This is a genomic window from Cyclobacterium jeungdonense (assembly GCF_010994275.1).
Taxonomy (GTDB): domain Bacteria; phylum Bacteroidota; class Bacteroidia; order Cytophagales; family Cyclobacteriaceae; genus Cyclobacterium; species Cyclobacterium jeungdonense.
On the sequence record NZ_WMCD01000015.1, the window covers coordinates 1 to 57,671 of the forward strand.

Below are 57,671 nucleotides of genomic sequence, written 5' to 3' on the forward strand. Positions count from 1 at the left end.
CCTCATTTATTTAAAAGCCCTTTGGTTAACGCCATAAGGGCTTTTTTTATGCCCTTATACCCCAAGGCAATAAAATACCCACCACAGATACCGCAGATAAAACAAAGAATTAAAAAAACCATATAAGTGATATAAGCTCATAGAAGGGAATGCAAACAGACTTATATTACCTTCAATAACTTATGTGGTTCCTCGTTTATTATCTGCCTAATGCAAATACGTTAGTTTTAAAGCCACAAAAACTAACTCTGTGAAAATAGGAGCCAATCTGCGGTGAAACAATAAACAGCCACCACAGATAACGCAGATCCACCCAGGTAGAGGCTCACTAATCTTTCCTTTTCCCTGCCATGGTTTGGCTAAAAGAGGGTCTATTGTGAAAAATGCTCCCACTGGGCGCAGGGGAGTACTTTTTCAGGGCCCGATTTACAATCCGTCCGAGTCTGTTAAGAGGAGATAACTTATACTCTAAATTGTATTTCACTTAATAAAAAAAAAGCCCCCGGGTTTTACCAAGGGGCTCGAGGATGGTTAAAAAAATCAAGCTTATCGTGCAGGTGTCACTTCTATTTTCCTGAATTCAATCGCGCCATGATCTCCCTGAAGCATCAGTGGTCCCGGCTGACCTTCATTGCTGTCCAGAGCTCCTCCGGTAATACCGGGGATGATCTGATCGCATATAATTTCCTTCCCGTTCGCAACGATGGTAACCCTGCGTCCTATCAGGGTTATATCAAAGGTTTGCCAGACTCCCGGAGATTTTACCACCATTTCGTTTGGCGTTAAAAAACCATAGACACCTCCAAAATAAACGGAAGAAGGTGGTGTGCCTTTATTATCCTCAATTTGAACTTCGTAACGTCCTCTCAGGTAAACGCCGCTGTTACTTCCCTCAGGGTACCGGAACTCTACATGCATCTTGAAGTCTTCAAATTTCTGATCTGATATGAGATTGGCTCCAGCTTCTTCGCTTGTCAGGATTCCATTGACGACTTCCCATTGGTTTTGTGCTTTATCAGCATGCCATCCATCCAGATTTTCCCCATTAAATAATTCAATGGTCTTTCCCCATTTTGGTGTGGCATTTCTCAGCAGTAATGGTGCTTTTACGGCTGTAAATTCATGGGTCTTTCCCATGCTGCTTATGATAGTTCCGGAAAGGCTTTCTCCTTCCAGAGTTCCCTCAAATACCATATCCCTATCAGAATCGTCCCACTGGGGAGGAATCGAAAAATGTACTTTTCCCTGATCGTAATGAACCTGTGAAATGGGCCGGGCACTTCCATTGTGGGCCACAAAATAGCCTACAAGTGTTCGGATACCGGAAAGTTTGACTTCCAGCCAGGAAGGAACTTCCTTTCCCTCCATCGTGACCGTGATGTCCCACCTTCCGATTAGATCGTCGCGCTCCTGAGCCTTCAGATGATGGACTGCTAGTAATAGGAAAAAAGTAAAAAGCAACCCAAATTGGATTTGAAATTTTTTCATGTCTTTATAATTGTCTTTTAGTGGTGAAATGGAATCTCGCATGCCTGATAATCATCCTACTGTGTGATGATCTCGTCATGCTCGATTTCATATGTAGATAATTGATGGTGAATAATTTTGTAAAATTACTGGTTTTTTGCTTGCCATTAAAGGACAAGTTGAAATAATGCCTGCCATCTACGTTCAGGGAGTAAGCAAGAGAAGCTGAACTCCACAAATCAATCCCAGCGATGCCCCCCAAACCAATTCGGCAGATCGATGTCTGCCTAATTGCCACCGAGACCAGGCAATTAGCGGAAGGGTTACGAAGAGCAGTACTCCTAAACCAAAACTGATGGGAGAAATGGCAAGGGCAACATAGCCAGCAATCGCCAGGTGCAGTGATACTTTGATTCGGAAATTGAGTAAAAAGGAAAGGAGCAACAGCTGTATCAGGATTAATCCTCCGGTAAGCACCTCATTCGGAAGTTCGTTTACCCATAAAAACAGGATAACCAATCCACCCAAAAACAAAATCCAAGGGTACAGTGAGTAACGCTGCCGTCTTATAGACACGTCAAAATTACTGTATCGTCCCTTTTGCGTGTGGTATCTGTTCCAGATAATTAGGGGTAAAATTCCAAGCAACAGGATTCCTACTACTGTCCAGGTTGCTTTTGCTGGTTCAAGGATAGAAAAAAGGGTATAAATTACGAAGGCCACCAACAGGTTGATGGGATGTGCTATTCGGGAAATATATAGTGCCAGGCGGTATCTCAAAAGATCAGGTCATTAATAGTGCTAATTTGCTGGATAAATTTCACTAAAAACATCCAACTTCGGATTATTTTCATTTCGATACCAATCCATCGAAACTAAATGCTACATAAACCTTCCCCTAATGCCGGTCAAATTTCTCCGGTAAACTTTCCCTCTACCGGTAAAAGGGTTAAATTAGCGGATTCTAAAAAAAACGCCAGGTAATCCGTTAAGGAACAAAACAAATGGATGTAGCAGTGATCAAATACAATGCAGGTAATGTGCAGTCTGTATTGTATGCCATGGAACGGCTGGGGGCCAATGCAATCCTCACAGACGATTGGGAAACCATCAAGAAATCAGATAAGGTGATTTTTCCTGGACAGGGAGAGGCCAGCACCGCCATGAAGTACCTCAAAGAAAGAAAGCTGGACCAACTCATCATTGCACTGGATCAACCCTTTTTTGGAATTTGCCTTGGGCTACAGTTACTTTGTGAGCATTCGGAGGAGTACGATACTACCTGTCTGGGGGTGTTTCCGATCCGCGTCAAAAAATTTCCTCCTCTCGAAAAAGTCCCACACATCGGATGGAATAACCTTCAGCATCTGAAATCCCCTTTGTTAGAAGGGTTGAATGATTCTGCCTACGTGTATTATGTACATAGTTATTATGCAGAAGTGGATCCCAGGTATACCATCGCTACCACTCACTACATAAATGATTTTTCGGCCTTGCTGCACAGGGATAACTATTATGCGATGCAGGCTCACCCTGAAAAAAGCAGCGAGGTAGGGGAAACTATTTTAACCAATTTTCTGAATTTATAATGGAAATTATTCCAGCAATTGATATTATCGACGGGAAGTGTGTTCGCCTTACACAAGGGGATTACGCCCGAAAAAAAGAGTATGCTTCTGATCCGGTCGAGGTAGCCAGGAAGTTTGAGGACGCAGGAATCCGCCGGTTGCACCTGGTGGATCTGGACGGGGCGAAGGCAAAAAGAATTGTAAACAAGGAGGTACTGGAGGGAATTTGCAAATCCACTTCGCTGCAAGTGGATTTTGGGGGTGGCATTCAGTCCAATGAAGATTTGGAACTGGCCTTTCGGCTAGGGGCCAAACAGGTAACAGGAGGAAGCATTGCTGTTAAAAATCCGGCTTTATTTACTGAATGGTTACAAACACATGGAGGTGAGCGGTTGATTTTGGGAGCAGATGCGAAAAATAGAAAAATTGCCATATCCGGATGGCAGGAGACTACCGCCATGGATTTAATTGGCTTCATCCGGGAATACGCCGAAAAAGGTGTAAAATACGTTATTTGTACAGATGTGGCGAAAGATGGCTTGCTACAGGGCCCATCTCTTGAATTATACCAAGAAATCATGAAGGAAATTCCGGAAATAGACCTCATTGCCAGTGGGGGAGTGGCCTCGGTAAAAGACTTAGAGGATTTGGAGGAGGCCGGAGTCTACGGCGTCATTGTGGGTAAGGCTTTTTACGAGGGTAAAATTAGTTTATCCGAACTCAGGACTTTCATCCGAAATTAATATGTTGACCAAAAGAATCATACCCTGCCTGGATGTCAAGGATGGCCGAACCGTTAAAGGGGTCAATTTTATTCAGCTCAGGGATGCGGGAGACCCCGTGGAATTGGGACGTATCTATGCAGAAGAAGGCGCTGATGAACTGGTGTATTTGGATATTACGGCCACGGTAGAAAAGAGAAAAACCTTGGTAGAACTTGTAACCAGGGTGGCGAAAACGGTCAACATACCTTTTACCGTAGGGGGAGGGATTTCCAACGTGGATGACGTCAAAGCCCTTCTTAACGCAGGAGCTGATAAAATCAGTATCAATTCTGCCGCTGTGAAAAACCCCAGAGCTGTGGACGAAATGGCAAGAGAGTTTGGCAGTCAGTGTATCGTAGTGGCGATAGATACTAAGAATATCGATGGGATTGATTTCGTTCACACGCATGGCGGAAGAAAGCCCACTGTCCTGCAAACCCGGGAATGGGCCAGGGAAGTGACCGACAGGGGAGCGGGAGAGATTTTGTTAACCTCTATGGATCATGACGGTGTGAAAAATGGGTTTGCCAATGAGATTACAGCAGACTTATCTGCTTTACTCGCTATCCCTATCATTGCATCAGGGGGAGCGGGGAAAATGGAGCATTTTAAAGAAGTATTTACGGCAGGTAAAGCGGATGCAGCCCTTGCGGCCAGTATTTTTCATTTCAAGGAAATCCCCATTCCTGAATTGAAAAAGTACCTCGAAAGGGAGGGGCTGAGTATAAGGAGGTAATCAAGTATAGCCAGATTATTCCTAAATAAAGGGAACTGGAATAAAAAAATAATACAATGGACACGTTAGCGGTAGATTTTGATAAAGTGAATGGGTTGGTACCTGCCATCGTGCAGGATGAAAATTCGAAAGAGGTTCTCATGCTGGGATACATGAATAAGGAGGCGCTGGACCAATCCGTGAAAAGCGGGAAGGTGACTTTTTTCAGCCGAAGCAAGCAAAGGCTTTGGACGAAAGGTGAGACTTCCGGAAATTTTTTACTTATCCGAAAAATCGAATTGGACTGCGATAGGGATACCCTGTTGATACAGGCGAATCCTCAAGGTCCGGTTTGCCATAAAGGGGACGATACCTGTTTTGCACATCAAAACCAGAGCAAATCCTTTTTTATTGACGAATTGCGAAAAGTAATAAAGGATCGGAAAAATAATCCATCAACTAAATCCTACACCACCTCTTTGTTTGCTTCGGGTATCAATAAAATGGCTCAAAAAGTGGGTGAAGAAGCGGTAGAGCTTGTTATCGAAGCTAAAGATGACGATAAGAAGTTATTTTTGGGAGAAGCTGCGGATCTGATGTTTCATTACCTGGTACTGCTCGAAGCTAAAGGGTACGAACTGGACGAAGTAATGGAAGTACTGATCAGCAGGCATCAAAAATAAATAGCATGGCTGCTCCCGCAACCCTGTTTGTATACGGCACACTTCGTAAAGGATTTGATCATCCCATGTCAAAAATCCTGGCTGATTCAGCCAAGTACATTGGAAAAGGCACCTTTCAGGGATTATTATTTGACAGAGGTCCTTACCCGGCAGCGGTAGTCTCCTATGACAAACATTGCCGGGTTCATGGAGACGTTTATGAGCTGCAAGAGGCAAAAAAGGTATTGCAAATAATGGATGAATACGAAGCGGCCGGAGAGCTACTGGAAACGGGCGTTACTTTTGAAAGGAAGCAGGTAGAAATACGGATGGAGGACGGGTCGCGACGGATGGCCTGGGTTTATTTGCATAGCGGATATACGGATCATTTCATTCCTATTGAAGGTGGAGATTACTTACGGTTCAAAAAACCATGAACTTCCTTTTAGAAAGGGATGGTGGAATTATCATTATTTTATTGACTTTCAGATGTTTGTGGTTTATTTTAACTCAAAAATCAGGACTCAATGAAAATAGTTAAGATTATTCTAATCGTTATGTTGGCAGTGATTGCCATTCCATTGGTGTTAGCCTTGTTTGTTCCGAAGGAATATTCCGTGGAGCGAGAGGTGGTTATTAATAAGCCTAGGCAGGAAGTCTATGACTACATTAAGTATCTGAATCACCAAGATAATTTTTCCACCTGGTCTCAAATGGATCCGGATATGAAAAAAACGTATTCCGGAACGGACGGTCAGGTCGGCTTTGTATCTGCATGGGAAAGCGATAACCCAGATGTAGGAGTCGGAGAACAGGAAATAATTGATATGGAAGAAGGTCACAGGATAGACTATGCCCTACGTTTTAAAGAACCCTTTGAGGCATCAGATAAAGCTTATTTTCAATTGGAATCGGTCAAACCAGATCAGACTAAGGTAATATGGGGATTCGAAGGTTACATGGCTTATCCTATGAATAGCATGTTGTTGGTAATGGATATGGAGGGCTTGATCGGAAACGATTTTTCAGAGGGTCTGGACCGGCTAAAAGCCATTTTGGAGTAAGGCTCAATATCCATGTTCCTTGTTTCCGTTATATTTTTTGATCATAAATTTATTTTTTATTTGAAAAATTTGCCTTTTTGGATTGTATGTTGGCATGTGGTGTACCAACTCCGTTATTGTGTTTATCAAACCTTTTATTTCATTTTTCCTTTAAATTATCTCAAACAATATGGGTTGGTATAGGTTTCTCTATCATAAACTACTAAATCAACTCACCATGAAAAAATTAATGAGTATTTTCCTGATGGCCACTTTAATTGTGGTCACTTCATTTGCAAACGATGGCGAAAAAGATCCTATCCCTGTAGCGGCAGATAAGGATATCGTAGACTTAGCAGTCGGAACAGATTTCTTGTCTACCCTGGTTGCTGCTGTTAAAGCTGGAGGTCTGGTAGATGTCCTGAAAGGTGATGGCCCTTTTACAGTTTTTGCTCCTACTAATGAAGCATTTTCTAAATTGCCGGAGGGTACGTTGGAAAGTCTGTTGAAGCCTGAAAACAAGGCGCAGCTTGTAAAGATTCTTACTTATCACGTAGTTCCTGGATCAATCAAATCTTCAGATTTGAAAAATGGAATGGAAGTAGAAACTGTTCAGGGGCAAAAAGTGAAAGTCATGCTAGCGGATGGGAAAGCGATGATCGACAAGGCGACCGTCACGACGGCAGACATTGAAGCAACTAACGGAATGGTTCACGTAATTGATACGGTCATTCTTCCAGAAATGTAAATTTAATTTAAAAACTTAAGAATTAAGGCTGTTTTTTTGTTGAGACAGCCTTTTTTTATTTTTTTCACTTGGTTTCATCTTAAGAAGACCACTATCCAGATAGATCACGGAACGGTATTTATTCAAATGCAGACAAAAATCAATATCCTTTTCTAATTGGTGATTTTGCAGTCTTTTGGTATGGGATGCTTTTTGTAGAAAACCGGTCAGATTCTTCTCAGCTTTTTGAAAAAGTGCTTCCATGGCCAAGGTGGCATCGCAATTATGTTTCCAACCCAATTCTAAAGAAAGGGCCCCTGCAAAAAGGGAGTCTTCGAGATTGAATTTACCTTTCCATCCGGCGCAGAGTACCAAAACGTCATTAGTAGTACCTTTCAAATAATCTACCGTAGCTTGCAGGTTCAGAAATGCACCGATAAGGATCTCCCGGGAATCATTTTCTGCAAGAGAAATGGCTCTGGTGCCATTAGTAGTAGTCATGGCCAGATTTTTTCCAGCGAAGATATTATCAAGAAAAGCAAGAGGGCTGTTTCCAAGATCAAATCCCTCCGCTTGTTTTCCATCTCTTTCTCCGGCAATTAGCCAGTTTTGGTCTTTGTAGCTTCGACATTCTTCCAAGTCTTTCAGGGGTTTGATACAGTGGACTCCATTTGATAGTGCAGTGACCATAGTAGAGCTTGCCCTGAAAATATCCACCACAACCACTGTTTTACCCTCTAAATCGTGCAGGTGTACCAGGTCAGGACTGATACAGGTTTCTATTTTCCTCATTTCGTAAGTAAAGGGAATTTTTTAATGGTGGCTTTAAGACATTTTTTTCGGACTTCGATTCCGATTTGTGTTCCCGGTTTGGAATAGGCTGTATCTATATACCCCATTCCAATTCCAATTCCCATACTTGGAGAAAGGCTTCCCGAAGTTACGATCCCTACAGGATCACCCTCTGAATTTACAATGGTATATCCGGATCTTGGGATTCCTTTTTCCAAAAGGATAAATCCAACCAGCTTTCTTTTGACTCCCTCCAGCTTTTGCTTCTTAAGTGCCTCGTGGTTAATAAAATCTTTGGTGAATTTGGTAATCCACCCCAATCCGGCTTCTATGGGCGAGGTCTCTTCCGTAATGTCATTTCCATAAAGGCAGTAACCCATCTCCAGGCGAAGGGTATCCCTGGCCCCAAGGCCGATGGGTTGGATTCCCAGGTGCTTTCCGGATTCAAAAATCGCCTTCCAGACCTTATGGGCATCCTTATTTTTTACGTATAATTCAAATCCTCCTGCCCCGGTATAGCCTGTAGCAGATAGGATTACGTCTGCAGCTCCCGCAAATTGACCGGTTTGAAAATGATAAAAAGGCAAGTCTGCAAGTGGAATGGATGTCAGCGGCTGGAGGACCTCGGTAGCTCTGGGCCCCTGTACTGCAAATAAGGAATAGTCATCCGAGCCGTCTTCCAAGATAGCCCCCATGGTATTGTGCTTTTGGATCCATTCCCAATCTTTGGTGATGTTGGACGCATTGACGACCAACATGTAACTGGCTTCATCCAGTTTATATACCAGCAGGTCATCTACTATACCTCCGGTTTCGTTAGGAAGGCAGGAGTACTGCGCCTGCCCGATAGAAAGTGTAGAGGCATCGTTGGAGGAAACCTTTTGGATTAATTCCAGGGCATTTGATCCCTTAATGAAAAATTCACCCATATGCGAAACATCAAATACGCCGACGTTTTGCCTTACAGCCTGGTGTTCGGCAATATCAGAATGGTACCTTACCGGCATGTAAAATCCGGCGAATGGAATCATTTTCGCACCCAATGATTCATGAATGTCATGTAACGTTATTTTTTTTATTAAATCTGGCATTCGTTGGTGGTTTGGAAAGCTTAAAGGTAAGCAATGTGCGGAATTTTTCAGAAGCAGGACACAAAAAAAGACCGCTTCGCTATAGAAGTGGCCTTTAATATTTTTATTGTAATAATTTCCTGAGGCTAGTCCGGTACCGGTTACTGTACCATCTGGCATTGAACCTATAAATCAGATTTTTCCTTGCTGGGATTTACCCACCGTAACCTGGGTTTTGAACCAATTCAGGATTGGCATCCATTTCCCTTTGAGGAATGGGAAACACCAGATTTGGGTCGTCGTAGTCGTATTGCAACGAATTGTCATTATTGTCCTGAATTTCGCCTCGAGTCCTTTTGATATCGTGGATAAAATGGCCTTCGTGGGCGAGTTCCAGCTTTCGTTCCAGTAGAATTTCTTCAAGGCTCAGACTGGTTTTGGGTTCTAAGCTTACCCGAAGTCGAATGCGGTTAATATCCTCCAGGGGTGTTGCTCCAACGGAAGTTCCTAACCGAAAATTGGCTTCTGCCCGGGTAAGGTACATTTCGGCTAGACGGATTACTTTTACGTTGCGGAATTGGTCCCTCCATTTATCGGTACGTCTTTCACCGGCTCTGACTACAAACTGTTCCAGCCTTTCATCTCCAGCTTCGTATTGACTGACGTGTGTATCCAAAATAGTGACATCGCCACCCCTTCCTCCAAAATCCGGTGTGGAATAAAACAGGTGCATGTTATTTTCCGGATCTTGAGCATTTACCTGAATGGCAAATAAATCTTCCTGTGTATCTGCTTCATTATTGAATGCTTCCATGTAGTTATTCACCAAACTTTTTCCATTTGCCGTTGCATTGGTAATTGCCCTATCTGCTGCATCCCTGGCATCGTCAAAGCGTTCCATTTGTAAGTATACTCTTGAGAGCAGCGCGGAAGCCACATAGTTTCTGGCAAAAAATTCATTGCTCTCTGGGAGTAAATCCTCAGCAGTTTCCAGATCAGCCAGTACTTGTTGGTAGACTTCTTCTACCGTGTTTCTGGGATCGAGGGTCACTTCTTCCACTTCTGTGGTTGGTGTCAACATGATGGGCACCGCTAAATTGGTGTCCGTATTGCCTGCCGAATAGGGTAATCCGTATAGTTTTACTAACTCAAAATAGACGGCACCTCTGATAAATAAGGCTTCCCCTCGTATCCTGTCCCGGTCCGCTTCATCCACTAAGTTGATTGCGTCTAGAATGTTGTTGATCGAATTGATAGCACTGTACGCTCTCAGCCAGGTATCGGTTATAAATGTATTGTTTGTAATAATGCTCTTATTAAAAATTTCCCTGGGCTGATTAAAGGTACCTTCCCAACGAATTTCATTGTTAGCACCAAGCATTTCTGCATAAAGGATGGTCCGTCCTCCCCATAGATCCTCATTTCTCAGGTCTGCATAGGCTCCTATCAGAACTCGGCTGATTGCGGTACTACTACCCAAGGCTATTTCCGGCTCCACATTTTGAGCGGGTTTCAGATCTAACTGATCTACACATGAACTGAGCAAAGCGATTGCGCTTAAGATAAACGAAAGCTGTATTATATAGTTAAATTTCATTGTTCTTCGTTTTTATAATCCAACATTAAGGCCCAAAGAAAAAGTTTTGGCTTGCGGTGCAGAATAGAAATCGACACCCTGGAAAACATTCGAGTCCGAAGTAGTACTTCCCAAATAATCCGCGTTTACTTCCGGATCCCATCCCATATAATTGGTAAAGGTCAATAGGTTCTGTGCCATAAAATAGACTCTGGCACTATTAATCTTCATTTTCTCTATTAAGCTGGAAGGTAGGTTGTATCCAAGTGAAAGTGTCTTCAAGCGAACATAACTACCGTCAGAAACAAAGCGGCTGGAAGCATTACATCCATTGCATTCACCAAGTCGGGCTTGTGGTATATTGGTGATGTCACCGGGATTCTGCCATCGGTTAAATTGGATAGCGGTGCTATTGTCAAACCAATCGCCATTGGCGGCATAAAACCCACCACCCCCTTCGTAGATATCGTTTCCGAATACTCCCTGGAAGAGAAATGAAAGTTGTATATTTTTATACGTAATATCATTGGTGATGCCCGCAATAAAATCAGGGTTGGGGTCTCCTACCACCATTCTGGTTGCTTCATTGAAATCATTAGTGGTTTCCGTAAGAGCTTCATTGCTGTAATATAGGGCATCTCCATTCGTTGGGTCTACGCCAGCGTATCTGGGTCCGTAAAATACGCCAATTGGTTCCCCAATGAATATCCCATTTAAGAATCGGGATGAGGAGGGAGGAATGGAATTCTGTCCCTCAGAAAGTTCCCGCACCCGATTGATATTTCGGGCAAAATTAACGGATGTATTCCAGCTAAAGTTTTGGTCGGCATAGTTTGCAGAATTCAACACTACTTCAAACCCGTAGTTCTGCATTTTTCCCGTATTTTGTCTAAAGCTTGCAAACCCGGAAGTGCCCGGAAGAGGGAGTAATAACAGCAAATCACTGGTTCGTTTGTCGTAATAATCCAGTTCTCCTGTTATTCTATCGTCGAATAAACCAAATTCAATTCCAACATTAAATTGAGCAGTGGTTTCCCAGGTAAGGTCAGGGTTTTTGATTTGGGTTGGTTGAAGCCCAGGTCGTAAACCATAAGAAGCAGGGCCATATAAGCCCAAATGATCAAAGTTTCCAATCTCCGCGTTTCCTGTTATTCCATATGAGGTTCTTAACTTTAGGAGACTAAGTCCTTCCTTCCCTTTCAAAAACGCCTCCTCTGTTAGGATCCAGCCGAGGGATCCGGCAGGAAAGAATCCGTATCTATTGTTTTCTCCAAATCGCGAGGAGGCATCGTAACGGGCACTGAGCGTCATCAGGTAGCGATTGTCCAGCTTGTAATTGATCCTTGAAAAATAGGACAGGAAAGTGAAGTTGGTGAAGGTAGAGGTGCCTTCCACAATTTCTGCAGCCGATTCGAGTGTTTTCAATGCATCCAAAGGAAATTCCTGTCCATCCACCCGGGTGTAGTTGTCTTCTGTTTTTTGAAAGGACATTCCACCTACGACCTCTAACTGATGCCTTTCGTCAAACGTGTTGGAATAAGTGAAGTAGTTATTGGTGTTGTAATTGACAATTCTCGCCCATCGGGAGGTTCCAAAACCATTTGTACCCTGGCCGGTGATCGTTCGAGACCCGAAAAACCGATCGTCATTTTGATTGATGATGTCCACCGCAAAATCGGACCTGAATTTCAAATTTTCAGTGAAGGAATATTCCCCGAAAATATTATTTATATTCCGATAACTTGTAGAAAGCCAGTTAGCATTTTCAGAGTCAATCAGGCTATTGTAGTAGGTCGTGGTAGGGCGATCGTAAAGCACTCCGTTTTCATCCCGAATGGGAGTAATGGGGGCGAGTGCTACCAGTTGGATGGGATTATTGAACTGGTTATCCTCCGGTAAACGCGTGGTTTCTGTTCTCGCCAGACTGAAATTAGCGCCTATGGTAAAACGATCCGATATTCTATGATCAAGGTTTAGCCTGCCGGAAATACGCTCAAATTTATTGCGGATCATGATACCGTCCTGCTTGTCATAGGAGGTGGAAAAATAAAACCGGGTAGACTCGTTGCCGCCATTTGCGGAAAAGTTTACATTGGTTATCCCGGCTTCAGGGTTGAAAGCCTGCTCCTGCCAATCTGTATTCACAGTACCCTCCCGCCAATCGGTATGTCCCGCATAGCGATCCAGCCGATTTTCTACAAACTCAAGATCAGAGTCTTCGTAATCATCCGGATTATTAATCGGGTCTAATCCATTTGCCAGATCGTTGTTGTATCCGGATTCCCGCATTAATTCAACGTACTGGGCGGCATTCAAGAATTCATTTTTCCGGGTAGGGCTACTTACCCCCCGCTGAATTCCCACATTGAACTTGGTCTTGCCAGCAGTACCACTTTTTGTGGTTATCAATACTACACCATTGGAAGCTCTGGCTCCATAGATCGCTGCCGCAGAGGCATCTTTTAATACTTCAAATGATTCGATGTCGTTAAAATTAATGTCTGCGAGAGGATTACTCTTCCCGATCGTTCCAGAGGAAGTAACGGGAATACCGTCAATTACATATAACGGGTCATTTCCTCCAGAAATAGAGGAAGTTCCCCTAACTCTGATTTTGACTCCTTCTCCCACCTTACCACTGGAAGATTCCACAAATACGCCCGACATTCTTCCCTGGATGGCTTCCTGAAAGGTAGGTACCGGAACATTGGCGATTTCTGAGCCTTTAAGGGATGCCACATTGCCGGTCAAATCTCCACGGGTGACACTTCCATATCCCACTACCACTACTTCTCCTAATGTTTTTGCGTCTGGTATAAGGGTGATGTCAATCGTGCTTTGGTTACCTACCGACACTTCCTGGCTTAAAAATCCAATGTACGAGAAAACCAGGGTTTCCTCATTGGATACAGCGATGGAATAACTACCATCAATATCCGTTACCGTTCCGCGGCTCGTCCCCTGAACCCGGACGTTTACTCCTGGCAAGGTCATATTATCCTCTCCGGAAATGACCGTTCCCGAAACTGTTTTACTCTGGGACCATCCTACCATTGGCAAAGCCAATAACAGTGTCACCAAAATGAGTACACTTTTTTTCATACAATTTTTAGATTAGGTTTTTTAACGATTAAAGGTTAGCCTGGGTGAACTATAGCCAAAAACAGTATAATTCGTTGCTGTTATTAATTGCCAGACAGTATATTGGCATGTAATTAATGTGCAAAGTTAAATTAAAATTGTCAAATAATTAAATCTCATGTTATTTGCTTACTGATCTGCAAAAAATTAATCTATTTTTCACGACATTAGTTTCATTTTTTGCCATAAACAAAAAAAACCGGGCTTCTCTGAAACCCGGATTTCCATCCATTGATTTAACCCAATTCTTTTAAAATCGATACCTGCCACTAACCATTACAAATCGGGACTCTCTTTTGGCATAAAAAGTCTGTCTGAAGGTGTTGGTTAGGCTATTTCCTGCAAACCTTCTTGTATCAAAAACGTCACGAAGGCTTATCGAAAGGGCTCCTTTATTCTCCCAAAAGCTTTTTTGAAGGTTTAAGTCCATGTAATATTGAGACAGATCCTTTCCTTGCGCCTCTATTTCTGCGGATTCATAATTGCCTATTAGTTGAAAACTAAAGCCTTTGGGTAATTCAAAGCTATTCATTAGCTTTGAATTCCAGGCAAAGCCTTGGTTGACAAATTCCTCACCAATATTTGAACCATCTACCCGTATTCGGAAAGCTGTCACACTTCCATTAACATTCCACCAGGGCCTGATATCTGTAATACCAATAAACTCTACGCCGTAAGATTCTGCGGTATTAAGGTTGGCGGGTTGGGAATAGGAAATGCCGTTTTCGACTATGGTCACAAAATCCAACTGCCCATCCACGTGTCGGTAGAATAAATTGGTGGTCAGGCTTGAATTTTCAAAATTGGCCATGTGACCCAATTCCAGCGAATGGATCATTTCCGGCTGCAAATTTGGATTTCCCCGACGCACACTTAGAGAGTCAGTGATATCAGGAAAGGGATTTAGTCTCCAGGAAGTAGGCCTGTCTATTCGCCTGCTGTAGGAAAATTTAAGGGAATTCTCTTCATTCAATTTGTACAGGGTTTGCAAACTGGGGAACAAATTAAAATAGTTTTGCTGATTAGCTTCCCCGGTATTGGCCAAATAGGTATCAACATAGGTATATTCCCCTCGTAAGCCTGCTGTGTAGTCAAAACGCTTGGACGAACCGGAGTAGATTAAGTACCCGGCGTGGATTTGATCTTTGTATACAAAACGATTGCTAATATTCGGGTCGGGAACAAAATCCTGAATGTTTTCTTCAAAACGGGTATAGATGTAATCGTTATCAAATTTCCGAATGGTAGACTTTAACCCCGCCTCTACTTTTGCTCCGGAAGCAAGTGGAGTGGTGTAGTCTGTCTGAATAACGGTAATGTATCGTTTTTCGTCAGTAAATGCTCTTTCTCTGCCATTTAGGTTTTCTTCAAGCGGTTCCGAACTATTCCTGAAAATATCGATATTCTGAATTTTGTATTGATTTCGGTAGGAATTACTGGCTATTACCTTAAAACTCTTGTCGGGACTATCAAAGGTTCGTTCGTAAATCAAGGCATTGTCTATCCCATCGTCTGCCTCTGTTTCCCTGTTTCTTCGAACATACTCTAGTACCAGATCATTACTGTCAACGTCTCTCAAATCAGAATATAGGGTGTTAACCTGACTGTCGTCACTGGACTGAAAAAAGCCCTCATAGCTGATGATGTTATTTCCAAAGTAATAATCAGCTCCAAAATTGAGATTATGCCCTAGGTTTTCACTGGTAGAATTGGTGTTTTGGTTTAGTATTTCACCGTCCTCAAAGATTTCTCTTTCTGTTCGCCGCTCTCCAATGGACCGCCACCTTCTAAAATTGTAACCACCAAATACATTGTATCGTAGCGTCCGGTGATTTATGTTGACGCCTGCATTCATCCTTCCTCTTGTACCATAAGTAAGCTCTCCATTTCCATGGGTACCTAAGCTTTGACCCTTTTTCAATAGGATATCGATTACCCCGGCTTCCGCTTCTGCGTCATATCTGGCATTAGGGTTATTGATAATTTTAATCTGTTCAATTGCGCTGGCAGGAATTTGATCCAGATTTTGAGTTAGCGACGAATTTCTACCGTTGATCAGGACATTTGTCCCTGAACTACCTCGTAGGGTAATGGCTCCGTCCTCCGATACACTGACCGATGGGGTATTTCTGAGAATGTCCAACAGTGTACCCCCTAAGTTGGATAGGTTCTGACTCGGGTTAATCGTTAGTCCTTCCGCATCTGAGCGGATAGGGAACTTTGACGATTGGACTACTACTTCCTCCAGGTCCTGATTTTCGGGAGTCATTTTAATAGGATCCAGTACCCGATTTTGTTGGAGGTTAATCTCCATCTCGTTTTCATCAAATCCAAGTAAAAAAAACCGAAGGATATAATCTCCTTCAGGAGCACGCAGCGTAAATTTCCCATCCTCGTTGGAATCGGAAAATGTGACCGGTCGCTCTTCACCCGGTTTGTAGAGGGCAACTTGTACAAAGGAAAGTGGGTCTTCTGAACTCCCATCCACCAGACTTCCTCTCAATGAGAATTCGCCAGATTGCCCATACCCTTTCCCGGCAAAGGCCAGGAAAAGAATACAGACACTTAAATAATATAGTTGGTTTAGTTTCATGGTAATTACTGTTACAATACAAGTATAGGAAGACAATCTGATTCAATTTTGAAGTTGGATGGTTACCTGATGTTCTTCTTCGATAAATTGATATTCGAGAGTAAAACCATGAATCCTGCAAATTTGTTGTACAATAGATAAACCCAGCCCAATGGACTCACTATTTGGATTGCCTTTTTTAAACCTGTCCAAGTACTCAGAAACATCCCTTTTGGGTTTCTCTCCTTTATTCCTGAATTTCAGTACGCTAGGTGTAGCTTCGATCGTAATGTAACCCGGTTTCTCATTATGCTTGATGGCATTACTGAGCAGGTTATCTACCAGCATCTCGGCCATGTTTGGATGCATTTCTATTTTGATGTCCGGTTCTATAAGTTGATGGAGGGAAATCTGTTTAATGGCTACCAATTCTTCATAATCGGCAATTGATTTATTCAGAAGGGCAGATAAATTGACCTGTTGATTTCCTTCGAACTCCTGATTTTCCAATTTGGCCAAAGTAGCCAGTGAGTGAACAACCTTGCTCATTTTCTGAGTTGATTGGTGGGATGCGGCTATCCATTTGGCTTGCTGATCGGTGATGGGGCTGTTTAATAGAAGCTCCAGCTTTCCGGAAATCACGGCAATAGGTGTTTGGATCTCATGTGAAAGGTTCTCAGAAAATTCCTTTACAATTTTATAATCACCCAGCATGCGGGCCGACATTCTATTAAGAAACTCATGTAATTTTTCAAATTCTTCTATCCGGCTTGGTTCAAAAACCAACGGTTGATTTTCTTTAAAAGTAAATTCTTTAATTTTGGTTAGGCTGGAGTGGAATGGTTGGAGGATTTTTTTAGAAACCAGTCTGCTGGTAACGGCAATAAAGATCAGCAGCAAAAGAAATATGGCGACCATGGTTTGTACAACGGTTTCTGTAATGTCGTCGGACTCAATCATGATGTTGTAGGTAGACATATAGTAATGCTTGCCATTAATCAGGTAAGATCTGCCAGCTTTAACCTGTCGTTCCACCTGCTCCAACGGTTCGTGCCAGGCCAGGGTATCACCCAACTGAAAGGGAACCAGAGCCTGATTCAACGGCAATTCCCTAATTTCTAGCCGGTCCTTGCTTAGAATGGAAGGATCGTCCATAGACTCCATTTTACGGGCATAGCGATCCAATTGTCTTTCGAGTTCTCTACCTTGCTCAAAGTCAATCTCGGACTCCAACTTGTAAAAAATAAGGATCCCGCCGATCAAAAAAACAATAACCGATATCCCTAAATACCATATAGTAAATTGATTGATTAACTTCATTCTTTGGTTGTATTGAATTTGTAGCCAATACCATAGACGGTTTCTATATAATCGATACCGCCCGCCTGACAAATTTTTTTCCTGAGGTTTTTTATATGCTGGTAAACAAAATCAAAATTGGCCAGATCATCCGTATAATCCCCCCATAGATGCTGTACGATGGCCTGTCTTCCCAAGACACGGTTTTTGTTAGTAAGAAAAAACACCAACAGGTCAAATTCTTTTTTGGTTAGCTCTAGAAGGTTTTGATTTACCGTTACCTCCAGATTTTCAGGATTTACCTGAATTTCATTAAAGACCAACTTATCCGTTCCGCCAAGCTGGTTTCTCCGGTAAAGTACTTTTAATCGAGCGTGCAGTTCCGCCAAATGGAATGGCTTGGTCATGTAGTCATCAGCTCCTAAATCAAGTCCGTCTAATTTGTCCTGGAGCGAGTTTTTAGCCGAAATGATTAAAATATTGCTACCTTCTTGATTCTCTTTGATAAAATCAATCAGGTCCAGGCCATTTCCATCCGGTAGCATGATATCCAGTATAATGCAATCGTAATGATAGACTAGTAGTTTGTCCTGTGCATCAAAACAATTGTCGCAAAACTCGCATACAATTCCCTCTGATTCCAGAAATTCCCGAATATTATTCGAGAGTTCTAATTGATCTTCAATGAGCAGAATTTTCATTAGTCAAATTTCGTCTTCATTTTTGAAGCAATTCTGAAGTGAACAAAACCAAAGTCGGGATCGTGTGTTGGATAAAAGCAATAAAAAAATCCCAAAACAGGAGGATAATCTTTCCTGTTTTGGGATTACTGACTAACTATTTTCCCAGACTAAATAGAAAAACTTTCCCCGCAGCCACATGTTCTCGAGGCATTGGGATTTACAAATTGGAATCCTTTTCCATTCAATCCGTCACTAAACTCAAGGGTGGTTCCCGCCAGGTAAAGTAAACTCTTCCTGTCGACAATTATTTTTACGCCATTATCTTCAAAAACATGGTCTGTTTCTGATGTGGACCCATCGAAACCCAAATCGTACATGAGTCCCGAACAACCGCCTCCTTTGACAGAAACCCGGATATTTTCTTCCTCTTTTCTATTCTCTTCCTGCTTCAATTCTAGGATTCGATCCCTGGCTTTTTCTGAAACGATGATCATCTCTTTTCAAATTTAAATTGGCATGCTCATTTAATAGTAGTAAACCATGTGAGCTCAAAATTAATTCCATCATGGGCAATAACAAAGGTAACAAAAATCAGGATACAATGTAAATCGGGCTGTTTGGCATTTTTGACCGTTCCTGGAAAACACCCATCGGCTGAAACAGCGCACTCGCGTACGGGTTCTTTTGACAGGAAGAAAACGACTCGAATGAGTAAACCTTGCTCCAGAAACTATGAAGCGCTATTATCATTGGTTCTGCTTCAAATTAATCGTATTTTTACGTAATAAAAAATTAAGGTGAGGTAGTTTAATCACCATCGCAGTATTAGGATCGTATGGATAAAGAGCAAAGAACTGAAATAGAAACTATTGGTGAATTTGGGTTAATTGATTTGATCAGTAAAAACACCTCTCTGAAACACCCCGGATCTTTAAAAGGCATTGGTGACGATGCGGCGGTTTTGGGTCCAACGGATTTGGTACGCGTGGTGACTACGGACATGCTCTTGGAGGGAGTTCATTTTGACCTGTCCTATACCCCAATCAAGCACCTTGGCTTCAAGGCAGTGGCTGTAAATGTTAGTGATGTAGCGGCCATGAACGCCATCCCCACCCAAGTCACCATTAGTATCGCCCTTTCCAATCGGTTTTCAGTGGAGGCAGTTGAAACCTTCTACGAAGGAGTCAATCTGGCAGCCGAACATTACAACGTAGATGTAATAGGAGGGGATACCACTGCTTCCAGATCAGGGTTAGTCATCAGCGTTACAGCCATAGGAGAAGCTAAAAAAGAGCAGATTAGTTATCGCTCAGGCGCAAAGGCCAATGATATCATTTGCGTCACCGGAGATTTGGGAGGGGCGTTTATGGGGCTTCAGGTATTGGAGAGAGAAAAGCAGGTTTTTCTATCTGATCCAAACATGCAGCCCAAACTCAATGCCTACCCGTACATTACAGGGAGGCAATTGAGACCGGATGCCCGGATGGATATCATTCACGAACTGCGGGAATTAGACCTGGTACCTAGCAGTATGATGGATATCTCCGATGGGTTGGCTTCCGAGCTTTTTCACATTTGCAAGGCGTCGGATGTAGGGGTTGCAATTTATGAAGATAAGCTGCCCATGGATAAACAGACCTACGATACCGCAATTGAATTTAATCTGGACCCCATTACATGTGTGCTGAATGGAGGTGAAGATTACGAACTCCTGTTTACCATCGATCAAAAAGACTTTCCCAAATTGGAGAAGCATCCGGATATTCACTTTATTGGGCATGTTACGGCTCCCGATGAAGGGAAAGTGTTAATTACAAAAAGCCAAACGGCTGTGGCATTAAAAGCCCAGGGTTGGAAGCATTTTTGACCGGTAAGGTAAAACAACGCAAATGAAGATTATTCGTTGGGGTAAGGAATGTACAGAAAATTGGTAAAAGTCTCATCGACTACAAAAAGGCAGCAAAACTCATCGGGGTCTTTATAAGTAGCTTTAAACTGTTCCAAAGCTTCTTCTTGTATCAATTTTCTTTGGATAAACTCATCCAGATAGGTGATGTAATAATTCCAATCTATGGGCTTTTCTTTGTTACTGAGAAAAAGCTGCCCAATGGGTTGTTCATCCTTGCTGATAGGAAAAATAGGGTATTCTGAAAACCCCCTTTTTCTCACCTGGTAGGAAGCTTCTTTTAGATTGTCACAAATTTTTATAAAATCACTGCTGATGGTTCCGAGATACTTCCCATTAAGTTCCGGATCGTTATCGTTACTGATCATCATTGCTTTTTATTTCAAGTAATACTACATTTTCTACATGATAGGTTTGCGGAAACATGTCCACAGGCTGAATCCGGCTTACATGGTATTTGGCGGATAACAAGGCAACGTCCCTTGCCTGAGTGCCGGGATTGCAGCTCACATACACGATTTTTGGGGCTTCTAATCGGAGCAGCATTTCGACTACCTCTTCGTGCATTCCGGCCCTGGGAGGGTCGGTGATTATCACATCCGGTTTCTGATGTTGGCTTACAAAGGATTCATTCAGAACCTCTTTCATATCGCCGGCATAGAATAGCGTATTGTCAATGCCATTGAGCAAAGCATTTTCTTTTGCATCCGCTATGGCAGGTTCCACGTATTCAATTCCGATTACCTGCTGCGCATTTCCAGCAACGAAATTGGCAATGGTGCCTGTTCCCGTATATAAATCGTAGACCGTTTCTTCTCCCGTTAATCCAGCAAATTCCCTGGCCACCTGGTACAAACGATAGGCCTGCTGGGAGTTGGTTTGGTAAAATGATTTTGGCCCAATTTTAAACCGAAGCCCTTCCATGGTTTCTTCGATATGGTCTTTCCCTGCATAGACTTGTACATCCAGATCCTGAAAGGTTTCGTTCTTTTTAAGGTTAACGATGTACAATAAAGAAGTAATCCCTGGAAAACCTTCTTTTAAAAAGTGCATGGTTTTTTCTATCCCATCCGGATCATCCTCGCCAAATTGAACGATAACCATTACCTGGTCTTCCTGGGCAGTGCGTATAATGAGATTTCTCAAAAGACCAGTCTGCCGGATAATGTCATAAAAAGACAGGTTTTCAGACAAGGCGAATTCCCTAAGGCCATTTCGGATATCATTTGATAGCGATCCTTGCAGGTAGCAATGCTGTATATCCACGATTTTGTCAAATCGTTTGGGAATATGAAAACCCAGGGCATTTCTCTCAAAATCCTCTCCCGAATCAATTTCCTCACGAGTCAGCCAACGGTTGTTGGAAAAAGTGAAATCCAGCTTATTCCGGTAATACCGGGTGTTTTGGGCACCAATAATGGGCATTACCGCCGGTAAGGGTACTTTGGCTATGCGCTGGAACTGGTCCACCACCTGCTGTCTCTTGTAGGCCATTTGAAGTTCGTAGGAAATATGCTGCCATTTACAGCCTCCGCAAGTGCCAAAATGCGAACAAAAAGGGGTGACCCTGTCGGAAGAATGTTCGTGTATCGCTATGGCTTCAGCTTCCATAAAACTGCTTCTTCCGCGGGTTACGCGGGCATCCACCACATCCCCGGGAGCTACATTACTTACAAAGACGACCTTACCTTCATGGTGTCCGACACATTTTCCCTCTACAGCTATTCTTTCGATTTTTAACTGTTCGAGGACCCTATTTTTCATTTTTCTTGACATAGGTCACAAAATTAATCATTTATGGTCAAAGGGTTGAATATTGTTCATCTTGGTTTCAGAGTTTTATATGTCTTGGTCAATGCTGTTCTAAATAATTTTTGATTTATCTGTATTGAGATGCCAATTATGCGCCACTAAAGTTTGAGAAAACAGATCACTGAAGGACCGAATCACTTCGTTTGTTCTGATAGCTGATACTTGATTTGGAAGGGGCTTTAGTAATGCCAAGATGAGGTTCCAAGTGGCAGACCGAAGCCCATTGGAAATATCCCTTTCCGATGGGCTCTTGGCAAAATGGCAGCACAACATCGAAACCAGGTGTGCCCAGCTGTCACATCCCTTGCAGCCCTTATCGGTTAGCTTTTCCTATAACAATTTCTTGAAAATTGAACGGTCAATTTTTTTAGTAATCTGTGAACAGAATGTAATATTACACATGAGAGGTTCGCGTTTTTTGGAGCAAACCCAAATTAACTATTTTGGGCAAAAAATTTTACTTCTCATTTTTTTTAGGACGCTATTGGAAAAATTTGGTTGATTTATCAAATTATTTTTTTAACTAAGTGATTTAGTTTTTAAGCCTGTTAGGAAATAATTAGGCGCAATTTTCAAACTATTTTTAACAAAATTCAATCCATTAAGATTTTTTGTTATATTAGTCAACATAATTAAAGTAAACCTACTTAAAATTAAAATATAAAGACTTTTATAAAAAACCATACCCAAAATAAAAATTTCATGAAAAATTTAAAGCTACTATCTCTTTTTTTTATTCTATCAGTTTTTGCTTGCAAAGAGAAATCAAGAATTGAAATAGAACTACAAAATATTGAAGAAAGAAAAGAAAATTATAAAATTGAAAAAATAATACCTTTAGAAACGATTAATAACAATTGGTTAGGACTTAACTTAAAAATCAAAAAAAATTCGAGAGGTTATTTCGTGATGGATGAATCAAACAGGGATGCAATCCACTATTTTAATTTACAAGGAAAATATATTAGACAAATTGCTATAATTGGTGAGGGTCCCAACAATGTACGAAGTCTATATGACTTCGTACTTGAAAAAGAAGGAATATCAATATTATCAGGAAAAGGTGACCATTCAGAAATCGCACTATTCACTTATGACAATGAATTAATAAATAAAATAGAATTGGATGTACTTTCAGATTCATTCGAAATTCTTGAAAACAATAATTACATACTTTATTCAGGATATAATTTACCTTTGGCAAAATTTAGATTAAATGAAGTATCCCATGAAGGAAAGACAATTAAACAATTCCTTCCGAATACCTATGAAAACGAAATGCTTCCAATGTCAGAGAATAACTTCTATAGATATAATGGACAGGTCTATTTTAAAGAATCATTTAACCCAAGAGCATATATAATAACAAAGGACTCACTGGAATTAAAATACACATTTGATTTTGGAAGTTACAGAATTCCAGAAAGATTTTGGGAAGTAGACATAATGCAAGGATTTGAAATGATTTCAGCTACAGGTTTTGCTAATATCTACAACTATATGGAAAACGAAAATTACTCTATTTTTGAAATATACATACAAAAAGCAGGAAGTGTAAAAAATGTACAAGTTTTAATTAACAAAAAGAGTAATAGAATATATAGAAACACTATTCCAAGAGACGCTAATGACTTATTTAATAACCCAGAAGAAATTACTGAAAACAATGAGATAATTTTTATAACACACCCAACATATTTAATAGAGGCAATAAATAACAATATTATTAAAGAAAGTGAATCTAAAGAAATAATTAATAATTTAAAAGCAAATGATAATCCAGTTCTTTTAATTTGCAGCATAAAGTAAAAAATTATGAAAAATATTATATGGGCAATAATGATAACAACGATATTAAGCACTTCTTGTTCAAGAAACGCGGATAAAATCACTTACCCGAAAGATTTGAAATCTTTTTCTTTAAATGATTCAATAAAATTTGATCAAAAGTGGTATGATTATAAATATAAAATCGTTGTTTACTCAAATGGTTCCTCTGCAACGCTTATTAAATGGGCTGAGCCAATAGAAAAGTTTCCGGAAATAGCCTTCCTATTTTACATTGATAAAAAAGACTCTACTAAAATAAAGGAAAGGTTAAAAGAAAGGGAATTTTATTGGCCAGTATTTTACGATCCTGAAAGCAAATTTCTAAAATCAAATAAAATAGAAGGCCTTGGAGCACCTCCCTATTTTTGTTTTATTTTCGCAGTTAAAGACGATAAAATAATTGATATAGCAAAAAGTAGAAACAACCCCACATTTCCTGAAGATTTTGAGAAATATTTAAATGATTTGTTATCAGAGAATTAAACAGATTAATTTTAAAACCGATAATTAAAACGTTGAAAAAATCTTCCTGATAAAACTATTACATGATTAACCTACCATTAGATAAAATGATAATTTTACCTTTAATATGAAATGGCGTCCTAATTTCAAGAACGCCATTAAATTAAATCAACAATCACAAAGATAACATTGATAATAATATTGAGTGCAATTTTCACTGGTGTAGTAATCAGGGTCACAATTGTAAACTGTCATCTCACCTTCACAATATTTCATTCTCTGATAACAAGCAGCATCCGCATCAAAAACTGGAACCATACCAATAGTCATAGCAACAGCACTTGCAGCAATTACTTTTTTCAATTTTCTTTTAGTTTCCATATGAATTATTATTTAAATTAAAGATGAATAAATTTCAATATATATATTTAAATCCGCAAGAAGATTCGAGACAAATAAAATTATCGATTATTATTGATACAATAACGTTAACATTTAGCCATTAAGTGTTTGAAAAATTGAATTTAGCGTTAATTTCACATTCTAATCATAAAAATAAAAATCATTCTTGAATAAATATTATGAATAAGGCGTTTTTATATGATTAAAATAAAGCTATATTTCTAATGAATGAATTTATGGAAAAAAGATATAAGAATCGTTCAAAATTAGATTTTCAGAAGCGTTTTCCTGAACATCGGGCACCTGTTATAAATATTTGTCAGACATTAAATGGAAGAATGGAAATGTTTGAAAAAAGTTTAATCATAGCCACGATTGCAAAGGAATTAATGAATTTGGCAGGTAATGCACTAAATTTTGGCGGCCTGAGTCCCCAAAAGCTGGCACCTTTTTTCATCTGTTTATAATTTGATTGTTAATGGTCAGATTGAATCTCGCATGGTTGATAATCATCCCTCTGTGTGCCGCCTCCGACATGCTCGATTTCATAACTTTAAATTCCCACTCTTCCTATAAAGCATTTTATATTTTTTATTAAGTTTCTACGGACAAGAATGGTGTCATTAGTGGCGAATTAAGCCTCAGACTCGAGCTCTGGCAAAAGACCTGTTTGCTTTTTAAGCAAAAAGTGATGAAGGCGATGGAAAGTAGCCAGAACTTCCCAATGATTGGAAAAGTAGAAGTGGACGAATCATACGTATGTGTTCAAGACGACAAGGCATTAGGAAGAAACGAGGCGAAAAATAAAATCATGGTGGTGGGTTGTTGCATAGAAAGAGATTTAGGTGGTGTTTCCCGTTGGTACGGAAGAGCTATAGAAACTGGCTCAAAGGTCAATCTGGGAGGATTTATGAAATATCACCAAGATAAAGACGCAGAGGTAAAGACTTACTGTTAGGCTGGGTATAATGGTATGGAAGTCCATTTCCCGAAATTGGTTAGTTAAAAATGGAGAAATTTAAGCAACTGCACCGGGTGATAATGATGTTCAAGGCTTGGCTGATGAGAACCCAACTTTCAGTTAGGAACCTTCAACCCTATATCAACGAATATTCCTCGAGGTATAATCGACATAAAATAAGAGAAGGGATTTTTGAAAATCTAATGCAAAGGATGGTGGCAAAGCAACCTTATCCGTACCAAGCCTTTATTTAATATGTGTCTTATCCAATAAACATTTATAAAAATGAAAAAACAATCGTTCAGTCCACAAATACAAAACTTAATTTAGAAATGAATACAATCGACAGACATCTTATTTTAAGGAATGAAGTTACTTTGTGAATGATTAATTAATCCATTTAATTGACTTTTTAAAGTACTAATTCTTCTAATGGATACTGAATACTTTTCCATATTATCCAAAAGCATCATTCGTTTTTTAAAATCAACTTCATTAATCTTAAAGCCATTTACCAAAACATTTCTATTAATCTTAATAAAAAGGTCTGGAAGCTTATTTGAAACAGAATTTAGAGTTTCTGTAGAAATTATCTTACTTTCTTTCAAATTAAAAGTAACTAATCCATTTTCCACATTTACTGAATATATTTCAAAAAGATCGATCTTTTTTATTTTATTCATTGATCTGGTAAAATAAAGACAGTGACTCATAAATATTATATTTTTTTTTAACTAAAACAAATTAAATAATTCAATAGAAAAAATACTATACCAAATAAACTATGGGAGAAACATTAATTCTATTTGCTAAATCAATAGCTAATTTCAATTCTCCTTTAAAAATAGTTAATTCCCAATGAATTCCATATGAATGTGGATTTGTAATTTTAAACATTAATTTCTTAGCCTTTTTATCAACACATGCTGAAATATTTAAAAATTCATTATGTTTTATTAAAAATGTATTTTCATTAATACATATCAAACCATTTGGCAAAGGCAAATAAACGGCTTCAGGCTTAACATCTACTAAATCAATATTTATACATTCGTTCTCCATTAACGCAGGACAATATAATAAATATTCTATATTAAAATCGATTTCTAAACCACAGCAATCATCATTTGGAATAAAATCAGCAATAATTCGTTGCATATCATCACCAATTTGAAAAAGAATCAGATCTCCTTCACTTCCAAATATCCTAATTAAATCAATCCAGCAATCAGACTTCTCAATCTTAACTAAATCTTCCAAAGAATCTTCATAAGTATCAAATAACTCTCCACTATAGGTATCAATTAAAAAGCTATCTAAAGAGGAGGCTAATTTCAATAAATAAACTATATGCGCTACATCTTCAAATACTTCATCAGCCTTAATAAGGCTATATTGTACCTCATGGGGAGTAGGATACCAGCCAGTGGAATCTGAAATTTCAGCCAATAATTGGGCTTTCCATGCTCTACTCAATCTTTCCAATACATCGGGCCTTTGAGAAATTTCCTTTGGAAAAACATTCAAAAGGGACTCTAGCCCTATTAACCTAGACCTACTTTTCCAAGTTTGATTTCTAATTCTCATGTCATCTTCATGAGGTTGACTATTAAAACCAGACCATATGTACCCTCCTTTACTTCTTTCCATATTCCAAGAACCATCTAAAAGCTTTTTGGAAGGTGAGATCAAATTATATTTTCCCTCTAAAGATTTTAAGAAGGCTTGAATCCCGCTAATTGTATATCCTTGAGATTCAATTTCAATCAAATATTTTTCGGCATAAAAATGCCAGGAAGGATCAAATACACATTCTGCCGCTAATTAGGGCCTCATATGAGCTTTTCCAAACCTTTCACTAGACCCTACATGATACCATTTCCATTCAATGTCTTTATAATTACATATTAAGCCATTTAATTTTCCTTCATTCTTTTGATTTTGGTATCCTTGTTTCAAGAATTGCTTATTCTTTCGTAAAAGGATTTCTTCATGAGCATTTAGATTTTTTTTTGAATAAAGTTTGTCTGCCATACCTTCTAAAATATGCCCCCAACCTACCATTAACTTCATTTCATTTAAGTTAAAATAAGGAGGTAAGCTTGATAGATTGTCTGGTTTATCATATAAATAATAGTAATAATCATCTTTAACTATAGCTACATCGAACCATTCTTTAAGCATACTCAATCCTTCACCTGAAAAATTTTCATGAGAAAAAAAGATTCTACTTGGTTTGAGACCATAAGATTCTAATATTTCTCGATTTAATTTAATGGATTTAATTAAATCATATTTTGGATAAGCTATCCATATTTGAGGAGAAAATGTGCAAGAAATAAGTTCAATTTGTTCTTTATTTATTAGGATTTTAATTATTTCTAAAACACCCGGATAGTTATTCGCAATAAACTCAATGGAGTATCCCGAAATCTGAAGATTAAAACACCAGCTCGGGTGACGTAATAGAATGTTAAGTAATGGAACTATTCCTTCTCTAATTTGTCGATGATATGAATTCAAATTTCCAGCAGTATACGCGACATTTACAGTATGGATTCCCAATGCAAACTTATTCATGAATAGAAAATTAGTTTTACAATAATTAGAATTTGGCATAATTAATAGCATAGGCTAAACAGTGACGTATGAATGAGCTACTAAAAATCAAAAACTCATACATCTCCCTTTTATCCTAATATTATTAATTCCAATTATATCTTATTTAAAAAGGCCTTATGAGTTGAAATATTGTACACTAACCCAGAATATAACAAGTTTTTAAAAAACTTACTCTAACTACTCATTCTCGAAATGAATTTCCAAAATTCAAAATCCCTTTTCAAAAGCATTATCCACACCTAACTCAAATTTTTTTCTCGAATTTTCATAATTTCGATTCAAAAAAATCTTACCTTCCTTTTTAGAAATTCAGAACAGGAGAATACATAGTTCCCTCCCCTCCGATGAACATAGACTTCGGATTAGATTTTTGACTTTTAAATAGATAATCGATCTAATTTAACAAAAAAAATTAGTTGTAAAAGTTTTTAGTAATATTTGCCATGTTCAAATAATAAATGCAACAGTTCTGCAATTCTCAGAAAAAAATTGAAAAATTTCAATGCTGTCCTAATTAATTTTTGATTTATCATTTATCTGCCAATTAGGAATCACTTAAGTAGTTTAAGAAAACAGATCCCCCTGTACTTTCTTTTGTGGTGGTTTGTCGGGTTCCATAAATGGGCTATCAATCCATTTTTGCAGTTCGACTTTAATAAAAATATTGAGTCTTATAAAAGTGACCAGATTGGACAGGTGCCACCCGAGTTTTGCTGCTGCCTTCATGACTTTGAGTAGGAGGATGCTGATCAACGCAGTCCATATCTCTATCATTATCGCATTTTTGGAGGTCCCGATAAAAGTTTTGATTTTCAATAGCTGTTTAAAGTCCCGAAAAAACACTTCAATTTCCTATCTTGGTAAAAAAAAAGTATGGAAATAAAGAATAAAGTGGTTGTTGTCACTGGAGCTACCTCCGGAATTGGTCAAGCCTGTGCCCTCATTTTTGGTAAAGCAGGAGCTAAAATTTGGATTACCGGTAGAAGCAGAGTTAAATTAGATGAAACATTGCTTCTGCTTCAAAAAGAAGGGGTTGAGTGTGGAGGTGAAGTTTGTGATGCAGCCAAGGCCGAGCATAACGAAAAAATGGCCCATGATGTTATCCGGCATTATGGAAAAATAGATATATTGATCAACAATGCAGGGATAAGTATGCGGGCACTTTTCCGGGATTTGGACTTAAAGGTTTTTCACCAGGTGATGGACATCAATTTTTGGGGAACTGTTTATGCCACTAAATACTGTATGGAAGAAATCATAAAGAATAAAGGTGCCATTATCGGAGTTTCGTCCATTAATGGGTTTCGGGGAACTCCTGCCAGAACTGCCTATACCGCCAGTAAATTTGCGATGAACGGGTTTCTGGAAGCCCTTCGAACAGAAGTTATGAAGCTTGGCGTACACGTGCTGGTAGTTTGTCCAGGATTCACCGCATCCAACATCCGGAATAACGCCCTGACCGCAGATGGAAGTCCCCAGGAGGAATCTCCGAGGGATGAAGAAAAAATGATGACTGCAGATCAGGTTGCTGAGGCCATATTGAAGGCGCTGATCAAAGGAAAAAGAGATTTGGTCCTGACCAGGCAGGGGAAACTGGCTTCATTTTTGAACAAATGGGTACCTGGAATCATGGATCAGGTGGTGTACAATCACATGGCAAAAGAAAAGGACTCACCCTTCAAATAAAAGCAGATGCTCAAGGATGTTTTTAAGGTATACCTGAACCGCTTGGTTGATCTCTCTTCGAATAACCGGTCTATTTTTCTTCCTAAAATCATCCAGTATCAGATGATTGACTTGAAAGATTTTCATTTTTTGAATAATCATCCTTCTTTTTTTTATATCACTGAATTGCTTGGCAGGAAGCGGAGCATACCGTTGATTCAGGTATTGGACTCAAGAGATAAGAACGTTAATCAGCTTTCGCTTCGGTTGAAACGTCTGCAACATCAGGTTCGCTTTGCAGTCGAAGAAACAGGGGAAAAAAGTTTGTTCGTTGGGTGGCCTTTTGTGGAAGGAAAATTGGGGAATGAGCAATTGATCCGCTGCCCATTGATATTTTTTCCTGTGGATCTGGTTCTGGAAGATAAAACCTGGTATTTGAAAAAAAGTGTAGGAGAATTACCTTTCCTAAACCCTTCTTTTCTATTGGCATACAGCCAGGCTCTTGGACAGCCTTTTGACAAGGAATGGCTGGAGCTTTCCATGGAAGATTTTAGTAAGGACCCCATGGGTTTCCGAACGGATCTCTATCATTACCTTAAAAATCAGGTAGAATTAAACTTCAATCGCGAAATCTATCAGGATAAATTGGAGTTTTTTCCCGACCAAAACCGGGAATTTTTTGACGAAACGTTTGACACGGGAATTCTTCGCCTTCAACCCTATGCCGTCTTGGGACAATTCTCCCAAAAAAGTTCTTTTTTGATGGACGATTATGAGCAATTGATGGGAAGCGTCAGCCAAAATAATTTGGAGGAATTATTTTCCGATAAATTCGGAAATCAGGAAACTTCCCTGAGTCAAGCCCAGGAGAACAACCTGTACACCACCTTTCCTATGGATGCCAGCCAGGAAGAAGTGATCAAGCATGTAAAATCCGGAAATTCCTGTGTGGTACAGGGCCCTCCGGGTACCGGGAAATCACAACTTATCTGTAATCTGGTTGCTGACTTTACCTCTCGCGGGAAAAAGGTACTGGTAGTATCCCAAAAAAGAGCGGCTTTAGATGTCGTGTACGAAAGGCTGGCATCCCAGGGCATGGCTAATTTTACCGCTTTGATCCATGATTACCGCGGAGATCGGAAAGAACTTTATAAAAAAATTGCGCATCAGATTAGCTCACTAGAAAATTACCAAACCTTAAACCGGTCACTGGACGCCATTCAACTGGAACGAACGTTTAGCCAAATGTGTCGGAATATCGAGAAATATTCCGATTTTTTTGACGAATACAAACAGGCCCTTTTTGACCTGAAAGATTGTGGAGCTCCGGTTAAAGAGCTTTACCTGACCTCTGATTACGGCAAGGAAGGTATAGATTTGACTCAGTTTTACAGGGCATTCAAACTGGATGAGCAGGATGCATTTTTGAGTGATTTCGAACAGTACCAGTACTATTACCGAAAATTTCAAGTCGCTTCTTCTTTCTGGTTGCATCGGGTTGATTTCGCTGAAATGGGCCCCGAGGCACTGCGGGGAGTTTCCGGGACCTTTCAGGAACTTTCCTCCGTAAAACAAACGGCGAAGAAAGATCTGGATTCCATGCTCGCTGATACGTTTGAGTATGGTCTGATTTATCAATCTTTTCAACAAAAAGAAAAGATAGAATCCTTGATGAATACCATCAACAGCCCGGAAATTTTTGAAAAATTTAAAACCTTTATGAGCAATGATCCGGCCGAACTGGACAGGCTATGGTTGGAGAATAAGGTAGAGATGGTACGCAAGTTACTTTCAGAAGAGGGAGTAGAATGGGGAATCGGAGATGATGAGGTAGAAGCTGTGCTTAATAAGGCAGTCCAGGCAAGCAAACAAGTAGAATCCTGGTACGGGAGGATGGCGGTGAGTCTGGATGGAAAAAAATACAAAGAGGTACTTTCTTTACTCGAAAAAAACGACTTGAAACGGGATAAGAAGGATATCCGGATTTTGATTCACAAACTGGAGAACCGGATGAACCTGAATCATCAATACACCTTGTTGGCGCAAAAGTCGTGGATAAAGCTTCCGGAAAAACCTTTTTCCATCCATTCTTTTAACCAAATGGCTACCGTTTTGGTGAAAGCGATGAACGCCCGTTTTATCATGAAGGAGTTAGGGGTGTTGGCCTCTTACTTTTTTAAGCCACAGTTTTCTTATTCTCATTTTCAAAGCCTTTTAGAAGGAGTAACGGTAATCAACGATTGGGTGGAGGCACATTTCGGAACCTGGAGAAAGTACCTTAGCGAAATCCAGATCAAGCATTTATTAAGTTCACCAGATGAGGAAAAACTCAATGAAGTCAGGGAAGGCCTAGCCAAAGATGTAGATGAGCTGATACGATTTGACCGGTTGAGAAAACAAATGGAAGAAGAAGGGAAAAAAGTCGCCGAGAAAATCATGGATGAGTACCCCCATGCTGAATTTGGCGAGCTAAAAACGCTCTTTCTTTCTAGTCTCAAAGTAAGTTGGGTAGGACATCTGGAAGCGAAATACCCTGTACTAAAGGAAATAAATGGGCCTCAAATTAAGAGCTATATCACGGATTTTGAGCATTCGGTAGAAGAAAAGCTAAAAACAGCACGGTTTATCGTCGAATTACGTTTGAGGGAAGGGGTTTGCCAGCATCTGGAATACAATCGCCTGAATAACCTTATTACCTATAGGGAACTGGCTCATCAGGTGGGGAAGAAAAGGCAGATTTGGTCCGTAAAAAAATTGATTTCTTACTATCGGGACGAAATTTTCCGACTAGTGCCCTGTTGGCTGGCTTCTCCGGAAACTGCTTCCGCTCTTTTTCCTCTGGATCAGGAGTTTGATTTGGTTATTTTTGACGAGGCTAGCCAGTGTTATTTCGAACGGGGGCTTCCCATGATGCTGCGAGGCAAGCAGGTCGTAGTAGCTGGCGATCGGCATCAGCTCCAGCCTTATGACCTATACCAGACCCGATATCAATCAGAGGAGGAGGAAAGTATGGAACTCGAAATTGATGCGCTACTGGACATGGCCTCCAAGTTTTTTCCCACGTTTCATTTAAGTACCCATTACCGAAGTGCGACCTTACCCTTGATTCATTTTTCCAATCAGCATTTTTATGAAGAAAAACTCTACATGTTGCCTGACAGGAAGGTTTTAAATAGTGGACATAAGGGCATTCAACTGATCGAAGTCGACGGAGTTTGGGAGAATCAGACCAACCGGGCAGAGGCAGAGGAAGTGCTGAATCAGGTACATATTTTGAGAGCCAAATTCCCTTCTGAAAGCATTGGCATTATTACATTCAATTACTATCAGATGCTGTTAATTATTGGCTTGATGGAAGAGGATCCGAATCTCTCAGAAGCTTCTCGGATACGTGTCAAAAACATAGAGAATGTACAGGGAGATGAATTTGATAGGGTGGTTTTTTCGACAGGCTATGCGAAAAATTCCGAAGGAAAATTTACGGCGAATTTCGGGCTGTTGTCCCGAAAAGGAGGAGAAAACAGGCTCAATGTTGCTATTACAAGAGCAAGAAAGGAAAATATCCTGATTACCAGTCTGCGAACCGGATACTTTAAGGAACGCCAATTACAAAACCCGGGAATTCGACTGCTCCGGGAATACATTTCTTATGCCGGTTCCATACAGGAGGGAGAAATGCCGGAAACTACGCTAAATGTGGCTGGGTATAACCGCAGTTGGTCATTGAAAGACCGGCTCATGGGTACCTATGGTAATCACGATGTGGGAGAAAACCCATACGTTCGGGTGATGGATCTCGAAGTGAGGGAAGGCAAGAAAGCTGTAGCAGCGATCCTCACGGATGATCAGCGCTTCTTTTCTTCAAAATCTGCTAAGGAAGCCTTCGTATACCATCCTCAGTTGTTGACTTCCAGGAATTGGAACATTGTGTTTCTTTTTAGCCGTCAGTACTGGTTAGACAAGGAGGATTTACTGCAAACCAAAATTTCGCAGGGGAGTTTTTCCAGCGATGAAAAATCTGGGTGATCCGTGAATTACCCAAGCCTGACAGAAGTAGAATCTTGGTGTTTCCCAGAAAGCAGGAATCAATTTTGCAACTTACTACCCGTTATTTTTATTCCGACTGATTCAATTCCCCTAAGGGAATCTTTTCTCATATATTGGATTAAATGAATGCTTGATCCGAAGGGTATTTGGTTTCCAGGAAGGGTGTCGTATACGGTTCTTCTGTTTCCAAACCCTTTTCCTAGCGGTATTCCCGTTTTTGAATCAAAGAGGCCGATATTTAAGAGTGAATCGATTAAAACCGTTTGAAGGCTATCTTTGAGCAGGTACCTGATGTAGAGATTATGGTACTCATAGTTGTCGTTGTAGCGTATTCCTACAGATGTGGTGACAGGAGCAGTTATTTCCAAGGAATCCACCGTAAAAGAAAGGGTATCCGTAACAATCCAACGCTGCGAGCTAATATCCTGAAACGACTCGTATAGCCGGTCCCGATTGCAGGCAACTGAGACCGATAGGACCCAAAGCAACATCAAAAGGGCTCCTCTTTTCTCTTTAATTATCATCAGTGGACCCTTTGTTGGGTTTGTTTTGCCCGCCCCTGTTTCGGTTAGGATTTGGTTTCCTTTTTTTATTACGCGATCCATTTCCGTTTACTTTCGAATCAGGACTTTCTGGTTTTCCCTGGGACTGCGGAGAATTTTCCGATGAATTCTGGCTTCTATTACCACGTTTTTGATTCCGATTATTTCGACGGGGCTTATTGGGTGAAGCACTTCCTCCCTCTGCATCCGATTGTTGCGCGGCATTTGGGTTGGGTTTTCGGTTTTTCGGTTTTCGTTTCTTTTTACGTTTGGTTTGGGAAAATTTCTTGTCTAATAATTCCAGATCTTCGTTGGTTTTATTTTGATCGTAATCCCCTTCAAATGCCTTATCTAATTTCAGGCTAAACGGTGTAATCCCCTTTTCATTTTGGTTAACAATAGCCTGAACACGGTCACAGTCTATGGAATGCCAATTATTGTCATCGTTATAGCTAAACCACATTAACCTTCTGAAGATATCTGTTTTTTGGAGCTTGGCAGATCCAGCTTCAGTAAGCAAGGGTTTTTCAATTTTGGGAATATCTTTCAATGCCATCAAATAGCTGTCCAGCTCAAAATTAAGGCAGCACTTTAAACGGCCACATTGCCCGGATAGCTTGCTGGGATTTAGCGAAAGGTTTTGGTACCGGGCAGCAGAGGTCGTCACGCTTTTAAAATCATGGATCCAGGTAGAACAACATAGCTCCCTGCCGCAAACACCTATTCCTCCCAATCTCCCAGCCTCCTGTCTAAGGCTTATCTGCCTCATCTCTACCCTGATTTTAAACTCGGAAGCCAAAAGTTTTATCAATTCCCGGAAATCAACCCGATCATCGGCAGAATAATAAAAAGTAGCTTTGGAATTATCCGCCTGATATTCCACATCGGAAAGTTTCATGGCAAGCTTGATTTCATCGATAATTTGCTTGCTCCTGTAAATGGTTGGTATTTCCCTATTTTTAGCTTCCTGCCATTTTTCCAGGTCCTTCTGGGTAGCCACCCGGTAGATACCCGTGATGGCGTCGTCATTTTTCACCTTCCTTTTTTGCATCTGAAGGCGCACCAACTCACCCTGAAGGGATACGTAACCGATATGATGTCCATTCGGTACGTCCACCACCACAGGGTCTCCGGTCGTTAGTTGCAAAAGGTTGGTATTTCTAAAATAGTCCTTTCTTCCCCCTTTAAATTTAATTTCAACAACATCGAATTTATCTACTTCCGGTATTCCCATATGAGAAAGCCAGTCGAACGTATTCATTTTATTGCAATCCTCTGTACCGCAGCTTCCGTTATTCTGGCATCCGCCAACGGCGTTTGCATCGGTACTGCAATTGGTGCATCCTGACATAATTCTATCTATTTATAGGGAGTTTCCTCCTCGTGAAAATAGGGAGTCAATTCAATTTCCGAGTTCCAGAATGTCCTGTCCGATATCCTTCCGGAAATTGACCATTTCCCAACTAATTTGGTTTACCCTCTCGTAAGCACTTTCAATGGCTTCTTCCGTGGTTTCACCGATTCCAGTTATTCCCAATACCCTTCCACCATTAGTAGCCACTTCTCCGGAGGGTGTGGGTTTCGTTCCGGCGTGGAAAGTAATGGTTTGGTTAAGCGCTTGTTTTTCCAATCCGGAAATGATTTTGCCCTTTTCGTAGACCCCTGGATATCCCCCAGCCACCATAACGACGGTAGCTGTTTTGGTGGAAGCGGTCTGAAGCGTATACTGATTTAGTCTTTTTTCGGCAATGGCCTGCAGTAATTCCACGAAATCACTTTCTATTCTCGGAAGAACTGCCTGCGTCTCGGGATCACCCATGCGTACATTGTATTCGATGACGTAGGGCTCGCCTTTCATATTCATTAATCCAATAAACAGAAATCCTCTGAAATCAATACCAGCTCTTCTTAGGCCTTTAATGGTGGGTTGGACGACTTTCTCTTCCACCTTTTTCATAAAATCGGCATCGGCAAAAGGAACCGGGCTTATGGCACCCATACCACCGGTATTGGGGCCGGTATCTTTTTCTCCTATGCGCTTATAATCTTTGGCTTCTGGAAGAATTTTATAATTATCGCCATCTGTAGCTACGAACACAGAAAGCTCAATTCCTTCCAGAAAGGTTTCCACCACTACTTTGGAAGACGCTTCTCCGAACTTATGCCCCACAAGCATCTCCTTTAAGTTGGCCTCCGCCTCTGAAAGGCTGGGACATATCAATACCCCTTTTCCAGCGGCCAATCCATCGGCTTTAAGTACTATGGGGAGGTTTTGAGTTTTCAGGTAGTTGATTCCCTCCTGCAGGCTTTCTTCCGTAAAAGTGGCGTATGAAGCGGTAGGAATACCGTTCTCCTTCATAAATTCCTTGGAAAAATCCTTACTTCCTTCCAATTGTGCTCCTGCTTTTCCCGGACCAACGACGGGGATGCCAGCTGTTTTTGGATCGGCCGCTAAAAAGTCGCGCAAACCGTTTACCAAAGGCTCCTCCGGGCCCACAACCAATAAATGTACCGCCTGTTCCTGACAAAAATTGCTTATCGCAGGAAAGTCATTCACCGCTATGGGAATATTTTGTCCAAGAGCTTGCGTGCCCGCATTTCCCGGGGCAACCCATAATTTTTTACAATGTGCACTTTTATTTATTTTCCAGGCAAAGGCGTGTTCTCTGCCACCGCTTCCTAAAAGCAATATGTTCATGTATGTATCTGTTAATTGGCGTGATCTGAGATGAATTTGATTCGGTATACCCTTACTTCCTCTTCTGAGAAGTCTTCTTCTTCCAATTCTGCCATGGCTTCCCGAATTTTATCAGATTCTGCCGTCATAAAATAATCATGGAGTGCTTCTTCTCTCTCGTCATCCATGATATTTTGTATGTAATAATTGATATTCAATTTGGTGCCGCTGTAGATGATTTGCTCAATCTCGTGAAGCAATTCACTCATGCTAATATTTAAATTAGAGGCGATCTCATCCAAATCTATTTTTCTGTCGATTTGTTGAATGATCGTAATTTTCACCTTGGAGCGGGTACCGGATGTTTTTACTACCACATCCGAAGCGGTAATGATTTCGTTTTCCTCCACGTAATTTTCGATCAGCCTTAGAAAACTGGCCCCGAATTTAGTGACTTTACCCATCCCAACGCCATTGATCTGTGCAAGTTCTTCCTTGCTGGTTGGATAGACCGTTGCCATTTCTTCAAGCGAGGGATCCTGAAAAACTACATACGGAGGTAGATTTTTGACTTTTGCGACTTTTTTCCGTTCTGCTTTCAAAAGTTCAAAAAGCTTCTCATCATAGGCTTTCCCCACACTGTTCATCTCTTCAGCAGATACAGTCTCGGCCATTTCTTCGAAATTATGGTTCTTACTCAGTTTGACAGGGTAGGGCGCTTTTAAAAAGGCATCACTTTTTTCGGAAAGCAAAATAATGCCATAATTTTCGATATCTTTTTCAAGCAAACCGAAAATCATTGCCTGACGAATTACTGTCTTCCAGTGGGTTTCATCCTTATCCTTGCCGACTCCAAACGTAGAAAGCTTATCGTGATCGTAGCTCTTAATGTACTCATCGCTTTCACCTCGAATAAGGCTAACAATATGATCCATGCTAAACCGCTGATTGGTTTCTTTTACCGCTTTAATAGCGGTAACTATGTCTTCCTGGCCGTCGAAGGTTTCTTTTGTTTTTTTACAATTGTCGCAAAACCCACAATCTTTATCCAGGGTTTCGCCGAAATAATGGAGCAGAAATCGCCTTCTGCAAACCGAACTTTCGGCATAGGCTGCCATTTCCTGCAGCAATACTTTCGCATTTTCGCGCTCGTTGACGGGTTTGTCCTTATTGAATTTCTCCAATTTCATGATGTCCTCATAGCGGTAGAACATGAGGCAATGTCCTTCCAGCCCATCCCTGCCGGCTCTGCCGGTTTCCTGGTAATAGCCTTCCAGGGATTTAGGTACATCGTAGTGGATCACGTATCGGACATCGGGTTTATCAATGCCCATACCAAAAGCAATGGTTGCGACAATGACATCCACTTCTTCGTTCAGAAAATCATCTTGGTTTTTTACTCTCACGTGTCCATCCAGACCGGCATGGTAGGGGGCAGCTTTGATCCCGTTTACCTGTAATAACTCGGCAATTTCGGTTACTTTTTTTCTGCTCAGGCAATAGATAATCCCCGATTTTCCTTTTTGGGATTTGATGTATTTAATGATTTCTTTCTTAGCCTCGTTTTTTATTTTTGGCCGAACTTCATAATACAGATTGGTCCGGTTGAAGGAAGATTTAAAAAGATCTGCCTCTTCCATTTGAAGATTGCGCTGTATATCTTGCTGAACTTTAGGTGTAGCAGTTGCTGTCAGGGCAATGACCGGTAAATTATCTCCTATTTGAGAAATAATGGATTTAATTTTTCGGTATTCTGGTCTGAAATCATGACCCCATTCTGAAATGCAATGTGCCTCATCAATAGCCACAAAACTGATGGAGGCGTTTTTTAGGAATTGCACGTTTTCTTCCTTAGTAAGGGACTCCGGTGCCACATAGAGTAGTTTGGTAATCCCCGCAGAAACTTCACGTTTTACCCGGTTAGATTCAGATTTACTTAAGGTCGAATTAAGAAAGTGTGCATTAATACCGAAGGTGTTGAGTTGATCCACCTGGTTTTTCATCAATGCAATTAAGGGTGAAATGACGATTGCGGTGCCGTCTTTGGAAACAGCGGGCAGTTGGTAACAGAGGGATTTCCCTGCCCCCGTCGGCATGATTACAAACGTATTATTTCCCTTAAGTATATTTTCAACGATGAGTTGTTGGTTTCCTCTAAATTGATTGAAACCAAATATCTTTTTTAGATTATCTTTTACTGCGTTATCCACTACACGAATAGTTTAATGAGTTGCTACGTGCCAATCATTAAAGTTTAAGGTAAATCTTTTCTACCTTTATACAAAAATAACAATTAACAACTCTAAAATTGAATTTACTAAAAAATATTAAACATACGGCAATTAAAGTCTTTCAAAACGAGGCCGATGCGCTATTAAATCTGATCCCTTATATCGGGGATGATTTTGAGGCCTGTGTGCAGGATTTATTGCAGGCTTCCGGTAGGGTGGTCGTAACCGGAATTGGAAAAAGTGCTATTATATCAAATAAAATTGTGGCAACCTTCAATTCCACAGGAACTCCTTCTTTATTTATGCATGCCGCCGATGCAATTCATGGAGATTTAGGTATGATTAAAAAAGAAGATTTTGTAATATGCGTATCCCAAAGTGGCAATACCCCAGAGATAAAAGTCTTGGTCCCGCTACTTAAACAGCTGGGAAATAAGCTGATAGCTCTGGTAGGTAACCGGGGTAGCTACCTGGCGAAACAGGCAGATTATGTTTTGTATACCGGGATTGAGGAGGAAGCCTGTCCCAATAATCTGGCACCGACCACTAGTACCACGGTTCAAATGGCCATGGGGGATGCACTGGCTGTTTGCCTGCTTTCTGCCAGGGGTTTTACGGCCGAATCTTTTGCCCGGTTTCATCCTGGTGGAGCCTTGGGCAAACAACTTTACCTGAAGGTAGGTGACCTGATGGACAAGTCCCTGCTTCCGCTGGTAGAGGAAGATGCTTCCCTTAAGGAAGTGATTGTTGAAATAAGCAGCAAACGTCTTGGTGCTACCGCTGTAGTGAATAAGCAGGGAAGGTTGGTAGGTATCGTTACAGATGGGGACTTGAGGAGAATGCTTCAAATGAATCCGGACCTTTCCCAAATTCTTGCGGGAAGTATTATGTCCAAAGCTCCAAAGACGATTGGAGAGGAGGAATATGCCGTAAAAGCCCTCGGTTTGATGCGGTCGTATAATATCACGCAGCTGGTCGTGACAAAAGGTGATGAAGTCATTGGCTTCATTCATATACATGATTTAATGAAGGAAGGTATTGTATAATTATGGAAGTAGAGGATAGGTACATTGTTATTTTAGCAGGCGGTATTGGCATTAAATTTTGGCCTACCAGTCGGTATCACAAACCCAAGCAATTTTTGGATTTGCTTGGGACCGGCCGTTCGTTGTTGCAAATGACCTTTGACCGGTTCAGACCTTATTACGATAATCGACAGTTTATCGTCGTTACCAATACTCGATACCTGCCGCTGGTAAAAGAGCAACTTCCGGAACTGGCAGACGAACAGCTTTTGGTAGAGCCTTTAAGGCGGGATACTGCCGTATCAATTGCTCTGGCTAGCTATAAAATTAAAAAATTAAACCCCAATGCCCGGGTGTTGATTAGTCCCTCTGACCAATTGATTTTTAATGAGAAAGCATTTTTTGAAGCCATCGAATTAGCCATGGAAGGGGCCAGGGAGTCAGGAAATTTAGTCACGTTGGGCATCAGGCCAAACCGTCCGGATACGAGTTACGGATACATCCAATATTTTCCGGAAGAAGGAAAACCCGTAAAAAAAGTAAAAACCTTTACGGAAAAGCCAGACCTTTCCCTTGCTACTACTTTTCTGGAAAGTGGCGATTTTGTTTGGAATTCAGGGACGTTCATTTGGAAAAATAAGAGTATCATCGCATCATTTGAAAAGCATCTTCCAGAAATAGCGGAAGTCTTTGAAGAAGGAGAGATGTATTTTTGTACAGAAAATGAGCGACCGTTTTTGAAAAAAGCCTATAGCTTGATCAAAAATATTTCCATAGACCATGGGGTGTTGGAAAAATCGGATGAAGTATTCACCGTTTTGGGAGATTTCGGATGGTCCGATTTAGGGTCCTGGCAAAATCTTTACGAGGTAAGTAAAAAAGACGAGAAGAAAAACACGGTGCTGGGAGAAGCACTACTCTACGACACCGAGAACTGCTTCATCAAGTTGCCCAAAGACAAGTTGCTGGTGGTTCAGGGCTTAAAGGAATATTTGATCAGTGATAGCGATAACGTCTTGTTGATTTGCAAATTAGGTGACGAAGGGAAATTTCGTGAATTTGTCACAGATGCGAAGAAAATTGATGAGCGCTTTATTTAAGGTAGAACATGGTAATGCTTACCCCGACCGGCAAATTCAGAGCAAAGAAATTTCTTTCCGGTAAATTAAAAAGGGTCGCCCTGATAGGGTAATTCCCCAAACTTCGGCATCCATTGGGGATTTCAACTTACACTGCCAGTATCCTCCCCTGTTTCTTTTTCAAAGGCCGCCACTGCATTTCTGACCGAGCCATACCGATGCAGCATTTCGTTTGCTTCTTGTTCGTTTAGCCCGGTAGCTTCCATGATCATTCGGGTGCCTCTCTGCACTAATTTTTTATTGGAAAGTTGCATGTCCACCATTTTGTTTCCTTTCACCTTGCCCAATTTGATCATGACGCTGGTAGAAATCATGTTGAGAGCTAATTTTTGGCCTGTTCCCGACTTCATTCGGGTACTGCCGGTAACAAACTCCGGACCGACCACGACTTCTACCGGGAAAGAAACGGATTTGGCAAGCGGACTTCCTTCGTTACAAGTAATACAACCAGTTAGCAGGCCAGCAGCACCTGCCGCTTTTACCCCCCCAATGACATAAGGAGTGGTACCTGAGGCAGCAATGCCAATGACTGAGTCTTGTTCATTAATCCCATACTTTTGGATATCTTTCCATGCCTGATCGGGATCATCTTCGGCGTTTTCTACGGCTTTTCGGATGGCATGATCTCCACCGGCGATAAGACCAATGACCAGGTCATGTGGAACGCCATAGGTAGGCGGACACTCGGAAGCATCCAAAATCCCCAATCTTCCGCTGGTACCCGCCCCAATATAAATCAACCGCCCTCCTTTTTGCATGCGAGGCACAATGGCTTCAATCAGGGCTTCTAGTTGTGGCAAGGCTTTAAGTACAGCCAGAGGAACGGTTTGATCCTCTTTATTCATATTGGTCAGCAATTCGTTGACCGACATGTTTTCCAGGTGATCGTAAAACGATGGGCTTTCGGTAGTGCTCATATTTTTTTTTGATGGTATAGGGTCAAGCCTGCTATTGGTGTTTCGATGATGGTTTTTATTTGTATTTGCAGGTCTTCTCCTACTTTTCTGAGTACATCGTGATTGTAGTAGGCTATGGATCCCACAAAATTTACCGGCTTTTCTTGATAACCTTCGTAACGCATCACATGGCGGTAGAAAAAGTCTTTGAAACCATCATATATCAGCCGGTAACAGTAGGGATCTGATTTATGCTGGGTAATGAAAGTACAAAATCCAGCCATGTACCGGTTGGGGAAGGGTTTTTTGTAGACGTTGTCCTGGATCTCAAATATGGACAGGTTATATGTTTTGATGCATTCTTCCCGGATAGATGCAGGCATGTCGTCATAGATGAAATCCTGTAAAAAATGTTTACCAATGTAAGATCCCCCTCCTTCATCTCCTAAAAGGTAACCAGGAGACGGCCGACTCATGGTAATGTTTTCCCCATCGTAGTCGCCGCTATTGGAGCCTGTCCCCAGTATGCATGCGATCCCGGGTTCGTGCCCGCAGGTTGCCCGTGCCGAAGCCAACAAGTCGTGGTCTACAAATACCCTAGCCGCCGGATACAAACTGTTGATGGCTTGCCGTACGGATTCCTGATTACTTTGCGAAGTGCAACCTGCCCCATAAAAATGAACCTCATTGACCTGTTCCCTCAATTCCAACAGCGGAGGGGAATTAAGTCCCGCAATCATGTCCTTTTTGGTTTGGTAATAGGGATTAAACCCAATTGTTCTAAATTGAGAAACGGCACCATTTTTTTGGATTACCCGCCAATCGGTTTTGCTGGAACCACTGTCTGCGATCAGGATCATTTATTTTAGGTAGCCTATAGGTTCAAATTTATCAAATACATTCGCTGAATGGGGGGCGTCTTTCAACTCCTCTGTGAGGTCCTGTCCCGCCCAATGCTCGTAGTGACGCCCATTTTTCCAAAGCCTGGAATTTCCAAGGTCGTAGATCTTTCCGCAGAAAGCAATCCAGATTTCAGGCTTGTCTTGCCCGTTGCGTAAGGCCAGTTGGTTTTTTGAAAGGAAAATCATGAATCCACTTTGCTACAAATATACCACAGGATCCGCAATTTCCATCATTAATCAGTAGAGTTTGAGTTGGGAGTTGACCCATCGTTCCGGGATTTCTCCCCTTTGAGCGGTTTGGTAGTCCTGATAGCTGCAGGGAATGATGGTATCCCTGTTAAATTTTTCGTTTTGGTTTTTGGGTATCTCCATCCACCATTTCCCACTTAATTTGCTTTTGTAAAAATGCAAAATGGAAGGTTTGGAATCCAAAGAAACAGTATATTTTATATAATCATTGCTTTGGAAAGACAAGCTGTCTTTCCGCTGGTAAAAGCCCTCAATAAAGTACCAGATCATGGTAGCAATTACAGAAGCCGTTTTTTGGCGAGAATCGTCTAAATTGGAATGGTATCCATAAATCCCCATAGAGCTCAATTTTTCATTTGTTCCAGCAAACCAACAAATTTGACAAGCCTCTTCAGCACTCAGACCAAAAGGCTGGGCATCTATCGCCCCGGGAGCATCTGATGAATGGATGGCACAGATATCGAAACTCAACAGGTCCGCATTCCGAATGAGCGGTTCTGTTTCTTTGAAGCTATCTCTTAATTGACCTAGCCGGATATGGTCGAAATACAATTTTTCCAAGGTAGTTACCAATTCCGGGTCCGTCAGAAAACTCTGATAGGCCAGGTGGCAATAATTAAACATGTAATTGGGCTCGTGCAAAATAATATCCTGCGAATGCAACTCCTGAGCTGTTCCCTGGTCTTCCATGTCCATTTTAGCATCCACGGTCAGCAAGCTAACCAGCTTTTTCATGTGTTGGTAGGATTTGAACTGGCCAATATCCAAATCGTGGCTACCTCCTATAAAGACGGGTAAAATCTGGGATTTTAAGAGAAATTCTCCAATGGCACTCAAAAGGGAAATGGTTTCTTCTCTGTTTTTACCGGTTTTAAGGTTGCCTAAGTCAGCGATGCTGTAGTTACTTTGCCCTTTTTTTAATGGGTATAATCTTTTCCGTACGTTTTCCGTACTTCCTGATACAGACAGCAGCTGCTCATCCTCGGTACCTCTGTATTCTTCGATCCCAATTAGGGCTATATGGATACCTTCCAAGTCTGGGAAGGTTTCGGCATGGCAATGAATGTGGTAATAAAACGCATTGTGTCCAAACTGCTGATGTAAAAGTTTTGCAGGGATGGGGTCGAAAAATGCCTGAAGATCCATGGATATTCGTTCAAATTAAAGATCAAATCTAATGAAAACACATGGAAAAAAAAAGGTCCCGTTTGCATAACGGGACCCAAATGGAGTTATCCCCCAAAGTCATCAAACCGAATATTCTCGTTAGGTACCCCCATGTCGTCAAGCATTTTCAAGACGGCTGAATTCATAAGTGGAGGTCCACACAGATAGTATTCGATTTCATCTGGCTCTTCTACATCTTTCAGGTAGTTATCATAAAGTACCTGGTGAATAAATCCCACGTATCCATCACCTTCTTTGTCGTCAAGAGATTTTTTTACCTTCCAGTTATCTTCAGGAAGGGGCTCAGATAGACCGATATAGAAGTTGAAATTTGGAAAGTTTTCCTCGATGTCTCTGAAATGAGGTGTGTAAAATAGTTCTTTCTTTGACCGACCCCCATACCAGTAAGATACCTTTCGGTCCGTTTTTTCGGTATGGAAAAGGTGAAAAAGATGGGAACGCAATGGGGCCATACCAGCCCCTCCTCCAATATAGATCATTTCCCTTTGGGTAGGGTTAATGTGGAACTCCCCGTAAGGACCTGAAATGGTGACCTTATCGCCGGGTTTTCTTGAAAAAACATAGGAGGAACAAATTCCCGGATTTACGTCCATCCACTTGTTATTCGCTCGGTCCCAGGGGGGTGTTGCGATACGGATCGTAAGCATGACGATGTTCCCTTCAGCGGGATGATTAGCCATAGAATAAGCTCTAAAAATCTCTTCATCGTTTTTCATCACCAAATCCCACAGACCAAACTTATCCCAATCACTTTGGTATACATCCTCTGGATGCTCAAGTTCAGGGTGTGGCGTAATGTCCATATCCTTGAAGGTTACGACAATCGGCGGAACATCGATCTGTATGTATCCTCCTGGTTCAAAATCAAGTGTTTCACCTTCAGGAAGTTTGACTTTAAACTCTTTAATAAACGTAGAAACGTTATAATTTGACACCACTTCACATTCCCACTTTTTGATTCCAAAGATTTCTTCGGGAATGCGAATTTTCATGTCATTCTTAACCTTTACCTGGCAAGAAAGTCTGACGTTATTTTGCTTTTCAGCCCTGCTGAGGTGCCCTTCTTCGGTGGGCAATACTTCTCCTCCACCATCTTCTATGGTACATTTGCACATGGCACATGTTCCACCCCCTCCACAAGCAGAAGGTAGAAAAATTTTCTTATTTCCTAGGGTGGATAACAGGGTTGAGCCGGCAGAGGCAATCAGTGGATTTTTCTCATCGCCGTTGATGATGATTTTTACATCACCTGAGGCAACCAACTTGGATTGGGCAAAAAGAAGAACTAAGACCAGTAGCAAAATAATAATGGTAAATGCTACAATCGAGGTAATGATTACTGAACTCATCTAATCAATTTTTTAACTTTATCAGTGCGTTTAACTGGCATTTGACTGGTACAAATATATTTATATTTCATCAAAAGCATTGAATTATCAGGATATTTTCATCCCATGTTTCTAATGGTATAACTCGCTAATTGCGAAGTAAGTTTAATAAAGTGTACATTCTGTTTTTCAACTGGCGCCTGTCGATGATGAAATCCAGAAAACCATGTTCCAACACAAACTCTGAACTTTGAAATCCCCTGGGAAGGTCTTTTCCAATGGTTTCCCGGATGACTCTGGGTCCTGCAAAACCAATCAGAGCACCGGGCTCTGCTAAATTAAAATCTCCTAACATGGCATAGGAGGCCGTTACGCCCCCGGTAGTTGGGTCTGTCATAAGGGAGATGTAAGGAATACCGGCATCATCCAAAAGAGCAAGTTTAGCAGAAGTTTTAGCCATTTGCATTAAACTGAATCCGGCTTCCATCATTCTGGCTCCTCCCGATTTGGAGATCATCAAAAAGGGAACCTTGTGCTTCAAAGAATAGTCGATGGCTCGGGATATTTTTTCTCCCACCACCGACCCCATGGATCCCCCAATAAAATTAAAATCCATGCAAGTGATGACCAGGTCCAAACCGTTAAGTTTACCGACTCCGGTTCGTGCGGCATCATTCAGGTTCGTTTTAGCAATGGTATCTTTGATCCGGGTAGTGTACGGTTTGCTATCTACAAAATTAAGCGGATCCCCAGATGTCATATTTTTGTCCAATTCTTTGAACTGATTGTCGTCAAACAAGATTTCAAAATATTCCTTGGAACCTATTTTTACGTGATAGTCATCATCAGGGCAGACATAGGAGTTGTTTTTTAATTCACGGGTATGGATAATATTTCCTTTTGGAGTTTTATACCACAGACCGTCGGGGGTGTCTTTTTTTTCCTCAGTGGAGGTTTTGATTCCCGCATCTTTTCTTTTAAACCAAGCCATAAAGTTTTGTTTAAATCAGCCCAAATGAAATTGGGATTACAAATTTATGCGTATTATCCGTTAAATAAAACCAAAATCTGCATTCTCCAAAATTTCATGTTAATCAACCGCTGTCTTTGGTTTCGATTTTTTCGAGTAGCACCCGGCATTTAGGAAGGGATTCAGGATAGTTCTCTTGAAGGTACGACAACATTTTTTCCCTTACCAAACACCTGAGATCAAAGGCGGTAGGGCTGTCCCTTGCACTCATTAAACAGCGAATTTCTACTGATTTTTCAGTATAATCCGTGACCTGCAAAACCTGAACCTTTCTATCCCATAGCGGACTGCCCTCCAGAATCTCTTTGAGTTTTGTTTTTAGTTTTTCTACAGGAATGGTATGGTCCAGGTATAGGAATACCGTCCCCCAAATATCTGCAGTAGTTCTGGTCCAGTTTTGAAAGGGGGTTTCTATAAAGTAATTGATGGGAAGAACCAACCTTCGTTGATCCCATATTTTTACTACTACATAAGTCAGGTTAATTTCTTCTATTTTTCCCCATTCTTCTTCCACTACTACCACATCATCAATGCGAATGGGCTGCGTGAAGGCAATTTGAAATCCTGCCAGTAAATTGGCAATGGATTTCTGGGCCGCCAATCCTACGATTATCCCCAGAATTCCAGCCGAGGTAAGTAAGCCGGCTCCGATCTTACGTGCCGATTCAAAATGCATCAAAATGGCAGAAAGTGCAACAATAATCACAATGATGATGAATAGCTTTCGGATAAAAGCCACCTGCGTAAGTATTCGTCTCTCTCTTAAATTATTTTCTTTGTTAGAAGTGAAATTTTCTAAAAATGCATGCCGCATTACATTGGACAGCTCAATGATGATCCAGGTAAGATTGATAATTGCCAGGACAATAAAAAAATCCTGCTTTCCCAAGTGTTCCAACCCGGGCGGCGAAAAGAAAGGTTCGATCAGGGGGAAAATGGCGATAAAGAAGCCCCATTTTAGCGCAGTGGAAAATTTCCGCATGGATCGCTTGCCTTTTTCAGTCTTCGGCTTATAAACCAGTTGGGCTAATTTAGGGAATAGCAGCCACAAGAAAACATGGCTAAACACCAAAATTCCAAATGCTATTCCTACAAATATAAGGGTTTCTCTTTCCATGGCGAAAATGGGGGCTTTCGTGAGGAGAATCAGGGGCAGGATCAAAATTCCCTTTCTTAACGCTTGTCTTCCATGCCAAAAACTGATAACTTTTTTAAATTAGGGTTTATTTCTGACGAAATCAATTTTCTGATTATCTTTAAGTAATTAATCTGAATCCATACCATGCAACTCACCTATCTATTTGTTTTTTCTGCTATCATATTGGCTGGTGCGTATTTTATTTACGGTAAATACGTCTTTAAAAAATTTAAGATCAACAACGATAATCTAACGCCATCTCATCGATTAAACGATGGGGTAGATTATGTGCCCAGTAAACCTATCGTCGTTCTGGGGCATCATTTTGCATCCATTGCGGGTGCCGGCCCCATTGTTGGGCCTATCATTGCCATTACTTTTGGATGGGTACCTGCTGTGATTTGGATTTTGATAGGGGGGGTCTTCTTTGGAGCGGTTCATGATCTTGGAAGCATGGTAGCCTCGCTTAGAAATGATGGCAAATCCATTGGCGTCATCATCCAAAATAATATCGGCAAAAAGGGTAAGCGGCTGTTCATTCTTTTTAGTTTTTCTACACTCATATTGATTATTGCCGTTTTTGCAGATATCATAGCCAAAACCTTTGTAAGTAATCCAGGCGTGGCTTCGGCTTCAATCCTGTTCATCATCCTGGCGGTTTTATTTGGTCTGGTAACCAAATGGACCGGTAATCGCAAGAAGGCATTTTTAATTGCTTCTGTTCTGGGGGTGACGCTAATGTATTTTTTTGTCTACGTTGGCATGCAGATTCCCTTCGTCCTCAATTACCAGGTATGGATTTATATATTACTTATCTATGCCTTTATAGCCTCCGTTACTCCTGTGTCCATGTTGCTGCAACCTAGAGACTATCTCAATAGTTTTTTGTTATACGGTCTAATTCTAGCGGCTATCGTGGGCGTCTTTGTAGCCAATCCCACCATCGCCATGGACACAAAAGTACATGTGACCGATGAAAACCTGGGATATCTTTTTCCAGTTCTTTTTGTTACCATCGCCTGCGGAGCCATTAGCGGGTTTCATTCCCTGGTTGCTTCGGGAACCACTTCCAAACAACTTGACAAAGAGACCGATGCCAAACTGGTCGGTTTTGGAGGGATGTTAATCGAATCTTTTCTGGCAATTATCTCGGTGGGTGCCGTAGTGGTTTTGACCCGTTCGGATTATTTGTCACGGCTGGGAGCAGAAGGCCCCGTGCCTTTATTTGCAGACGGATTGGGAACCATCATATCTTCCATGGGCGTACCCGAATCCTTTGCGGTAGGATTTGTGGCCCTGACAGTGTCAGCATTTGCCCTTACCACCCTGGACACCTGTACCCGTTTAGCCAGATTCACCCTTCAGGAATATTTTGAAGATGTAAAGCAACCTGTTGGTAAGAAAATTTCTCAAAACAGGTACATTTCCACCGGTGTAGTGGTGGTGCTTTCTGTTCTTTTGCTAGGCAGCGGAGGCTTTGCCACGCTCTGGCCTATCTTTGGATCAGCCAATCAACTCTTGGCTGCTTTAGCACTACTGACCATATCCGTCTGGTTAATCAAGAAAAAGATTAACCCGACCTTTGTGACTATTCCCATGTTTTTCATGTTTACGGTTACCTTGAGTTCCCTGGGTTTATTCGCCTGGCAGAATTTTCAGAAAGATGCGTACGTGCTTTCCATTATAGCCGCCATTTTGTTTGTCCTTTCCTTTGCGCTGATATTCCTGGCCAAAAAAAGTTTAACCAAAGAAGCAAAAGTAAAAGAACTGGTCTAAACATCCACCAATAGACCAGTTCTCATAAAGCTAATTTCATATGAAATCGAGCATGACGAATACGTCACACAAGGGGATGATTATAAAGCATGCGAGATTCTCCCGATTAAAGATCGGGACAGGCTATCTGGCCGCTTAAAACAAATTATAAACAGACGAAATATGCGGACGACGATTATCAAAACAACTTAAAACCAAGGGACACGATCAGTTGATTTTGTCGCTGGTCAGTTTGAACCTGAGGAAACGTGTTAACAGAATTAGAAAGGGCCCCTTCGTATTTCAGATCCATCAAAAAATTACCAATATCTACCCCGACTCCTGCCTGGTATCCATAGGTAAATTCTTCTTTTGGCGGTATGATTTTCTGGCGCGTACCATTATTAGCCACGATGTCCCCATTGATCAGGTAGCTGGCTACTGGTCCTGCCTGGAGCCTTAAAACTCCTCCCAATTTGACTCCTATCATTAACGGAACGTCCAACCTGTCGAAGGAAACGTCGTAGTTAAAGGAATTGTTGGAAAAGGAGCCACCGGTATTGGTGTACAATACCTCCGGTTGAAGGAAAATAATGGGTAAATTTATCCGTGCAAAAGCCCCCAAATGGTAGCCCATTTTGGAATCCTCTCCCCGGAAACCGTCCGTAACGTGCACATCTCCCTGAGAAACACCGAATTTGGGACCTACCGTAAAGACCTGTCCTTTTACTTCTCCGAGGATTAGCCCGGAAAAAAGAATTGCGATTACTAAATTTTTCATCTGTTCGTGCGGGTTAAATTAATTATTGAGTATCCTTGCCCTGATAACCAATTTTGTGCCATTTTTAGTATTTCTGCTTCTATTTTTTTTCTAATTTTGAAGTTTTAGTTCGGAAAAAGTATAAACAATGTATGGTTTACAAAGGTTACGCCGTTGTTTCACGTATAGTTGTTTATACGCCGAAGACATATTCGAGCCGATTAAAATCCTATTGCATGAAAATTTTATTCAGGAAACTTGCTTTTTATGGGTTACTTATTGGGGTCTTTTTTTCTTGTTCAGTGCCTGAACGAGAAGATCCTTTTGTAGGAATGGCCGCTGCCAGGTGGGATGTGGGAAAATCCGCTACTTTTTTGTTATCTGATGATCGATTTTCCAATTTGGAGCTGGAGGTAGTTTACATGAAAGGGTATAAACCTACTGATTATTTGATGGAATCCATGGTTGAATTTCTTCAGGAAACGACTCTCAAGCCAGGGGGGATTGAGATCATTGAAAGAGAAATACCCGCAGAGGGCGAGGAATTCTATTCTACCGAGGATATTGGCAATCTGGAGGACAGGTATCGTGAAAGTTATAATGACGGAAATACGGTCTCGGTGTTTTTTTTAGTAGTGGATGGTTCCTACATGCAAAATGAAGAAGAGTTCTTTACCATAGGAGCTGCTTACCGAAATACAAGTATGGTCCTATTCGGAAAGAGAATTGCCGAGAACTCCGGAGGACTCGGAAGACCCTCCAGAGGCACACTGGAAACAACCGTAGCATTGCATGAATTGGGGCATCTTTTGGGATTGGTAAATGTAGGCAGTGAAATGGTAACTCCTCATGAGGATCAGGGAAAGGAATATCATTGTGACAATGATTCCTGTTTGATGTATTGGACCGTGGAAACCGATAATGTATTACGATTCACCCCCCAAACCATTCCCACGCTGGATGAAAACTGCAGAAATGACCTGCGTGGTAATGGAGGAAGGTAAATTCCCCCCGATCACTCGGGGGGAGGGGTTAAAATTGGTTAAAGGGGCTTGTTTCTTTTTTAACAAATCTCCAGGCCAATCCTACATTAAGGAGATAATCGGCAAAAGCAGCATCCCCATGGCGGTAATTATCAGGGGTAGATGCAGCAATGTCCGTTACGCTTCTCGTTCGGTTTCGGTGCAAGGCTACTGGCACATTCAGATTAATAGTTAAATTATTGATCATGTAACTGAATCCAGGTTCGATTGAAATCACATATCCGGGCCTTCGAAATCCTTCATCCCCGCCGAAAAGATCCCTAACAGGTACTCCTTCTATCCTTCCACCCAAAGAGATTCCCATTCCGTGAACAAATAGAGACTTGAAAATTCCGGCTCTAAGGGCGAATTGATCGGGAACAGCCATTATAGCTTCATTCGATAAAACGGGGCTTAGAGTTTCCCGAAAGGTACGGGTGCCATTGGTCGTTCGGGGATTAATAAGGTAGAAGCCATCGTAAAACAGGACGAACTCTTTCCCTAAAAAGCGAAGGCCCTGCGTGTCTACAATGAGCCCAAAGCCACCGTCTCCAGGCTGGATGGATTGATCCACGGGTCTTCTTTCCTGACTTCCAGGCCCGTTTACGTTAAAGAAGGAACTTTTTGCATTGTAATTTCCGGTGGGTAATTTTAAACTGGCTCCAATGGCCATGTTTCCGTTTTTGGCGTTATCACCACTTAAGAGCCAATAGCCTGCCCCTATTCTCATATCTGCTATTCCCTGGGAGTAACTGGTATGCCTTTCGGTTCTGCCATGTTCGTATAGTGAACTTCTCTCATTGTAAACAAAGGGTAAGGAAACCAGGCCGTATAGCCGGTTGGTGAATGCGTAGCTGATGTTCAGGTCCACCGAATGGGACCAATTAATCACTTCTGTGTTGTTGGTAACGCGGTCTGGCTCTTCATGCGATCCCTTAAAATGCCTGAAAGACCGGAAATACCGGTAATTAGTGAGTAAATTCCATTCCCCCTGTTGAAGGAGTTCTCCCTGGTTGAGGGAGTTGCCAATTCCTGAGAATTGCCGGATGGCTACGCATCCCTGCGCATTGGTTCTTATCTCTGGTAGAAAGAACAGGATAAGGGTGCAAGAAATAAGTAATGAAAGTTTATTCTTCATTGGTTAAGTACATTAGAGTAAAACAATAAAATATTGATAAGCACAAAACCTGGTTTTCCCTATTCGTCAACTAGAAAATGGGAAAGGGTTCCTTTCTTTTTTCCAGTAAGTAGATTTAAGTAGATTAAATAATTAGTCTTAACGAAAGGAGGATACTCCCATATTAAAACCAATTAGATTCCTTAAAAGGAACTGGATTGAAAAGCATTTCTTTTCCCAGGTATTTGTCGCTACAGCTTTCAGATACGGGCGTTTTTTGTGGCGAAACAACCAGAAGCCCCGCAGTCAGGTTAATTAAGTGAAAGACCGGTTGTCCTGAAGAGCTGCGACGAAAGGAAATTTATCCCAGGTCAGGTGCCAGGGGTGCAAAAAATGCATTCCAGGGTGGAGGTGAAGGTATGCAAATTGAAATTTTATCCCATTTATGGGTAAGAAGTTCTTTCCAATGGAATTGACTTGAATCTGGAATATAAAAATGTAAGGAAAAAAGCGGGAGAAGGTAGTCCTTAACGGAGGGTTGGCTGATTATCTTATTCTGCTCACTTGAATTTGAGGTTTCCACCAGGGATAATACCCACTGTTTGGTATTTAATTCTAAAATGATTTTTGCCCGATCGGGTACATAAACCAGTTCGAAAGTGTCATTAATAAATCTTTTTTTGATAGCCCGATAAGCCTTTCCGTCCAGTTTGAAAGGGATGTTTGCCAGCTGAAAACCTTCTTCTTCGAACGCATAGGGAAGCTTCATGGGGATTTTCATTATCCGCTTCCCTTCAAAAGATTCCTCAAAGACCCTTTGCTCCCAATCCTTTTCAATTTTATATTGATACGCAGCATAGAAGGCATAGAACCCAAAATGGTAGCAGGTAAAACACCCTAAGAGCAGTATAGCGACGAATTGCTTCATTTCTCTCTAAATTTATCAAAAAATAGGGAAATCGGGAACGAAGCAGAAATTCTTTTTTGGGGGATAGAATAAATTTAAAAAGTATACGATCTATTATTAATCTTTCACTTCCTCATAATCGATATAATCTCCACCGGAAATGTTTCCAGATGAGCCTTTTTTCTGTTCGCCCGGCACGAAATCCACATTGACATTTCCGTCCCTGGGTTTATTTTTTTTTCTAGCCTCTTCCCGTTGGGCAGCCTGAACCTGATCGGCAAATTTTTTCAGTTTGCTATTTAGGAAGTAACGAAGCAGACTTGAAAATATCCACCCCAAGGCAATGAAGAATATAATAATCTTTAAAATCATGGTAACCAATTTTGAAAATCCAGTGATTGAAGTGGGGATGATAAGTCAACCCTTTAATCTCCTAACGGAAATTTTCATTTCACCATTCAATATTAAATGAAAAATAATAGAAAAACCAATTCGCTTTTCTCCTGGGAGCAATTAAAAATAGCCCGGCCTCCGGGAAAGGAGGCCGGGGTTAAGAGACTATCCGACAGTTACCTGCTCAGGTAAAGGTTTCTCTCGGCATAGATTTTAAGAAAGTAATCATCCATCAGGTCATCGATAAAATAAATGGCCTCTCCCGTTGATTTCATTTCAGGCCCCAGCTCCTTATTGACATTTGGGAATTTATGAAATGAAAAGACCGGTTCCTTTATGGCATACCCTTTTTTGAAGGGGGCGAAATTGAAGTCTGTTACTTTCCTTTCCCCTAACATCACCTTGGTGGCGTAGTTAACGTAGGGTTCCCTATATGCTTTGCAGATAAACGGCACGGTACGGGATGCCCTGGGATTAGCTTCGATGACGTACACTTTATCGTTTTTAATGGCAAACTGAATATTGATCAGGCCTTTGGTTTCCAGAGCCAAAGCGATTTTTTCGGTAAAGGTTTCAATTTGCCGGATCACCAGGTCCCCGAGATTGTAGGGAGGAAGAACGGCGTAAGAGTCGCCGGAATGGATCCCAGCCGGCTCTATATGTTGCATGATACCGATGATATACACATTTTCTCCGTCGCAGATAGCGTCAGCTTCGGCCTCAATGGCTCCTTCCAGAAAATGATCGAGCAGGATTTCATTATTAGGAATGTCCCGTAGCACATTTACTACATGCTGTTCCAGTTCTTTTTCATTGATGACGATCTTCATTCCCTGGCCGCCCAGCACATAAGATGGCCTTACCAATAGGGGGAACCCTAATGTTTTGCACAGCTCCAGTGCCTCATCGGTACTGTGAATGGTGCCAAACTCGGGATAAGGAACACCGTTTTCTTTCAGTAAAGAGGAAAATTGTCCACGGTCTTCCGCCAGGTCTAGCGCTCTGAAACTGGTCCCCAAAATGGGGATATTGTATTTATCCAGCTTTTCGGCCAATTTTAGCGCCGTTTGTCCACCCAATTGCACAATTACACCAATGGGGTTTTCATGGAGAATGATCTCATAAATATGTTCCCAAAATACCGGCTCAAAGTAAAGCTTATCTGCAATGTCAAAATCAGTGGAAACGGTTTCCGGGTTGCAGTTAATCATGATTGTTTCATAACCACATTCCTTCGCTGCCAGCACGCCGTGAACGCAGGAGTAATCGAACTCGATTCCCTGACCTACCCGGTTGGGTCCTGATCCCAGGACTACCACCTTCTTCTTATCAGAAACTTCGGATTCGTTTTCTTCACCGAAACTGGAATAGAAATAGGGGGTTTGAGCTTCAAATTCGGCAGCGCAGGTGTCCACCAATTTGAATACCCGGCGAATGCCCATTTCATCCCTTCTTTTGTTGAAGACCTCACTTTCCAGGCATCCCAGTAAATGGGCTATTTGCCTGTCAGCATACCCCTTATGCTTCGCTTTTTTCATCAGTTCGGCGTCGATGGTCTGCAGGGTCTCTTTTCCGATGGTAATGTCCAAATGCACTAACTCCTCAATTTGCTTCAAAAACCATTTGTCAATTTTCGTCAGATCTTGAATAGTCCGGAAGGAAATCCCAAGTTTAAAGGCATCGTAGATGTGAAATAGCCTGTTCCAACTGGGGTTGGCCAGGCTGTATAATATTTCATCCTGATTTTTCAGTTCCTTTCCGTCAGCACCAAGCCCGTTCCTTTTGATTTCCAGTGATTGACAAGCTTTTTGAAGGGCTTCCTGAAAGTTTCGGCCGATTCCCATTACCTCCCCGACGGCTTTCATCGAAAGTCCCAGTTTTCTGTCCGATCCTTTAAATTTATCAAAATTCCATCGTGGTATTTTTACGATTACGTAGTCAATGGCAGGTTCGAAAAAGGCGGAAGTATTTCCGGTGATGGAGTTTTTTAACTCATCCAGATTGTATCCTATGGAAAGTTTGGCTGCTACTTTTGCAATGGGATATCCGGTAGCCTTGGAAGCCAGCGCAGAAGATCGGGATACCCTGGGATTGATTTCCACACCAATGATGGTTTGGTTATCCGGGCTTACCGCAAATTGTACGTTACATCCACCAGCAAAATTACCGATGCCGTTCATCATGCGGATGGCCTTGTTTCTCATTTCCTGGTAAACCGTATCCGGCAGCGTCATGGCGGGAGCCACGGTGATGGAATCTCCGGTATGTACTCCCATAGGGTCAAAGTTCTCAATAGAACAGATTACCACCATGTTGCCAATATTATCACGCAATACCTCCAGTTCGTATTCTTTCCAACCCATAATACTCTGTTCGATTAGTACCTCGTGGGTAGGGGAGGCCTGAAGGCCCGCACTAAGCGCTTTCTCAAAACTATCAGGTCCGTCTACAAATCCACCTCCGGTTCCGCCAAGGGTGTAGGAAGGTCTAATGACCAGGGGAAAACCGATTTCCTGGGCAATTTCTTTTCCCTGAAGAAAAGAAGTAGCCGTCCGCCCAATGCAAACGTCCACATTCAACTTCTCCATCAATGCCTTGAATTTCTCCCTGTTTTCGGCAGTTTCTATGGCATCTATGTCTACTCCGATCATTTTCGTCCCAAACTTTTGCCAGATTCCGGCTTTATCACAATCTATGGCAAGATTGAGCGCTGTTTGCCCGCCCATGGTCGGCAATACACAATCAATATCAGGGTGCTCCTTTAAAATTTGAACGATGGATTTTTTCTCCAACGGCAACAAATAAACATTGTCTGCTGTCACCGGATCGGTCATTATGGTGGCCGGATTGGAATTGATTAGGGTTACTTTGATTCCTTCTTCCCGGAGCGAACGCGCCGCCTGGGAGCCGGCATAATCAAATTCGCAGGCCTGACCAATGATGATGGGACCGCTACCGATGATGAGGACATGTTTGATGCTACTGTCTTTTGGCATGCTTGATGGTTTTTGAAGTACTTTACATTTGGCTAAATTGGTGCAAAATTAAACAAATTTATTAAAGATGCACGGAAAAGCCGCTATGGTTTCGTTAACTAATGTGGTTTGCTTATTGAAACAGGTTCCCAAAGTGGGCGGAAGTAGTTTTTTAGTGGCCCTAGGAATGCTTCCAACCTGCGAATTGTTGTGAACTGCTGTGAAATGCGGGGGCTTGTTTGTACATTTATTATCCCAACAACATTTAAAAAATGAGTGAAATCAGCGCATCCCGATTTAAAAACACCATCAAAGATATTGACGCGGTCAATGCACAGGACCCGAATCAGGAATTGGTAGGTGGTAAATCTTTTGCGAAAGAATTGATTTACGGGATACGCATGTCCGAGATGTTAATGGAAACGTATCCTGATGCCGAAGAATGCCTGCGAGTGGCTGCGCGTTGCCAACATATTAGCCGTTGGTCGATTCCCAGAGAAGACTTTCCTATGGACCGAAAAGGATACTTGCTTTGGCGAACCAAACTCAAGCAATTCCATGGTAAAATAGCAGGTGAAATCATGCTATCAAACGGATATTCCCAGGAGGAA

At 41.3% G+C, this 57,671-nt stretch carries 53 protein-coding genes (1 of these 53 running past the window's edge); 19 read left to right on the top strand and 34 right to left on the bottom strand.

Annotated features, from left to right (window positions below; all coding sequences use genetic code 11):
- Positions 1-546 precede the first annotated feature (546 nt).
- Entirely contained in the window at positions 547-1,488 is a 942-nt protein-coding gene (locus GKS34_RS21435) for a 3-keto-disaccharide hydrolase (RefSeq protein ID WP_163387046.1), read from the bottom strand.
- A 183-nt stretch (positions 1,489-1,671) separates the two neighbouring features.
- The gene (locus tag GKS34_RS21440) at positions 1,672-2,247 is read right to left on the bottom strand and encodes a hypothetical protein (protein ID WP_163387047.1); all 576 of its coding nucleotides are present in this window, start codon (positions 2,245-2,247) and stop codon (positions 1,672-1,674) included.
- A 224-nt stretch (positions 2,248-2,471) separates the two neighbouring features.
- Here GKS34_RS21440 and hisH point away from each other — a divergent pair, with 224 nt between their 5' ends.
- From hisH to GKS34_RS21475, 7 genes are all read left to right on the top strand, one after another.
- Positions 2,472-3,056, top strand: coding sequence for an imidazole glycerol phosphate synthase subunit HisH (gene hisH, locus GKS34_RS21445; protein WP_163387048.1), 585 nt, complete (start codon positions 2,472-2,474; stop codon positions 3,054-3,056).
- Complete coding sequence (gene hisA, locus GKS34_RS21450) at positions 3,056-3,778, top strand: 1-(5-phosphoribosyl)-5-[(5-phosphoribosylamino)methylideneamino]imidazole-4-carboxamide isomerase (protein WP_163387049.1); 723 nt, start codon at positions 3,056-3,058, stop codon at positions 3,776-3,778. Before hisH ends, hisA begins: the two co-directional genes overlap by 1 nt.
- 1 nt (position 3,779) lies before the next feature.
- On the top strand, positions 3,780-4,535 hold the full coding sequence (gene hisF, locus GKS34_RS21455; RefSeq protein ID WP_163387050.1) for an imidazole glycerol phosphate synthase subunit HisF: 756 nt from the start codon (positions 3,780-3,782) through the stop codon (positions 4,533-4,535).
- A 56-nt stretch (positions 4,536-4,591) separates the two neighbouring features.
- On the top strand, positions 4,592-5,197 hold the full coding sequence (gene hisIE / locus GKS34_RS21460; RefSeq protein WP_163387051.1) for a bifunctional phosphoribosyl-AMP cyclohydrolase/phosphoribosyl-ATP diphosphatase HisIE: 606 nt from the start codon (positions 4,592-4,594) through the stop codon (positions 5,195-5,197).
- 5 nt (positions 5,198-5,202) lie between these two features.
- Entirely contained in the window at positions 5,203-5,613 is a 411-nt protein-coding gene (locus GKS34_RS21465) for a gamma-glutamylcyclotransferase family protein (RefSeq protein WP_163387052.1), read from the top strand.
- Positions 5,614-5,703: 90 nt separating this feature from the next.
- On the top strand, positions 5,704-6,240 hold the full coding sequence (locus tag GKS34_RS21470; protein ID WP_163387053.1) for an SRPBCC family protein: 537 nt from the start codon (positions 5,704-5,706) through the stop codon (positions 6,238-6,240).
- Positions 6,241-6,457: 217 nt separating this feature from the next.
- Complete coding sequence (locus tag GKS34_RS21475) at positions 6,458-6,967, top strand: fasciclin domain-containing protein (protein ID WP_163387054.1); 510 nt, start codon at positions 6,458-6,460, stop codon at positions 6,965-6,967.
- A 15-nt stretch (positions 6,968-6,982) separates the two neighbouring features.
- Here the strand turns inward: GKS34_RS21475 and GKS34_RS21480 are convergent, their stop codons facing one another.
- The 8 genes from GKS34_RS21480 to GKS34_RS21515 all read right to left on the bottom strand — a co-directional run bounded on the left by GKS34_RS21480 (position 6,983) and on the right by GKS34_RS21515 (position 18,573).
- Positions 6,983-7,738, bottom strand: coding sequence for a 2-phosphosulfolactate phosphatase (locus GKS34_RS21480; RefSeq protein WP_163387055.1), 756 nt, complete (start codon positions 7,736-7,738; stop codon positions 6,983-6,985).
- Complete coding sequence (gene gcvT / locus GKS34_RS21485; protein ID WP_163387056.1) at positions 7,735-8,829, bottom strand: glycine cleavage system aminomethyltransferase GcvT; 1,095 nt, start codon at positions 8,827-8,829, stop codon at positions 7,735-7,737. The genes GKS34_RS21480 and gcvT overlap by 4 nt, the downstream gene beginning before the upstream one ends.
- A 193-nt stretch (positions 8,830-9,022) precedes the next feature.
- Positions 9,023-10,405, bottom strand: coding sequence for a RagB/SusD family nutrient uptake outer membrane protein (locus GKS34_RS21490; RefSeq protein WP_163387057.1), 1,383 nt, complete (start codon positions 10,403-10,405; stop codon positions 9,023-9,025).
- Positions 10,406-10,417: 12 nt separating this feature from the next.
- Complete coding sequence (locus GKS34_RS21495) at positions 10,418-13,486, bottom strand: SusC/RagA family TonB-linked outer membrane protein (RefSeq protein ID WP_163387058.1); 3,069 nt, start codon at positions 13,484-13,486, stop codon at positions 10,418-10,420.
- Positions 13,487-13,775: 289 nt separating this feature from the next.
- Positions 13,776-16,118, bottom strand: coding sequence for a TonB-dependent receptor (locus GKS34_RS21500; RefSeq protein ID WP_163387059.1), 2,343 nt, complete (start codon positions 16,116-16,118; stop codon positions 13,776-13,778).
- A gap of 42 nt (positions 16,119-16,160) precedes the next feature.
- Entirely contained in the window at positions 16,161-17,417 is a 1,257-nt protein-coding gene (gene porY, locus GKS34_RS21505) for a sensor histidine kinase (RefSeq protein WP_163387060.1), read from the bottom strand.
- Complete coding sequence (locus GKS34_RS21510) at positions 17,414-18,097, bottom strand: response regulator transcription factor (protein ID WP_163387061.1); 684 nt, start codon at positions 18,095-18,097, stop codon at positions 17,414-17,416. The genes porY and GKS34_RS21510 overlap by 4 nt, the downstream gene beginning before the upstream one ends.
- Positions 18,098-18,246: 149 nt before the next feature.
- Positions 18,247-18,573 (bottom strand): HesB/IscA family protein, encoded by a 327-nt coding sequence (locus GKS34_RS21515; protein WP_163387062.1) that lies wholly within the window; start codon positions 18,571-18,573, stop codon positions 18,247-18,249.
- 341 nt (positions 18,574-18,914) lie between these two features.
- Between GKS34_RS21515 and thiL the strand changes: the two genes are divergently transcribed.
- Positions 18,915-19,946: a thiamine-phosphate kinase gene (gene thiL / locus GKS34_RS21520; RefSeq protein WP_163387063.1), complete on the top strand. Its 1,032-nt coding sequence runs from the start codon at positions 18,915-18,917 to the stop codon at positions 19,944-19,946.
- Positions 19,947-19,975: 29 nt separating this feature from the next.
- Here the strand turns inward: thiL and GKS34_RS21525 are convergent, their stop codons facing one another.
- The 3 genes from GKS34_RS21525 to GKS34_RS23800 form a co-directional block, all read right to left on the bottom strand.
- On the bottom strand, positions 19,976-20,353 hold the full coding sequence (locus tag GKS34_RS21525) for a hypothetical protein (protein WP_163387128.1): 378 nt from the start codon (positions 20,351-20,353) through the stop codon (positions 19,976-19,978).
- Positions 20,343-21,761, bottom strand: coding sequence for a 23S rRNA (uracil(1939)-C(5))-methyltransferase RlmD (gene rlmD / locus GKS34_RS21530; RefSeq protein ID WP_163387064.1), 1,419 nt, complete (start codon positions 21,759-21,761; stop codon positions 20,343-20,345). The genes GKS34_RS21525 and rlmD overlap by 11 nt, the downstream gene beginning before the upstream one ends.
- Before the next feature lie 87 nt (positions 21,762-21,848).
- Entirely contained in the window at positions 21,849-22,070 is a 222-nt protein-coding gene (locus GKS34_RS23800; protein WP_353960095.1) for a hypothetical protein, read from the bottom strand.
- Between the two features lie 429 nt (positions 22,071-22,499).
- Between GKS34_RS23800 and GKS34_RS21540 the strand changes: the two genes are divergently transcribed.
- Both GKS34_RS21540 and GKS34_RS21545 read left to right on the top strand, forming a co-directional pair.
- Entirely contained in the window at positions 22,500-23,606 is a 1,107-nt protein-coding gene (locus tag GKS34_RS21540; protein WP_163387065.1) for a DUF4934 domain-containing protein, read from the top strand.
- Between the two features lie 6 nt (positions 23,607-23,612).
- A complete protein-coding gene (locus tag GKS34_RS21545) occupies positions 23,613-24,110 on the top strand; it encodes a hypothetical protein (RefSeq protein ID WP_163387066.1) in 498 nt (165 codons plus the stop codon).
- 147 nt (positions 24,111-24,257) lie between these two features.
- Here the strand turns inward: GKS34_RS21545 and GKS34_RS21550 are convergent, their stop codons facing one another.
- Positions 24,258-24,470: a hypothetical protein gene (locus tag GKS34_RS21550; protein ID WP_163387067.1), complete on the bottom strand. Its 213-nt coding sequence runs from the start codon at positions 24,468-24,470 to the stop codon at positions 24,258-24,260.
- Between the two features lie 257 nt (positions 24,471-24,727).
- Here GKS34_RS21550 and GKS34_RS21555 point away from each other — a divergent pair, with 257 nt between their 5' ends.
- Both GKS34_RS21555 and GKS34_RS21560 read left to right on the top strand, forming a co-directional pair.
- On the top strand, positions 24,728-24,958 hold the full coding sequence (locus tag GKS34_RS21555) for a hypothetical protein (RefSeq protein WP_205602130.1): 231 nt from the start codon (positions 24,728-24,730) through the stop codon (positions 24,956-24,958).
- 224 nt (positions 24,959-25,182) lie between these two features.
- Positions 25,183-25,449, top strand: a complete 267-nt coding sequence (locus GKS34_RS21560) for a hypothetical protein (RefSeq protein ID WP_163387069.1) — start codon at positions 25,183-25,185, stop codon at positions 25,447-25,449.
- 362 nt (positions 25,450-25,811) lie between these two features.
- Here the strand turns inward: GKS34_RS21560 and GKS34_RS21565 are convergent, their stop codons facing one another.
- The 4 genes from GKS34_RS21565 to GKS34_RS21580 all read right to left on the bottom strand — a co-directional run bounded on the left by GKS34_RS21565 (position 25,812) and on the right by GKS34_RS21580 (position 28,848).
- On the bottom strand, positions 25,812-26,135 hold the full coding sequence (locus tag GKS34_RS21565; RefSeq protein WP_163387070.1) for a LytTR family DNA-binding domain-containing protein: 324 nt from the start codon (positions 26,133-26,135) through the stop codon (positions 25,812-25,814).
- 85 nt (positions 26,136-26,220) lie between these two features.
- On the bottom strand, positions 26,221-27,222 hold the full coding sequence (locus GKS34_RS21570) for a hypothetical protein (RefSeq protein WP_163387071.1): 1,002 nt from the start codon (positions 27,220-27,222) through the stop codon (positions 26,221-26,223).
- A gap of 54 nt (positions 27,223-27,276) precedes the next feature.
- Positions 27,277-28,032, bottom strand: a complete 756-nt coding sequence (locus GKS34_RS21575; protein WP_163387072.1) for a polysaccharide deacetylase family protein — start codon at positions 28,030-28,032, stop codon at positions 27,277-27,279.
- Between the two features lie 606 nt (positions 28,033-28,638).
- Positions 28,639-28,848, bottom strand: a complete 210-nt coding sequence (locus GKS34_RS21580; RefSeq protein ID WP_240459412.1) for a hypothetical protein — start codon at positions 28,846-28,848, stop codon at positions 28,639-28,641.
- A 99-nt stretch (positions 28,849-28,947) separates the two neighbouring features.
- Between GKS34_RS21580 and GKS34_RS21585 the strand changes: the two genes are divergently transcribed.
- On the top strand, positions 28,948-29,760 hold the full coding sequence (locus tag GKS34_RS21585; RefSeq protein ID WP_163387073.1) for an SDR family oxidoreductase: 813 nt from the start codon (positions 28,948-28,950) through the stop codon (positions 29,758-29,760).
- A 6-nt stretch (positions 29,761-29,766) separates the two neighbouring features.
- Complete coding sequence (locus tag GKS34_RS21590; RefSeq protein ID WP_163387074.1) at positions 29,767-33,765, top strand: AAA domain-containing protein; 3,999 nt, start codon at positions 29,767-29,769, stop codon at positions 33,763-33,765.
- A gap of 59 nt (positions 33,766-33,824) precedes the next feature.
- Here the strand turns inward: GKS34_RS21590 and GKS34_RS21595 are convergent, their stop codons facing one another.
- The 4 genes from GKS34_RS21595 to recQ are packed head-to-tail and all read right to left on the bottom strand — an operon-like array spanning position 33,825 to position 39,215.
- Positions 33,825-34,310 carry a gliding motility lipoprotein GldH gene (locus tag GKS34_RS21595; protein ID WP_163387075.1) on the bottom strand — a complete coding sequence of 162 codons (486 nt, stop codon included), beginning with the start codon at positions 34,308-34,310 and terminating at the stop codon, positions 33,825-33,827.
- Complete coding sequence (locus tag GKS34_RS21600) at positions 34,300-35,679, bottom strand: PSP1 domain-containing protein (RefSeq protein WP_205602131.1); 1,380 nt, start codon at positions 35,677-35,679, stop codon at positions 34,300-34,302. The genes GKS34_RS21595 and GKS34_RS21600 overlap by 11 nt, the downstream gene beginning before the upstream one ends.
- A gap of 51 nt (positions 35,680-35,730) precedes the next feature.
- Positions 35,731-37,026, bottom strand: a complete 1,296-nt coding sequence (gene purD, locus GKS34_RS21605) for a phosphoribosylamine--glycine ligase (RefSeq protein ID WP_163387076.1) — start codon at positions 37,024-37,026, stop codon at positions 35,731-35,733.
- Between the two features lie 11 nt (positions 37,027-37,037).
- Entirely contained in the window at positions 37,038-39,215 is a 2,178-nt protein-coding gene (recQ, locus tag GKS34_RS21610; RefSeq protein WP_163387077.1) for a DNA helicase RecQ, read from the bottom strand.
- A gap of 98 nt (positions 39,216-39,313) precedes the next feature.
- On the opposite strand from recQ, the gene GKS34_RS21615 reads away from it, so the two are divergent.
- A complete protein-coding gene (locus GKS34_RS21615) occupies positions 39,314-40,282 on the top strand; it encodes a KpsF/GutQ family sugar-phosphate isomerase (protein ID WP_163387078.1) in 969 nt (322 codons plus the stop codon).
- Positions 40,283-40,284: 2 nt separating this feature from the next.
- Positions 40,285-41,361: a mannose-1-phosphate guanylyltransferase gene (locus GKS34_RS21620; protein WP_163387079.1), complete on the top strand. Its 1,077-nt coding sequence runs from the start codon at positions 40,285-40,287 to the stop codon at positions 41,359-41,361.
- Positions 41,362-41,483: 122 nt separating this feature from the next.
- Here the strand turns inward: GKS34_RS21620 and murQ are convergent, their stop codons facing one another.
- The 7 genes from murQ to GKS34_RS21655 form a co-directional block, all read right to left on the bottom strand.
- Positions 41,484-42,317: an N-acetylmuramic acid 6-phosphate etherase gene (gene murQ / locus GKS34_RS21625; protein WP_163387080.1), complete on the bottom strand. Its 834-nt coding sequence runs from the start codon at positions 42,315-42,317 to the stop codon at positions 41,484-41,486.
- Positions 42,314-43,156 (bottom strand): N-acetylglucosamine kinase, encoded by an 843-nt coding sequence (locus GKS34_RS21630; protein ID WP_163387081.1) that lies wholly within the window; start codon positions 43,154-43,156, stop codon positions 42,314-42,316. Before GKS34_RS21630 ends, murQ begins: the two co-directional genes overlap by 4 nt.
- Positions 43,157-43,384, bottom strand: a complete 228-nt coding sequence (locus GKS34_RS21635) for a cytochrome b5 domain-containing protein (protein WP_163387082.1) — start codon at positions 43,382-43,384, stop codon at positions 43,157-43,159.
- Positions 43,385-43,435: 51 nt separating this feature from the next.
- Complete coding sequence (locus GKS34_RS21640; RefSeq protein WP_163387083.1) at positions 43,436-44,593, bottom strand: formimidoylglutamase; 1,158 nt, start codon at positions 44,591-44,593, stop codon at positions 43,436-43,438.
- Positions 44,594-44,679: 86 nt separating this feature from the next.
- Positions 44,680-45,984 carry an NADH:ubiquinone reductase (Na(+)-transporting) subunit F gene (gene nqrF, locus GKS34_RS21645; RefSeq protein WP_163387084.1) on the bottom strand — a complete coding sequence of 435 codons (1,305 nt, stop codon included), beginning with the start codon at positions 45,982-45,984 and terminating at the stop codon, positions 44,680-44,682.
- A 127-nt stretch (positions 45,985-46,111) separates the two neighbouring features.
- Positions 46,112-46,954: an acetyl-CoA carboxylase, carboxyltransferase subunit beta gene (gene accD, locus GKS34_RS21650; RefSeq protein ID WP_163387085.1), complete on the bottom strand. Its 843-nt coding sequence runs from the start codon at positions 46,952-46,954 to the stop codon at positions 46,112-46,114.
- A gap of 103 nt (positions 46,955-47,057) precedes the next feature.
- Positions 47,058-48,110, bottom strand: coding sequence for a mechanosensitive ion channel family protein (locus tag GKS34_RS21655; RefSeq protein WP_163387086.1), 1,053 nt, complete (start codon positions 48,108-48,110; stop codon positions 47,058-47,060).
- A gap of 165 nt (positions 48,111-48,275) precedes the next feature.
- On the opposite strand from GKS34_RS21655, the gene GKS34_RS21660 reads away from it, so the two are divergent.
- Positions 48,276-49,907: a carbon starvation CstA family protein gene (locus GKS34_RS21660; protein ID WP_163387087.1), complete on the top strand. Its 1,632-nt coding sequence runs from the start codon at positions 48,276-48,278 to the stop codon at positions 49,905-49,907.
- 178 nt (positions 49,908-50,085) lie between these two features.
- Here GKS34_RS21660 and GKS34_RS21665 read toward each other — a convergent pair whose 3' ends face one another.
- The gene (locus GKS34_RS21665; protein ID WP_163387088.1) at positions 50,086-50,667 is read right to left on the bottom strand and encodes a porin family protein; all 582 of its coding nucleotides are present in this window, start codon (positions 50,665-50,667) and stop codon (positions 50,086-50,088) included.
- A gap of 215 nt (positions 50,668-50,882) precedes the next feature.
- Between GKS34_RS21665 and GKS34_RS21670 the strand changes: the two genes are divergently transcribed.
- Positions 50,883-51,650 (top strand): hypothetical protein, encoded by a 768-nt coding sequence (locus GKS34_RS21670; protein ID WP_163387089.1) that lies wholly within the window; start codon positions 50,883-50,885, stop codon positions 51,648-51,650.
- Positions 51,651-51,678: 28 nt separating this feature from the next.
- On the opposite strand, the gene GKS34_RS21675 is transcribed toward GKS34_RS21670, so the two are convergent.
- From GKS34_RS21675 to carB, 4 genes are all read right to left on the bottom strand, one after another.
- Entirely contained in the window at positions 51,679-52,806 is a 1,128-nt protein-coding gene (locus GKS34_RS21675; protein ID WP_163387090.1) for a transporter, read from the bottom strand.
- Between the two features lie 340 nt (positions 52,807-53,146).
- Entirely contained in the window at positions 53,147-53,713 is a 567-nt protein-coding gene (locus tag GKS34_RS21680) for a hypothetical protein (RefSeq protein ID WP_163387091.1), read from the bottom strand.
- A gap of 96 nt (positions 53,714-53,809) precedes the next feature.
- The gene (locus GKS34_RS21685) at positions 53,810-54,064 is read right to left on the bottom strand and encodes a DUF4834 domain-containing protein (RefSeq protein ID WP_163387092.1); all 255 of its coding nucleotides are present in this window, start codon (positions 54,062-54,064) and stop codon (positions 53,810-53,812) included.
- Between the two features lie 197 nt (positions 54,065-54,261).
- The gene (carB, locus tag GKS34_RS21690) at positions 54,262-57,081 is read right to left on the bottom strand and encodes a carbamoyl-phosphate synthase large subunit (RefSeq protein ID WP_163387093.1); all 2,820 of its coding nucleotides are present in this window, start codon (positions 57,079-57,081) and stop codon (positions 54,262-54,264) included.
- Positions 57,082-57,332: 251 nt separating this feature from the next.
- Here carB and GKS34_RS21695 point away from each other — a divergent pair, with 251 nt between their 5' ends.
- Positions 57,333-57,671, top strand: partial view of a DUF4202 domain-containing protein gene (locus GKS34_RS21695; RefSeq protein WP_163387094.1) — the 5' portion only. Its footprint extends 270 nt past the window's final position; 339 of the gene's 609 nt are visible here — the first part of the coding sequence; its start codon is at positions 57,333-57,335; its stop codon lies off the right edge, out of view.

Coding starts and splice junctions, on each gene's coding strand:
- GKS34_RS21495 (WP_163387058.1), bottom strand. CDS start 13,486: ATGAAAAAAAGTGTACTCATTTTGGTGACACTGTTATTGGCTTTGCCA.
- GKS34_RS21575 (WP_163387072.1), bottom strand. CDS start 28,032: ATGAATAAGTTTGCATTGGGAATCCATACTGTAAATGTCGCGTATACT.
- GKS34_RS21660 (WP_163387087.1), top strand. CDS start 48,276: ATGCAACTCACCTATCTATTTGTTTTTTCTGCTATCATATTGGCTGGT.
- GKS34_RS21515 (WP_163387062.1), bottom strand. CDS start 18,573: ATGATCATCGTTTCAGAAAAAGCCAGGGATCGAATCCTAGAATTGAAG.
- GKS34_RS21470 (WP_163387053.1), top strand. CDS start 5,704: ATGAAAATAGTTAAGATTATTCTAATCGTTATGTTGGCAGTGATTGCC.
- GKS34_RS21595 (WP_163387075.1), bottom strand. CDS start 34,310: ATGATAATTAAAGAGAAAAGAGGAGCCCTTTTGATGTTGCTTTGGGTC.
- GKS34_RS21480 (WP_163387055.1), bottom strand. CDS start 7,738: ATGAGGAAAATAGAAACCTGTATCAGTCCTGACCTGGTACACCTGCAC.
- carB (WP_163387093.1), bottom strand. CDS start 57,081: ATGCCAAAAGACAGTAGCATCAAACATGTCCTCATCATCGGTAGCGGT.
- GKS34_RS21545 (WP_163387066.1), top strand. CDS start 23,613: ATGAAAAATATTATATGGGCAATAATGATAACAACGATATTAAGCACT.
- GKS34_RS21620 (WP_163387079.1), top strand. CDS start 40,285: ATGGAAGTAGAGGATAGGTACATTGTTATTTTAGCAGGCGGTATTGGC.
- GKS34_RS21500 (WP_163387059.1), bottom strand. CDS start 16,118: ATGAAACTAAACCAACTATATTATTTAAGTGTCTGTATTCTTTTCCTG.
- GKS34_RS21490 (WP_163387057.1), bottom strand. CDS start 10,405: ATGAAATTTAACTATATAATACAGCTTTCGTTTATCTTAAGCGCAATC.
- GKS34_RS21510 (WP_163387061.1), bottom strand. CDS start 18,097: ATGAAAATTCTGCTCATTGAAGATCAATTAGAACTCTCGAATAATATT.
- GKS34_RS21475 (WP_163387054.1), top strand. CDS start 6,458: ATGAAAAAATTAATGAGTATTTTCCTGATGGCCACTTTAATTGTGGTC.
- hisIE (WP_163387051.1), top strand. CDS start 4,592: ATGGACACGTTAGCGGTAGATTTTGATAAAGTGAATGGGTTGGTACCT.
- GKS34_RS21565 (WP_163387070.1), bottom strand. CDS start 26,135: ATGAATAAAATAAAAAAGATCGATCTTTTTGAAATATATTCAGTAAAT.
- nqrF (WP_163387084.1), bottom strand. CDS start 45,984: ATGAGTTCAGTAATCATTACCTCGATTGTAGCATTTACCATTATTATT.
- purD (WP_163387076.1), bottom strand. CDS start 37,026: ATGAACATATTGCTTTTAGGAAGCGGTGGCAGAGAACACGCCTTTGCC.
- GKS34_RS21600 (WP_205602131.1), bottom strand. CDS start 35,679: ATGTCAGGATGCACCAATTGCAGTACCGATGCAAACGCCGTTGGCGGA.
- hisF (WP_163387050.1), top strand. CDS start 3,780: ATGTTGACCAAAAGAATCATACCCTGCCTGGATGTCAAGGATGGCCGA.
- GKS34_RS21670 (WP_163387089.1), top strand. CDS start 50,883: ATGAAAATTTTATTCAGGAAACTTGCTTTTTATGGGTTACTTATTGGG.
- GKS34_RS21635 (WP_163387082.1), bottom strand. CDS start 43,384: ATGATTTTCCTTTCAAAAAACCAACTGGCCTTACGCAACGGGCAAGAC.
- gcvT (WP_163387056.1), bottom strand. CDS start 8,829: ATGCCAGATTTAATAAAAAAAATAACGTTACATGACATTCATGAATCA.
- GKS34_RS21640 (WP_163387083.1), bottom strand. CDS start 44,593: ATGGATCTTCAGGCATTTTTCGACCCCATCCCTGCAAAACTTTTACAT.
- GKS34_RS21585 (WP_163387073.1), top strand. CDS start 28,948: ATGGAAATAAAGAATAAAGTGGTTGTTGTCACTGGAGCTACCTCCGGA.
- GKS34_RS21630 (WP_163387081.1), bottom strand. CDS start 43,156: ATGATCCTGATCGCAGACAGTGGTTCCAGCAAAACCGATTGGCGGGTA.
- GKS34_RS21675 (WP_163387090.1), bottom strand. CDS start 52,806: ATGAAGAATAAACTTTCATTACTTATTTCTTGCACCCTTATCCTGTTC.
- GKS34_RS21665 (WP_163387088.1), bottom strand. CDS start 50,667: ATGAAAAATTTAGTAATCGCAATTCTTTTTTCCGGGCTAATCCTCGGA.
- GKS34_RS21680 (WP_163387091.1), bottom strand. CDS start 53,713: ATGAAGCAATTCGTCGCTATACTGCTCTTAGGGTGTTTTACCTGCTAC.
- GKS34_RS21525 (WP_163387128.1), bottom strand. CDS start 20,353: ATGATCAGTAACGATAACGATCCGGAACTTAATGGGAAGTATCTCGGA.
- hisH (WP_163387048.1), top strand. CDS start 2,472: ATGGATGTAGCAGTGATCAAATACAATGCAGGTAATGTGCAGTCTGTA.
- rlmD (WP_163387064.1), bottom strand. CDS start 21,761: ATGTCAAGAAAAATGAAAAATAGGGTCCTCGAACAGTTAAAAATCGAA.
- GKS34_RS21685 (WP_163387092.1), bottom strand. CDS start 54,064: ATGATTTTAAAGATTATTATATTCTTCATTGCCTTGGGGTGGATATTT.
- porY (WP_163387060.1), bottom strand. CDS start 17,417: ATGAAGTTAATCAATCAATTTACTATATGGTATTTAGGGATATCGGTT.
- thiL (WP_163387063.1), top strand. CDS start 18,915: ATGGATAAAGAGCAAAGAACTGAAATAGAAACTATTGGTGAATTTGGG.
- GKS34_RS21560 (WP_163387069.1), top strand. CDS start 25,183: ATGAAGGCGATGGAAAGTAGCCAGAACTTCCCAATGATTGGAAAAGTA.
- GKS34_RS21435 (WP_163387046.1), bottom strand. CDS start 1,488: ATGAAAAAATTTCAAATCCAATTTGGGTTGCTTTTTACTTTTTTCCTA.
- GKS34_RS23800 (WP_353960095.1), bottom strand. CDS start 22,070: ATGTTGTGCTGCCATTTTGCCAAGAGCCCATCGGAAAGGGATATTTCC.
- murQ (WP_163387080.1), bottom strand. CDS start 42,317: ATGAGCACTACCGAAAGCCCATCGTTTTACGATCACCTGGAAAACATG.
- GKS34_RS21465 (WP_163387052.1), top strand. CDS start 5,203: ATGGCTGCTCCCGCAACCCTGTTTGTATACGGCACACTTCGTAAAGGA.
- GKS34_RS21540 (WP_163387065.1), top strand. CDS start 22,500: ATGAAAAATTTAAAGCTACTATCTCTTTTTTTTATTCTATCAGTTTTT.
- GKS34_RS21655 (WP_163387086.1), bottom strand. CDS start 48,110: ATGGAAAGAGAAACCCTTATATTTGTAGGAATAGCATTTGGAATTTTG.
- GKS34_RS21590 (WP_163387074.1), top strand. CDS start 29,767: ATGCTCAAGGATGTTTTTAAGGTATACCTGAACCGCTTGGTTGATCTC.
- GKS34_RS21555 (WP_205602130.1), top strand. CDS start 24,728: ATGGAAAAAAGATATAAGAATCGTTCAAAATTAGATTTTCAGAAGCGT.
- hisA (WP_163387049.1), top strand. CDS start 3,056: ATGGAAATTATTCCAGCAATTGATATTATCGACGGGAAGTGTGTTCGC.
- accD (WP_163387085.1), bottom strand. CDS start 46,954: ATGGCTTGGTTTAAAAGAAAAGATGCGGGAATCAAAACCTCCACTGAG.
- GKS34_RS21580 (WP_240459412.1), bottom strand. CDS start 28,848: ATGATAGAGATATGGACTGCGTTGATCAGCATCCTCCTACTCAAAGTC.
- GKS34_RS21550 (WP_163387067.1), bottom strand. CDS start 24,470: ATGGAAACTAAAAGAAAATTGAAAAAAGTAATTGCTGCAAGTGCTGTT.